Origin of the sequence: Dactylosporangium sp. NPDC000521 (assembly GCF_042898305.1) — a bacterium.
Taxonomy (GTDB): Bacteria; Actinomycetota; Actinomycetes; order Mycobacteriales; family Micromonosporaceae; genus Dactylosporangium.
The window spans coordinates 137832-194335 of record NZ_JBIAYW010000017.1 but is presented as its reverse complement, the minus strand read 5'-3'; the positions used below and the strand labels follow the sequence as shown (position 1 = coordinate 194335).

Genomic DNA, 56504 nt, shown 5'->3' with positions numbered 1-56504 from the left:
TGACCACGTCGACGGGCAGCGCCTCGTCGAGGTACGTGACCTCGGCGAACGGGTAGCTCGCCCGGAACTCGGTGCCCTGGACGGTGGGCCACGGCGGCAGCACGCCGGCGTCGGGCACGTCGGCGTCGGAGACGTTCGGCGCGGGCGTGGGGTGCGGCTCGACGGGCGCGCTGCGCAGCAGGCGCACGACGTCGTCCGGCGGCTCGAGCGAGGAGACGCGCAGGGCGAAGAAGCTGTCGGGCAGGAACCCGCGGTGGTTGGCGACCCCGCTGAGCTGCCACTGCCGCAGGGACCCGTCCCCGGCGAGCGCCACGTGCCCGGTTCCGAACCCTCCGAGCGGGAACGCCACCGCGCGCCGCGCGTCTCCGGTGTACCGCCGCACTGACGCCTCCTAGAGCACACGCCACCCCCGGAGGAACCACACCTGCCGGCTGGTGCCCCGGAGTTCGTGAAATCGATTTCGCACAAGCTAGACGCCCGGTCACGCGCTGTCAAGCACCACTCGCGCCCCTGGTCCCCGCGACGGCCGGGAGCCGCCGCGGGGACCATTACAGTGTTGGGTCATGGCCACGATCTACGAGGTAGCGGCGCTCGCCGGGGTTTCGCCCGCGACCGTCTCGCGCGTCTACAACGGGCTCACCGTCTCCGAGGAGAAGCAGCGGGCCGTTCGCGAGGCCGCCGCCAAGCTCTCGTTCGTGCCCAACCGGACCGCCCGGCGGCTGCGCAAGCAGAGCTCCGAGCTCGTCGCCCTGCTCATCCCCGACATTGAGAACCCGTTCTTCACCGCGCTCGCCCGCGGCGTCGAGGACCGCGCCCAGGAGTCCGGGTTCTCCGTTGTGCTCTGCAACACCGACGAGGACCCGGCCAAGGAGAAGCGCTACCTCGGCATCGCCGCGTCCGAGCAGATGGCGGGCGTCATCCTCGCGCCGGCCTCCGACGAGGTCGACCTGGGCTCCATCGCCGAGCTCGGGCGGCCCGTGGTGGCCGTCGACCGCACCACGCCCTACCCGGTCGACGCCGTCAAGGTGGACAACCGCGCCGCCGGCGTCGCCGCGGCGACCGCGCTGTTCGACCAGGGGTACCGCCGGATCGCCTGCATCGCCGGCCCGGCCGGGATCGAGACGACCGAGGACCGCTTCCTGGGCTGGCGGCAGGTGGTCACGGCCCGCCGGACCGTCACCCACGACGGCTACCTCCAGCACGCGAACTTCCGCGTCGACGGCGGGCGCGCCGCCATGACCGCCCTGCTCGCGCTCGACACCCCGCCGGACGCGGTCGTGACGACGAACAACCTCATGGCCGTCGGCGCCCTGCAGGCCATCGCCGCCGCGGGCATCCCGCCGGCCGAGTTCGGCCTGGCCGTCGTCGGCGAGCTGCCGTTCCTGACATCCGCCCCGGCCAGCGTCGTCGAGGTGCGGCTGCCGGCCCGCCACCTCGGCACCACCGCCGCGTCGATGCTGCTCGAACGGATCGGCGGGGACACCACGCCGCCGCGCACCGTGGTGCTGCGTGCCGAGGTCAAGACACCCTCGCTGTAATCGATATCAGCAAAAGACTTTCCTGATCAGGCACAAGATCGAGCAGGAGTGGCTGGGGTCTTGACGAAATCGATTTCTTGGTCTTCACTTTGCGCACCGCACCGCTTCTCAACGGAGAGGGACGCAGGCTTATGAACGTTCGATTCCGCAAGGTCGCGCTGTTCTGCGCGACAGCCGCCCTCGCGGCTACCGCCCTTGCGGGTTGCTCCGGCGACGACGCCGCCGCGGACGGCGACAAGTCGCTGGAGATCGTCTACTGGAACTACGGCCCGGCCGCCGAGGCGGGCAACAAATCCACCGCCGACCAGTTCATGGCGGGGCACCCCGGCGTCAAGGTCACCCTCACCCCGGTGACCGGCGAGAACTGGGGCACCTACTACGCGAACGTCGCGACGCTGATCGCCTCCGGCAAGCACCCCGACCTCATGGTCATCTCCGGCGAGGGCGCCCAGTTCGTGCACTCCAACAAGCTTGTCCAGCCGATCAACCAGTACCTCGAGAAGGACGCCGACGCGAAAGCCCTCACCGGCGACATCGCCAAGGGGCTCATCGACGGCTTCACCGTCAAGGGCGACGTCGTCACGCTGACCTACGGCTGGAACGACATGGTCGTGTACTACAACACGGACGTGTTCAAGAAGGCCGGCATCGACCCGCCGAAGGCCGACTGGACCTGGGCCGACTTCAAGGAGACGGCCAAGAAGCTCACCGCCGACACCAACGGCGACGGCAAGCCCGACCAGTACGGCTTCACCTGGGCCAGCAACGAGATCTTCCCGGGCATCATGCCGTGGGTCGCCAACGCCGGCGGCAACCTCACCAGCGACGACGTGTGCAAGCCGACGGCCGACTCCCCGCAGGTCAACAAGGCGGTCAGCTTCCTCAGAGACATGATCACCGAGCAGATCGCGCCGGCCCCGATGCCGATGAGCGACGTGTTCACCCGGTTCCAGAACGGGCAGGTCGCCATGTTCGGCGCCGGCCGCTGGCCGATCGCGACGTTCCTGCCCGCCGGGTTCAAGGCGTTCGACATCCAGCTGTACCCCAAGGGCGACACCTACAAGACCGTGTTCGGCGGCGCCGGCTACCCCATCCTGAAGTCGTCGAAGAACCCGGACCTCGCCTGGGAGTACCAGAAGTTCACCGTCAGCAACGAGATCGAGCAGCAGTACGTCGGCACCGCGGACAAGCCCGGCGACTCGATCCCGTCGCGCCGCTCGGTCGCCCAGACGATCTCGAAGGTCGGCGTGCCCCCGGCCAACTCCGACCTCTACTACGACAGCATCGACAAGTACCCGACCCTGGTGCCGTACCCCGCCCCCGCGAAGTACAGCGCGTTCGAGTCGACCGTCCTGCGCCACCTCCAGCTGATCTTCGCCGGCGAGGCCTCGGTGTCCGACGGCCTCAAGAACATGCAGAACGAGCTGAACAGCATCGTCACCTGCTGAAGCCGAAAAGGCGGATCATGACCATCAGCAGCACCACACGCCGGTCCGGGGCCGGCGGCACCATCGCCGCCGACCCCGGGCCACGGGCCCCGCAGGCCCGCCGCACCCGGGGGGACGGGCTCCCCGCGCTCGCCTTCCTCAGCCCCTCGATCGTGACGTTCCTCGTGTTCGTCGCCGCCCCGACGGCCGGGGTGCTGTACCTGAGCTTCTACGACTGGAACCTGCTCAGCGACGGCACCTTCGTCGGCCTCGACAACTTCGACCGGCTCGTGCACGACGAGCGCCTGCTCGGTGTCTACGGCTCCACCACGTACATGGCGCTGGTCATCCTCGCCGTCAACGTCGTGCTCGGCCTGCTCCTCGCGGTGCTGCTGGAGGCCCGGATGCCGCGCTGGCTGCGGGCGTTGTTCCGGCTGTCGTTCCTGTTCCCGTTCGTCGTGTCGGCCTCCGCCGTCGCGCTGATCTGGCGGTTCCTGCTCAACAAGGACCTCGGGCTGGTGAACTACCTGCTCGGCCTGGTGGGCGTGGACCGCATCGACTGGCTCGGCTCGTCGGCCTGGGCGCCGATATCGGTGATCATCGTCAACTCGTGGAAGACGATCGGGTTCTCGATCCTGGTGTACATCGCGGGGCTGCAGTCGATCCCGGCCCAGCTCAAGGAGGCGGCCGTCGTCGACGGGGCCAACGCCTGGACCAGGTTCTGGCGGATCACCTTCCCGATGCTCTCGCCGACGATCTTCTTCCTGGTCGTCATCAACACCATCAACTCGTTCCAGATCTTCGCCGAGCCGCGGGTGCTCACCCAGGGCGGCCCCGGCGACGCCAGCCGCACGATCGTCGAGTACCTCTACGACCGCGCGTTCGGCGACTTCGAGCTGGGCTACGCCTCGGCCATCGGCATCACGTTCACGCTGGTCCTCATCGTGCTCACCGCGATCCAGTTCCGGCTCTCCCGCAGATGGACGTTTTACGAATGAGCACTTCGAGGGTTCTCTCGCGCACGGCGACGTTCCTGGTCCTCGCGATCGCGGCGCTCGCCATCACTGCACCGTTCCTGTGGATCTTCCGCGGCGCGTTCTCCGGCTCCGACGCCGAGCTGTACCGCCTGCCGCCGAGCTTCTCCCTGGACAACCTGACCACGGACAACTTCGGCAAGGTCACCGACCAGGTCCCGTACTACCGCTTCTTCCTCAACTCGATCGTCGTCTCCACCACGATCACCGTCGCCCAGCTGCTCACCTGCTCCACCGCGGCCTACGCGTTCGCGCGGCTGAACTTCCGCGGCAAGGGCGTGCTGTTCGCCGTCGTCATCGGCTCGCTGATGATCCCGATCCAGGTGACGATCGTCCCGCTGTTCCTCGTGCTGTCGAAGCTCGGCCTCACCAACACGCTGTGGGCGCTCATCCTGCCCGGCATCTTCAGCGCGTTCGGCATCTTCCTGCTCCGCCAGCACTTCCTGGCACTGCCGAAGGAGCTCGAGGAGGCTGCCCGCATCGACGGCGCCGGGCACCTGCGCACGTTCCTGCGGGTCATCCTGCCGCTGTCCGGCCCATCGCTGGCGACGCTCGGCATCCTGTGCTTCACGTACTGGTGGAACGACCTCCTGCTGCCCCTGGTCATGATCAGCGACACCGAGAAGCAGACCCTGCCCGTCGGCCTGGTCCTGCTCGCCGGCCGCTTCTCGACCGGTTCGCTCGGCACGATCGCGGCCGGGATCGCGATGGCCATCGTTCCCGTCCTCGTCGTCTTCGTCGCGGCGCAGCGGTACATCGTCCAATCCATCGCATCGAGCGGGCTGAAACTCTGATGAACAGCTGGACCACCACATCGGGCGGGGCCGTGGCCTTCTGGCACGAGCTGCCCCGCAACCTCCTCGCCGGCGCGGTCACCGCGCTCGCCGCCGTCCCGCTCGCGGTCGCGGTGGTGGCCGGGCTGCCGGCCTGGCTGCTTGCCCTCACCACGGTGCCGCCAGCGCTCGCGCTCACCGGCGCCGCCGCGATGGCGGGCGCCGTGGCCCGCGGCGGAGCGGCCCGGGTCGCGCAGCTGCGCGACGTCGATCCGGTGTTGGCAGTGGTACTGGCGGCCGGCGCGACGGCCGCCGGAGTTGGACTGGTGAGCGGCGGCCCCGCCGCACTGTTCGGTGCGGTGTGCGGCGCCGGGCTGCTGCTCGCCGGGCCGTCCGCGCTCGCCTACGGGGCGGTGCGCGGGCGGCGCGGGCTGGCGGCGGTGCGCGGCGGGGCGATCCTCGTCGCGTACCGTCCCGGCTGGGCGTTCACCCTGCTCGCCCTGGCCTGCCTGGGCGGCTTCGCCGTGGTCGCCTCGGCCGGGGTCCTCGCGATCGTGGTGGTGCCGCTGGTGCTGACGGTCGCGGCCCGCCAGACGGCTGCGCTGCTGGACGAGATCGACACCGTGCAGGCGCGCTCATGACCGCGTTCCCCGACGCCGATCCGGCCGTTCCCGGGACCGCTCCGGCCGTTTCCGGGATCGGTCCGGCCGTTCCCATGATCGATCCCGAGCTGGTCGAGGGCATCGCCGGGACCCTGACCCCGCACCTGCCGTCCACGCCGCTCGACGTCGCCACGGTGCGCGCGATCGACGACCGGCTCCGGGTCGAGGTCGCGCCGGCGGTCGAACCCCAGTTCGTCTCCCTGGACGGCCTGCAACTGCGGGTCCACGGCAGCGGCGCCGGCTGCGTGCTGTGGATCCACGGCGGCGGCATGTTCCTCGGCAGCGCCGCCATCGACGACGCCTTCTGCTGCGGCCTCGCCGCGGCCCTGAATGCGACCGTCGTCGCCGTCGACTACCGGCTCGCGCCCGAGCACCCGCATCCGGCCCCGCTGCACGACTGCCGGACCGCGCTCGCCTGGTGCGCGGCCAACTACGAGAAGGTCGTCGTCGCCGGCGGCAGCGCGGGCGGCGGCCTGGCCGCGGCCCTGTGCCTGTTGGCCCGCGACGAGGGCGGCCCGGCGATCGCCGCCGCGCACCTGTATTACCCGATGCTCGACGACCGAACCGTGACCGGTGACGCGCCGGTGTGGAACGGGCGCCTCGCCACGGTCGCCTGGAACGCGTACCTCGGCGGGAACCCGGCCGACGCCTACGCCGCCCCGGCCCGGGCAGCCGACCTGGCCGGCCTGCCGCCGACCTACCTCGACACCGGCGAGCTCGACCTGTTCCGCGACGAGGACGTCGGGTTCGCGCAGCGGCTCGAGGCGGCCGGCGTCGAGGTGCGCTTCGAGTGCTGGCCCGGCGCCGTCCACGCGTTCGAGCGCATCGCCCCCGGCGCCGCCGTCAGCCGCACCGCCGTCGAGCGCCGCCGCAACGCCCTGGCCCGGGACCTGAGTTGGTGACGATCTACGAGGTGGCCGCCCGCGCCGGGGTGTCGCCGGCCACGGTCAGCCGGGTCATGAACGGCACCCGCGTCTCGGCCGAGTCGGAGCGGCTCGTCCGGGCCGCCGCCGAGGAGCTGTCGTTCATCCCGAACCGCACCGCCCGCCGGCTGCGCGTCCAGCGCTCCGCCGTCATCGCCCTCATCATTCCCGACATCGAGAACCCGTTCTTCACCGCGCTCGCGCGCGGCGTGGAGAACCGGGCCCGGGCCGCCGGCTACTCGGTCGTGCTGTGCAACACCGACGAGGAGCCGGACCGCGAGAAGACCTACATCGACATCGTCCTCGCCGAGCACATGGCCGGCGCGATCCTCGCACCGGCCGACGACGCCAGCGACGTGTCGCGGCTCATCGCCGCGAAGCGGCCGGTCGTCGCCGTCGACCGCAGCCTGCACCGCAACGACATCGACGCGGTCACCGTCGACAACCGGGCCGGCGGGCGCTCTGCCGCCGAGTCGCTGTTCGCCGCCGGGTTTCGCCGGGTCGCTTGCATCACCGGGCCCAGCTCGGTGGAGACCGCGCAGCTGCGGATGGAGGGCTGGCAGCAGGCCACCTACGCCCGGCAGGGCCGCGACGACGACGCCCTGCTGCGGTACGCCGACTACCGGGTCGACGGCGGCCGGGCCGCGATGGCCGACCTGCTCGCGCTGCGCGAGCCGCCGGACGCCGCGGTCGTCGCCAACAACCTCATGGCCGCCGGAGCGCTCGACGCGCTGCACGACGCCGGCCTCACGCCGCCCGGCTTCGGCCTCGCCGTCTTCGGCGACCTGCCGTTCGCCTCGTTCGAGCGGCGGGGCATCCGGGTCGTCGACCTGCCGGCCCGCGAGCTGGGCGCGGCCGCGGCCGGCCTGCTGCTCGACCGCATCTCGGGGGCGGTCGGCCCGGCCCGCACCGTGGTCCTGCGCGCGAAGGAAGGTTCATGATGTTCCTCGGTGTCGACATCGGTACCTCCAGCAGCAAGGGCGTGCTGGTGGACCCCGACGGCCGGGTGCTGGCCACCGCCGTACGCTCCCATGAGGTCTCCCGCCCGTTCCCGGGACACGTGGAGATGTCCGCCGACGTGTGGTGGGACGAGTTCCGCTCCATCGCCGCCGAGCTGACCGCCCACGGGGACGTGACCGCGGTCGGGGTCAGCGGCATGGGTCCGTGCGTGCTGCTGACGACCGCCGACGGGGAGCCGCTGCGGCCCGCGATCCTGTACGGCGTCGACACCCGGGCCACGGCCGAGATCGCGGCGCTGACCGGCGAGCTCGGCGGCGACGAGGCGATCCTCGCCCGCTGCGGCTCGGTCCTGTCGACCCAGGCCGTCGGCCCGAAGCTCGCCTGGGTCGCCGCCCACGAGCCGCAGGTGTGGGCCCGCGCCCGCCGGCTGTTCATGCCCGCCTCCTGGCTGGCGTACCAGCTCACCGGCGAGTACATCCTCGACCACCACTCGGCCAGCCAGTGCACGCCGCTGTACGCGCCCGACGACCTCGCCTGGTACCGCCCCTGGGCCGCACGGATCGCCCCGGACCTGGAGCTGCCGCCCCTGTCGTGGCCGGCCGACGTCGCCGGGGTGACCCGCACGGCCGTCGCCGGCATCCCCGCCGGCGTCCCGGTCATCACCGGCACGATCGACGCCTGGACCGAGGCCGTGAGCGTCGACGCCCAGAACCCCGGCGACCTCATGCTCATGTACGGCACCACGATGTTCCTCGTCGCGACCGTCGACCGGCCGATCACCACCCCGTCGATGTGGGGAACGGTCGGGGCGTACCCCGGCTCCCGCAGCCTCGCCGGGGGCATGGCCACGTCCGGTGCCGTCACCGGCTGGCTGCGGGAGCTGTCCAACGCGGACTACGAGGCCCTGCTCGCCGAGGCGGCCGAGTCCGGGCCCGGCGCGCGGGGGCTGCTGATGCTGCCGTACTTCGCGGGTGAGCGCACGCCGCTCATGGACCCCGACGCCCGCGGCGTCATCGCCGGGCTGACGCTCAGCCACACCCGCGGCGACCTGTACCGGGCCGCCCTGGAGGCGACCGCCCTCGGCGTCCGGCACAACGTCGAGACCATGCGCACGGCCGGCGCCCTTGTGCAACGGGTCGTCGCCGTCGGCGGCGGCACCAGGGGCGGGCTGTGGACCCGGATCGTCAGCGACGTCACCGGCCTCACCCAGGTCGTGCCGGCCACCACCGTCGGCGCCGCCTACGGGGCGGCCTACCTCGCCGCCCGCACCACCACCGGCGCCGACATCGCCGCGTGGAACCCGCCCGCCGAGACCATCACCCCGGACGCCGCCCTGCGGCCCGGCTACGACGAGCTGTACGCGCTGTACCGCGAGCTGTACCCGGCCACCCGCGGCGTCGCCCACGCCCTCGCGTCGCGAGCCCGCCGGCTCGCCCTCCCGGAGGAGAGATCATGACCGGATACACCATGCCCCCCGCGGTCAGCCGACCGGCGTGCCCGCCGCAGACGGCGTACCTCATCGCCAGCGGCGACCTGCGCCCCAGCGCCAACGCCGCGGGCTGGCCCACCCAGGTCGCCGTCGAGGCCGCCGTCACGGGCGCATTCCAGGAGCTGGGCTGGTCGGTGGTGCGCGCGCACGAGGGCTTCATCGACAGCCAGCGGATGGGCCTGGAGGTCTTCAAGACGATCCCCGCCGACGCGCCGCTCGTCGTCGCCGAGGCGGTGTGGCAGTACAGTCACCACGTCCTGGCCGGCCTGCGCACCCATCGCGGCCCGATCCTCACCGTCGCCAACTTCGCCGGCGACTGGCCCGGCCTCGTCGGCCTGCTGGGCGTCAACGCGGGCATGGCGAAGATGGGCGTGGCGTACTCGACGATCTGGTCGGTCGACTTCACCGACGACTGGTTCAAGGACGGCCTGCGGCAGTGGGTCGCCACCGGCCGCATCGACCACGACGGCTCGCACGTGCGCGACCTGCCGGCGCTGCCGTCATCGGCTGAGGTCGATCTCGGCCGCGCGCTCGCCGCGCAGCTGCTCGCCGACAAGGCCATCATCGGCGTCTTCGACGAGGGCTGCATGGGCATGTACAACGCCATCATCGACGACGAGCTGCTCAACCCGATCGGCGTCTACAAGGAGCGGCTGTCGCAGAGCGCGCTGTGGGCCGAGATGCTGCGCGTCCCCGACGCCGAGGCCGACGCGGTCGGGGCGTGGCTGCGGGCGAAGGGCATGACGTTCAAGCTCGGCACCGACGAGGCGACCGAACTCACCGAGGCGCAGCTGCGCTGGCAGTACAAGATGTACATCGCGGCGCTGCGCATCAGCGACGACTTCGGCCTCGACGCGGTCGGCATCCAGTACCAGCAGGGCCTCAAGGACCTCTCGCCCGCCTCCGACCTCGCCGAGGGCCTGCTCAACAACGCCGACCGCCCGCCGGTCACGTCCCGCGACGGCGCGCGTGTGCTGTGGGAGGGCGCGCCGCTGCCGCACTTCAACGAGGCCGACGAGGGCGTGGCCGTCGACGCGCTGGTCACCAACCGGATCTGGACCGCGATGGGCCTGGACCCGGCGACCACGCTGCACGACGTGCGCTGGGGCGAGGACTACGAGGGCGAGTTCGTCTGGGTCTTCGAGATCTCCGGTTCGGTACCGCCGTCGCACTTCGCGACCGGCTATGCCGAGGCGGTCGGCTGGCGCCAGGACCCGGTGTACTTCCCGCTCGGCGGCTCGACGATCAAGGGCGTGTGCAAACCGGGTGAGATCGTCTGGAGCCGGGTGTTCGTCCAGGGCGGCCGGCTGCACGTCGACCTGGGCCGCGCCTCGGCCGTCGCGCTGCCGGACGCGGAGACCGAGCGCCGCTCACAGGCGACGACGCCGGCCTGGCCGATCATGCACGCGGTGCTGCACGGGGTGTCCCGCGACCAGTTCATGGCCCGGCACAAGGCGAACCACCTCAACGTCGCCTACGCCCCTAGCGGGGAGGTCGCCGACCGGGCGCTGCTGGTCAAGGCGGCCATGTTCGCCGCCCTCGGCGTCGAGGTCCACCTCTGCGGGGACACCGCCATCGGCTAACGCGGATCCTTGCCGAGGCCGAGGTACAGCACAGCGTGGTCGCGGGCCTCGCGCGGCCACGCGATGCGCAGCGTGGGTCAGCGCCGTCGAGCCTGCCGTCGGGTCAGTCTCGCCGCTCGATCAAAGCTCCTCGACGTCGCGGTAGGACAGGTTGTACCGCAGGTACAGCCGGACCGCGACCACGATCACGTCGGGCGGGAACCGGAACCCGGCGAACGCCGACCGAGGTGGCAGGGACGGACGCAGACGGGTCGAGAGCTTCACCGTTCAAGCCTGCCTGACGTGGAAACGCTCAACACAACGGACCCGGTTGAACCAGATCACGCACGGCTGGGCCAACTACTTCCGGCACGCCGTGGCCAAGCACACCTTCAGCACGCTCGACACCTTCACGTGGCGGCGGCTGACCAACATGCTGATGCGACGACACCGCTGGAACTGGACGGCCATCCGCAAACGGTTCACCACACCCACCGGCACCTGGTTACCCGTCACCGCGGGCGGGACCGAGCACCGGCCGATAGTGGCCATTCCCGTGACCCGCTACCGCTGGCGCGGCACCACGATCCCCAACCCCTGGCCCGCAACCGACAACGCCTGACGACAGCAACCGTGGAGAGCCCGTTGCGCGGAGACGCGCACGGCGGGTTCGGCGAGCGGCCTGGAGAAACGGACCAGCGGCAACACTGACACCGCACTCCAGGCCGACTCAACTAGACAAGATGCCGGCAGCCCCTGGTCACGACCTTGATCGGCCTTGCACCGATAGCAGATTTCGCCGGAATTGAACGGATTATCCGTCCTTGTGGACTGTGGATACGCCGGCTCCATGATGAGCGGTCGCCGGCTCGATCACCGCTCAAGCCTCCATGCCACCGGGCGTTGGTTCGGGCTGCGACCCTGGCGCAGGCGATTGCCTCGATCGCTCGACTGGTCTACGCGACGGCAGCGGCGAGCAGGACGATCTCGGGCTCTCGGTTGGTCAATGAGGGTTGCTTCACCCGCAACGCGGGTGTGCACGCGTCCGGGCAGCGAGCGAGTAGTTTGCCAGTTGATGCTCTACGGCACCGTCCGCCTCGTCCGGCTGGTCAACGAGCTGTACGACACCCGCGCCGAGCTCGCCGAACTGGCCGTCGGCGAGGAGCGGGTGCGTGTCTCCCGGGACCTGCACGACCTGCTCGGCCAGAGCCTGTCGGCGATCTCGCTCAAGGGCGATCTGGCCACCCGGCTGCTGCCGCTCGACCCGGCCCGGGCGCGGCACGAGATCACCGGCCTCACCGAGATCGCCCGCGCGTCCCTGCGCGACGTGCGGGCCGTTACCCGCGACGAGCATCATGTGACACTCCGTGAGGAGATCGCCGCCGCACAGGGCCTGCTGATGGCGGCGGGTGTCGAGACCCGGATCAACACCCCCGGCGGCGACCTCGCCCTGCCCCAGAGCGCGCAACGGGTGCTGGCCTGGGCGGTCCGCGAGGGCACCACCAACCTGCTCCGCCACAGCGACGCCACCACCTGCACGATCACCCTCGCCCGGAGCAACGGCACGACGTCGCTCGACATCCACAACAACGGCGCCCGGAACCAGGGACTCGGCGACGGCTCCGGCCTCGCCGGGCTCAAGGACCGGGCGGCCGCGGCCGGCGGGTGGGCCGGCGGCGAACCGACCGGCGACGGGGGCTTCCGCCTCCGCGTCGAACTGCCCGAGTCGACCGCTGCGGTCGACCACTCGTAGCCACAGAAGTTTGTCAGGCCGCCATGTCGAGACGTGGTGGCCGGCTCCGACCTGCCTGAAAGGAGGCAACTATGGGCAAGATCATCTACTGGGTGCACACATCGGTTGACGGGTTCATCGACGGGCCGAACGGGGAGTTCGACTGGCCGGTGATGGGTCCGGAGATGTCCGCGTACTCCGAGGAGCTGGACAAGCGCGTCGACACGTTGCTGTTCGGGCGCCCCGTGTGGCAGATGATGGTGGGGTTCTGGCCGAACGCCGAGTCCATGTCGGACGATCCGCACGTCGCCGCGTTCGCGCCGTTCTGGCGGGCCACACCGAAGATCGTCTTCTCGCGCACGTACGAGGGCGACGAGTGGACCAGTCGCGTCATCAGCTCCGACCTCGCCGGCGAGGTCGCCGCGCTCAAGGCCCGGCCGGACGCCGGCGACATGCTGCTCACCGGCGGCGCCGCCCTGGCCGCGGCGCTCACCGAGCTGGGGCTCATCGACGAGTACCATATCGCGGTGCACCCGGTGGTGCTCGGTGGCGGGCGGCCGCTCTTCGCCCGTCCGGACCGGCGCCACAACCTGCGGCTCGTCGACTCGCGGGTGCTCGACGGGCAGGTTTCCGTGTCGCACTACGGGCTCGCGTCATGACGGGAAGCATCGTGACAGACGCCGGGCCGACAGCCGCGCCGATGCGGACCCGCGTGCGGGATCCGCGGCTGGCCCTGGCGCTGCTGTCCCTGCCGTCGCTGCTGATCGCGATCGACATCAGCGTGCTCGGCGTCGCGCTGCCCCGGATGGCCGCCGACCTCCGCCCGTCGCCGGCGGAACTGCTGTGGATGAACGACATCTACGGGTTCATGGTCGGCGGCACGATGATCACGATGGGTGCGATCGGTGACCGGATTGGCCAGCGCCGGCTGATTCTCTACTGCGCGGCGGTGTTCGCGGCCGCCTCGGCGATCGCGGCATTCTCGACCGGACCGTGGATGGTCATCGTGACGCGCGCCGTCATGGGCGTGGCCGGTGCAGCGATCATGCCCGCGTCGATGGCACTGATCCGCCAGCTCTTCCCCGACCCGAAGCGCAGCGTCTCGGCGATGGGCGCCTACATGACCTGCTTCCTGGTCGGAATGGCCGTCGCGCCGGTGATCGGCGGGCTGATGATCGAGTACTGGTGGTGGGGCTCGGTGTTCCTGCTCGGCGTGCCGGTAATGCTGCTGACCCTGGTGGTGGCCCCGCGCCTTCTGCCGGAGTTCCGGGCACCGGCCGCGGGACGCCTGGACCTGCGCAGTGCCGCCCTGTGCCTGGCCTCCATCCTGCTGGTGGTGACCGCGCTCAAACTGGTCGTGAACAGCGGCTGGTCGTGGCGGCCGGTCGTCGTCGCGGTGGTGGGCGCCGCGCTGGGTGCGGTGTTCGTGCGCCGCCAGAACAGGCTGGACGACCCGCTGGTCGACCTCTTCCTGCTGCGCCGGCCCGGCGTCGCCCGAAAGATGTGGGTGCTCTTCCTGACCGCGCTGATCATGGGCGGCACTTCGATGTTCTGGGCGTTCTACCTGCAGTCGGTGCAGGGGCTGTCGCCGTTGCGGGCGGCGCTGTGGCTGGTGCCGTCGATGATCGCGATGATCGTGGCGTCGAACCTCGGCCCGTGGCTCGGCCGTCACCTTCCGCCCTCACGCATCGTCCTGGGCAGCCTGGTGCTGATGACCGCCGGGTTCGCGGCGTACACCGTGATCCCGCCCGGCCGGTCAGGGATCCTGCTCGTGGTCGTCGGTGGTGCGCTCGGCACGGCCGGCATCGGAGCGGCGTTCCCGTTTCTGATGAACGACATCATCTCCCATGCGCCGCCGGAACGGGCCGGCTCCGCGGCGTCGCTGACCCAAACGGCCAACGAGATCGGCATCGCGATGGGGCTCGTCGTGCTCGGCAGCGTCGGCACGGTGGTCTACCGCTCGCGGCTGACCGAAAGCACCGGTCACGCCGACGGCTCCTGGGTCGACGGCTTCAGCCGGGCCGCCGATCAGCACGACGCCGCCCTCCTGCAGCACGTCCGCGACGCCTTCACCTCCGGCTTCCGCGCGGTCGGGTTCTTCTGCGTGGCCGTAATGGCGATCGTCCTGGTGCTCCACGTGGTGCGCTCCCGGCGGCCCGCCGTCGCAACGGGAGCGCAACGCGACGGCTGACCATGGACGGGCGGACGATGCCGATTCCTCGCTGCTGGCCGACGTGCTGCTGGGCGCTGGGGCGCGCCGGCCGGCGGCGGTGGGTGGTGGTGCCGACGGGCGCGTCCGGCACGGTGCGGATCCGCGTGCATCGAAGTATTGAGAGTAATGGTCATCGACAGCAATATGAAGGCCGCGAGAAAGCGGGCGGTTGTAGCCTAAATCGTATGTCCCCGTAAGGGGGGGCGAGGCTGGACGAGGTCCAGGTCACGCCATATATCCGCTGGATGATAAGTGGTCACACCCTGCATCACAGTATGCGGATTGCTACTCCGGTGAGCGGACCGAAGCCGTCCTGAGCGATGACCAGGCCACCGTCGCCTCAGGCATCCTCACAAGCCGCGAGTCGAGCGGGTACAACGTCGCTCGCCGTAGAGTGCATTCAAGCTGCCTCGTCGCGTCCGCTGTCCGCGCAGCGAAGTACCGTCGGGCATGAATGCGTGATGGATGACATCGACCGCGTTCGGGTTTGTTGGTCCGCTAGACGGTCAGTGATCTTAGGTCTACTCAGCTGCCGCCGATTGCCGGGTCGTCGCTCAGGTCAGCCGCTATCACTGCCCTCGACGACGACTGCGGTCGGAAACCTGTTCGGCTGAATGTGGCGGTAGCCGAGGGCCAGTGGCTCTGCCGGCAGGCCGAGACTCTCCATGATCGCCCAGCGCTGTCGCCCGGCGGCGGTGGCCCAGTTCGGGTTCTCCGTGCCAACCGCAGGACCAGGTCGCGTATCTCGGCACCGATCGGCGGCCGGCCGGGCCGGTTCGGGTAGGTCCAGCGGCGTTGCACCAGCCGGCGGTGCCAGGCCAACAGCATGGCCGGGGTGACCGGACGATGCCGGCGCAGCCAACCGAGCGGCAGCCGGGTCAACGCGGCCAACACCGCCCGACACCGGCCAGGACGGTCGAGGGCGGCCGATCTGACGCGGTCGGGCAGCAGCGCGGCGAACTCGACCCAGACGAGCTCCAACAGCGATGATGGGATGGCAGCACGGGCGTCCTAATCGGTCACAGAGCCTCGAGAAACTCCGATGATCGACACGCCCCTGCCTGTTTGCTACTCCGGACCACCGTCCTGACCGACTTCCGCCCAATTGACGGACTCTCTCAATCAACTCATCAAAGACTCAGGACACTAGGAGACGTGGGGCCGACGATGAGTGAACGAGCAACCGTCGAGAAGTTGGTCAAGGAAGCTCGGATCCAGCTGCGCGTGAAAAAGGATCGCGTGCGCGCACTCGAGGCCGTTACGGCCGCGGACGCGATGCTCGCCGACATGGACGCCGACGTGAAGGTGCGCGCCGACATCTACGCGTCCGTATCGTCACTGTGGCTGGATCTCGGCGACGAGCAGCGCAGCGAGCAACGGATCGTCCAGGCGATCGAAGCGGAAGCGCAGGTCACGCCGGCTCAGCCGGTGATCCTGGGCACGCGCGAGCTGTTCTACGCGAAGCTGCTCCACGCGCGGCAGCGGTTCGCCGATGCAGCGCGACATGCGAGCGAGGGGCTCGCGATCTACGCCCAGGGCGTGGAGCCGAATCACCCCGAGCTCGCGCGCCTGCGAGCCTACTTCGCGCCGATCCTGAAGCACACGCCCGATCAGCCGCCCGTTGTTGGCGCGCTGCGCGCGATAGGCGAACGCCTGTGCGCGGTGGCGACTGGCAGCGAGGTCGAGATCCGCAGCGCGCTCGGCATCCCGGCGACCCCACCGCCGTTGGGTGCGAGCGAATGCTTGGTCACGGCCGGCGAGCTCTCGCGCGCGAGCGTCGAGCTACGATTCCCGGTCGGCACGCTGACACGGCGCGAGCTCGACGAGGCGTTCGGACCGGCAGACGTGCTGCCACGCACCGGCCCGTTCGCGTCGCACACGCTCGGTTACGGGCTACGGCTCCCCGACGCGCCGGCTCGCATTAGCCTGTACGCGCGCTTCGTAACGACGCCCGAGCCCGAGACCAGCGTGAAGAGCGTACTGGTGCGGATCGATCCGGCATGAGTGTCTCGGGCTCAGCCCTAATCCACGGCGCTGTTGCGTTTGCCGATCGGAGGGGTGCGTTCCAGCGAGTGCCGACCAGTCTTCAGATGGCGGTGGCGAGCTCGTTGAACGCTGCGGCGCAGGGTCGGACGCCGACGGTTCGAATACACCGCTGAAGCATGCCTGACCAGGCAACGCTCAACGCAACGGACCCGCGAGGGCAGTTCGGTGAGTGGCGTCAGGTCGGCGACGGCCGATGCGGGCAGGTGCAGCACCCGCAGCTCCTGGAAGGCGCCGATGCCGTCCAGGTCGCGGATCACCGGGTCGGCGCCGGCGGGACGGCGGTGCGCAGCAGGGAGTTCACGGTCCAGCGGGCCTCGCGGACGCCTTCGGCGACCGGTGCCGCCAGCAGCTCTCCGTAGCGGGCCTGCCGGTCCTGAACGCCCTGCCGCGGCAGCGACCTGCGCACGGGCGACGAGTAGTCGCACTCCAGCAGCGCCAGCCGCAGGCAGTCGTCCATGCGGGCAGCGCTACTGGACGGCGGCGAGGGCCTTGGCGATGTTGCGCTCGGCGAGGTCCAGCATGAAGTCCCGGCCGGGGAAGTCGGTCGCGGCGATCCGCAGCGGGCCTTCCACGAGCGAGAGGGTCTGCGCGTAGTCGTACAGGCGCAGCCGCCGCGGATCGAGGTCGACGGGGCGCAGCGCGGGGTAGTCGTCGCCGAAGCGCAGGCGCAGGAACGCGTGCTCCCACTCGACGTCGAAGAACGTGAGGCCCTCGATGTCGATGACGACGGCCTCGCCGGCGGGCGTGACGAAGACGTGGTCCGGCCCGAGTTCGCCGTGGATCAGCCGGTACGACTGGCGCGGGCCGATCGCGTCGCGCAACGCCAGCACGTGGGCGGCGATCCGGTCCCGGTGCGAGGCGAGCCGCCCGTCGAGCGCGGTGGCGGCGTCGAGGTGGGCCAGGGCCCGGTCGACGATGACGTCCTCCGCCGGTCGCTGCCCGGACTCGGTCCGGCCGAGAAGCCGTCCGTACCAGGGGGAGGCCGTCGTGTGCATGCGGCGCAGGGCGTCGCCGAGGGCTTCGAGCGGCGCCGCGGCGGCCGCCCGGTCGTCCCGCAGCAGCGTCTCGAGGCGCACCGCACCGACGTCCTCGATGAGGGCCAGGTCCGCGTCGAGGTGGTCGCAGGACTGGTCGAGCACGAGCAGGTGCGGCACCCTGACCCCGGCGCCGGTGAGCGCCGCGTGCGCGGCGGCGAACAGCGCGGCGCCAGACGCGTCGGTGAACGGATCGTCCGGCACGGCCGTCGGCGACGGCGGCCAGTAGTTCTCGCCGGCGGCCCAGACGTACAGGATCACGGTCAGGCCGTCGTCGAGCCGGAGCCGGTACACGCCCTTCTTGGACCCACCGGTCACCCGGTCCAGCGCCACCAGGCGCCGGTCGGATCCAAATCGCGCCGCCACCAGGCCGCGCAGCTCCTCCACGCGCAGGAATTCCCGCATCACGCCCCCGTCCGTCTCTGCCGACCCGCCATGGTGCCCAACCACACCCCGCATCGGCAAGCGGATAGCGGCCGCCGTCCATGTCACAGGTGAGCGGGCCGTCTCGTCTCGGGTGCCGTAGGACGAGCGAGCGGAGGATCATCATGCGGGTGTCGAGGCGCCTGGCGGTATTCGGCGCCAACGGAGCCACCGGGCGGGTGCTGGTCGAGCAGGCGCTCGCCGCGGGGCATCGCGTCGCCGCGGTCGTGCGGCGGCCCGACGCGTTCCCGCTGCGGCACGATCGGCTCGACGTGGTCGCCGCCGACGTGCTCGACGAGCGGGCCGTCGACGCCGCCGTCGCGGGCCGGGACGCGGTGCTGTCGGCGCTGGGGGTACGGGCCGGGAAGCAGCCGATCAGCATGTACTCGCGCGGCGCGGCCAACATCGTCACCGCGATGCGGCGGCACGGGGTGCGGCGCGTGGTCGTGGTCAGCTCCGCCGGCGTCGACCCGCGCCCGTACTCCGGCGGCGGTTTCCTGTTCAACCGGGTCATGCTGCCGTACGTGACTCGGGTCCTCGGCAGGACGCTGTATGACGACATGCGGCGGATGGAGGCGCTGCTGGCCGCCGGCGACGTGGACTGGACGGCCGTGCGCCCCAGCGGTCTGTTCCACCTGCCGGCGCCCACGGCGTACACGATGGTCGAGGGGTTCGCCGACGGCATGTACACCGCCCGCGAGGACCTGGCCGCGGGCATGCTCGCGCTGCTCGACGGCGACCGGCACCTGCGCACGGCGGTCAGCGTCATCACCACCGAGGCGAACCCGAAGCTCCTGCAGTGGATCCGTCGCGAGGCGGCCAGGCGCTGAGCCCGTCCCGCGCCCGCCACCGCCGGTGCGCGCCGATAGATCGCCCTGATGCGGCGGGCACCACGCACGCCCGCATCCCCCTCGGCGCCTCGGTCGACCTCGACTGAGCGCGGCGACCCGGCAGGGGCCGCGCGGATAACACAAAACCTGTGGTCATCTGGTGCCGTCGGGCCGTGGCGTGGGCGCGGCGGCGCTGGCATGCTGGTCGCCTGACTGGACGGGCATCGGTGAGGCGGATGGGCAGGGCAGGCACCAGGAAGGCGGCGCTGGTCGTCGCGGCCCAGGGCGGTGACGACCGGGCGCTCGACGGGCTCGTCGCCGGTCACCTGCCGCTGGTGTACTCGATCGTGCGGCGGGCGCTCGCGGGGCATCCGGCCGCCGTGGACGACGTCGTGCAGGACGCGATGGTGCGGGCGCTGCGGCAGCTGCCGTCGCTGCGGGAGCCGGGGAGCTTCCGGGCCTGGATCGCGGCGATCGCTGTGCGGCAGGCCGCCACGCACCTGCACGGGGAGCGGGTCGCCGCCGGGCGGCGGACGGCGCTGGACGACGTCGCCGGTGCGGCCGATGCCGGGGACTTCGAGGACCTCACCATGCTGCGGCTGGAGCTGGCGGCGCAGCGGCGGCAGGCGGGGCAGGCGGTGGCGTGGCTCGACCCCGACGACCGGCTGCTGTGGTCGCTCTGGTGGCTGGAGGTCGGCGAGGAGCTGAGCCGGGCCGAGCTCGCCGCCGCGCTCGGCGTGAGCGTCGCGCACGCCGGGGTACGGGTACAGCGCCTGCGCCGCCGGCTGGAGCAGGCCCGCACGCTGGTCGCCGCGCTCGACGCCCGGCCGCGGTGCCCCTGGCTCAGCACCCTCGTCGCGGACTGGGACGGCATCCCGGGCCCGCTGTGGCGCAAGCGGATCGGCCGGCACACCCGGTCCTGCGCCACGTGCGCCGGCGCCGCCGAGGACCTTGTCGACACCGAGCGGCTGCTGACCGGGCTCGCGCTGCTGCCCGTGCCGGTGACCCTCGCCGCCGCGCTCGCCGCCCACGGCCTGCCCACCACCGCACCGACCGCCACGTCCGCCGCCGCCGCACCCGTACCCCCGGCTACGGGCGCCCTCGCCGCTCCTGCCGCCGGCGCCACTGCCGTCGGCGGGCCGCCCGCCGCCGTGACCGGGGCTTCCGCTGCCGCCGTGGCGGGGACGCCCGCTGCCGCCGGGTGGCTGGCGGGCGTCCCGGTCGCCAAGGTCGCGGCCGCCGTGACGGTCCTGGCCGGCGCCGCTACCGCGGTCGTGGCCTGGCAGCCCGGCCGCCCTGACCCGAAGCCCCCGGCGGTGACCGCACCGTCCCGGACACCTCCGCCGGACACCACGCCGCCCGCAGCGCTGCACCTCGGACCGGTGTCCCTGGAGTCCGGCGCCGTCCCCGGGCGGTACCTCGGCACGACCGGCCAGCTGGGCGCCCTCGTCACCGCGAGCGGCCCCGCGACGTTCGAGGTCGTGCCGGGCCTGTCCGACGCGGCGTGCTTCTCGTTCCGTTCGGCGAACGGGCAGTACCTGCGCCACCAGTCGTGGCGGCTGCGGCTCAGCCACGACGAAGGCAGCTTCGTGTTCCGCGGCGACGCCACGTTCTGCCCGACCGTCACCGACACCGGCGAGGTCTTCCTGGAGTCCGCCAACTACCGCGGCCACTTCGTGCACCGCCAGGGCGACGAGCTGTGGGTCGACCAGGCGGACGGCAGCGCCGCGTTCCGCGCCGACAGCGCGTTCCGGGTGCGCCCGCCGCTGTCATGAGCCCCGCCGATCCCGCCGAATCGGCGCCGGGCCGCGGGGGCGGCAACTACCGTCAGGACGGTGGGCTTGCGGGGCACGGTGGTCGCGATCGTCGTGTCGAGCGTGCTGCTCGCCGCGTGCGGCCCCGGGTCGAAGCCACCGGCCGGGGCGCCGTCAGGGCCGCCGCCGTCGGGGGTGCTCGTCCTGTACGACACGACCGGGCCGTTCGGTGACCTCGGCGAACTGTACGCCGTCCAGGCCGGCAACCTCGCGTCCCACTTCGGGAAGTGGGAGGCGGCGCCGGTCACCAGGTACGCGCGGGGCAGCGCCGCACGGCACCGGCTGACGATCTACATCGGGTCGACGTACGACGAGCCGCTGCCCGACGCGTTCCTCGCCGACGTGGCCGGCGGCGCGCCCGTGCTGTGGATGGGCGCGAACATCTGGCAGCTCATCGGCAAGTACGGCGGCACGGGACTCGACTCCGCGACCATCGACGAGACCGCCGTGTCGGCCGTCCGGTACCGCGGGACGGAGCTCACCCGCAACCCCGCCGCCGGCGCCACGGTCCGCGTCGGCGTCGCGCCGGACGCCAAGGCGACGACGCTCGCCGGCGCCGTCCAGCCCGACGGCTCGGAGGCTCCGTATGCGGTACGGGTGGGCGCGCTCACGTACCTGACGGAGGTGCCCCTGACGTACGTGACGTTCGACGACCGGTACCTGGTCCTCGCCGACCTGCTCTACGCGCTGCTCGACCCGCAGGCGCCGGACCGGCACCGGGCGCTGGTGCGCATCGAGGACGTCGGCCCGCACTCCGACCCCGCGCAGCTGCGCGCCATCGCCGACTTCCTGTCCGCCCGCAAGATCCCCTTCGCGGTGGCGGTGTTCGCGGTGTACGACGACTGGGCGGGCGTGTACTCCGGCGGCGTGCCCGTACACCGGCCGCTGAGCGGCACGCCCGCGGTCGTCGACGCGCTGCGGTACATGAGCGACCACGGCGGCACGCTCATCATGCACGGCTACACCCACGGCCTCGCCGGTGTGCGCAACCCGTACGGTGTCAGCGCCGAGGACTACGAGTTCTACCGCGCCCACGTCGACGACGCCGGTGTGGTCCAGCTGGACGGGCCGGTCCAGGACGACTCGCCGGAATGGGCGCTCGGCCGGCTCACCGCGGCCCGCCAGGAGTGGACCGCCGCGGGGCTGACACAGGCCGACATCTGGGAGTTCCCGCACTACACGGCCAGCGCCGCCGACTACCGGGCGATCGCCTCGGCGCCGGGTGTCCGGGCCCGCTACGAGCAGGTCCTGTACTTCTCCGGCGTCCTGTCCGGCACGCCGGCCGGCACCCGGTCGGTCAGCCAGTACTTCCCGTACCCGGTGCAGGACGCTTACGGGACGCCGGTCATCCCGGAGACGCTCGGCAACGTCGCCACCCAGCGGTTCAACCAGCACGGCGTGCGGCTCGCCGCGGACCTGATCGCCTCCGCGCGCCGCCAGCTCGTCGTCCGCGACAACGTGGCGAGCTTCTTCTACCACCCGTTCCTCGGCCTGCAGTACCTGCCGGAGCTCGTCGACGGCATCCAGCGGCTGGGCTACACCTTCGTGCCGGCGACGTCCCTCCTGTGAGTTTCTGTGAACTCCTGTGAAGCGGAAACGTGCGCTTCGGGGTGCCGATCGCTGGGTAGTGACCTAGGGTCGGGGCGAGGCGTGCAGCAAGGGGGTGTTTCGTGGGCATCCGCACCTGGATCGAAGGCTGGCCGGTGTACCGGCAGCTCACAGGCACCGACCCGCTGGGCCGCGGCGCCGCGGCGAAGTCGGGCCGCTCCGCCGCCCTGACCGCCCGCACCGAGACCGCCGACTCGATGGCGAGATCCGTCTGCCCGTACTGCGCGGTCGGCTGCGGCCAGCGCGTCTACGTCAAGGACGGGCGGGTCACCCAGATCGAGGGGGATCCGGACAGCCCGATCTCGCGCGGCCGGCTGTGCCCGAAGGGGTCGGCGAGCAAGAGCCTGGTCACCAGCCCGCTGCGGCAGACGAAGGTGCGCTACCGCCGGCCGTACGGCACCGAATGGGAGGATCTCGACCTCGACACGGCGATGGAGATGATCGCCGACCGGACGCTCGCCGCCCGCGAGCAGAGCTGGGAGGCCGCCGACGAGGACGGCCGGCCGCTCAACCGGACACTCGGCATCTCCGGCCTCGGCGGCGCCACGCTGGACAACGAGGAGAACTACCTCATCAAGAAGTTGTTCACCGCGATGGGCGCCATCCAGATCGAGAACCAGGCCCGTATTTGACACTCCGCCACCGTCCCCGGTCTGGGGACCAGCTTCGGTCGCGGCGGCGCCACAGGGTTCCAGCAGGATCTCGCCAACGCTGACTGCATCATCATCCAGGGCTCGAACATGGCCGAGGCCCACCCGGTCGGCTTCCAGTGGGTGGTCGAGGCCAAGCAGCGTGGGGCGAAGGTGTTCCACGTCGATCCCCGGTTCACCCGGACCAGCGCGCTCGCGGACACGTTCGTGCCGCTCCGCGCCGGGTCGGACATCGCGTTCCTCGGCGGTGTGGTCAACCACATCCTGAGCAACGAGCTGGACTTCCGGGAGTACGTCCTCGCGTACACCAACGCGGCCACGATCGTCAGCGACGACTACCGCGACACCGAGGACCTCGACGGGCTGTTCTCCGGCTTCGACCCGGACCTGCGCACCTACGACCCGACCAGCTGGCAGTACGCGGGGCACGAGGAGACGTCGGCGGACCAGCACGACATGCACGCGCACCGGGAGACCGGCGGCGGGCTGCGGCACGAGTCGCACGGCCCGCCCGTACCGGCGGACACACAGCGCGACGAGACGCTCCAGCACCCGTACTGCGTGTACCAGATCCTGAAGCGGCACTTCTCGCGGTACACGCCGGAGGTCGTCGAGCAGGTCTGCGGCGTGCCACCGGAGCAGTTCCTCGCGGTGTGCGAGGCGTGGACGGCCAACTCCGGCCGCGAGCGTACGACCGCGCTCGTCTACTCGGTCGGCTGGACGCAGCACAGCGTCGGCGTCCAGTACATCCGCACGGGCGCGATCATCCAGCTGCTGCTGGGCAACGTGGGGCGCCCCGGCGGCGGCATCATGGCGCTGCGCGGCCACGCGAGCATCCAGGGCTCCACCGACATCCCGACGCTGTTCAACCTGCTGCCCGGCTACCTGCCGATGCCCCACCACGAGCAGCACGAGACGTTCGACCAGTGGATCGACAGCATCCGCCACCCCGGGCAGAAGGGCTTCTGGGCGAACGCCCGCTCCTACGCGACAAGCCTGCTCAAGGCGTACTGGGGCGACGCCGCCACGGCGGACAACGACTGGTGCTACGACTACCTGCCCCGGCTGACCGGCGACCACGGCACCTACCAGCAGGTGCTGAACATGATCGACGGCAAGGTCAAGGGCTACTTCCTGCTCGGGCAGAACCCGGCGGTCGGCTCGGCGCACGGCAAGGCGCAGCGCCTCGGCATGGCCAACCTGGACTGGCTCGTCGTCCGCGACCTGTACGAGATCGAAAGCGCGACGTTCTGGAAGAACAGCCCGGAGATTGACAGCGGCGAGATCGTGCCCGAGGAGTGCCGCACCGAGGTGTTCCTCCTCCCGGCGGCCTCCCACGTGGAGAAGGAGGGCACGTTCACCCAGACCCAGCGGCTGCTGCAGTGGCGGGAGAAGGCCCTCGACCCGCCGGGCGACTGCCGCTCCGACCTGTGGTTCTTCTACCACCTGGGCAGGCTGGTCCGGCAGCGCCTGGCCGGCTCGACCGACCCGAAGGACCGGCCGCTGCTCGACCTCGCCTGGGACTACCCGGTGCACGGCGAGCACGACGAGCCCAGCGCCGAGGCGGTGCTCAAGGAGATCAACGGGTACGAGGTGGCGACCGGCCGGTCGCTGTCGAGCTTCCTGGAGTACCGCGACGACGGCACCACCGCCGGCGGCTGCTGGATCTACAGCGGCGTGTACGCCGACGGGGTCAACCAGGCCGCCCGCCGCAAGCCGCGCACCGAGCAGGACGAGGTCGCCCTCGAATGGGGCTGGGCGTGGCCGATGAACCGGCGCATCCTGTACAACCGTGCCTCCGCCGACCCGGAGGGCAACCCGTGGAGCGAGCGCAAGGCGTACATCCGGTGGGACGCGGGCCGGGGCGAGTGGGTCGGGCCGGACGTGCCGGACTTCGAGAAGACGAAGCCGCCGCACTACCAGCCGCCGGAAGGCGCCAGCGGCCCCGACGCGCTCGCCGGCGACGACCCGTTCATCCAGCAGGGTGACGGCAAGGGCTGGCTGTTCGCGCCGGGCGGGCTCGTCGACGGGCCGCTGCCGACGCACTACGAGCCGGCCGAGTCGCCCGTACGCAACCCGCTGTACGGGCAGCAGGCCAACCCGACGCGCAAGATCTACGACCGCGCCGACAACCCGGCCAACCCGGTGGGCAGCCCGGTCTTCCCGTATGTGTTCAGCACCAGCCGGCTCACCGAGCACCACACCGCCGGCGGGATGAGCCGCACGCTGTCCGTGCTGTCGGAGCTGCAGCCGGCGATGTTCGTCGAGGTGTCGCCCGAGCTGGCGGGCGAGCGTGGGCTCACCCACCTGGGCTGGGCGCACATCGTCACCACCCGCGCCGTCATCGAGGCGCGGGTGATGGTCACCGACCGGCTCACCCCGCTGCGCATCGACGGGCGGCGCGTCCATCAGGTGTGGATGCCGTACCACTGGGGATATGCGGGACTGACCACCGGCGACTCCGCGAACGACCTCATCGGCATCACGCTCGACCCGAACGTGCTCATCCAGGAGAGCAAGGTGGGCACGTGCGACGTCCAGCCCGGCCGGCGGCCGACGGGTCCGGCGCTGCTGGCGTACGTCGAGGGGTACCGCCGCCGCGCCGGCCAGGTCTCGAAGGAGCCGGGATGAACAGTCTCTTCGGTCCGCTGGACCCCGCACCCGACGCGGGCTACACCGACGCGCCGGATCGGGTGGGGTTCTTCACCGACACCAGCATCTGCATCGGCTGCAAGGCGTGCGAGGTCGCGTGCAAGGAGTGGAACGGCGTGCCCGGCGCGGGGTTCAACCTGCTCGGCATGTCGTTCGACAACACCGGCGGGCTGACCGCGAACTCGTGGCGGCACGTCGCCTTCATCGAGCAGCCCCTCCGCCACCGCCCGGTCGCGGACTCCGCCGTGTCAGCCACCGCGGACGTGCTTGCGGCCGCGACCACGGCGGACACCGGCACCACGCCGGGCGTGCCGGCCGCAGTGGAGCCGGAGGCCGCCGCCCGCACGACGCAGTTCCTCGGTATGCCGGGTCGTGACCTGCCGGGGCACCGGCCGGCAGAGGAGCGCGGCGACCTGCGCTGGCTGATGATGTCGGACGTCTGCAAGCACTGCACGCACGCGGCGTGCCTGGACGTGTGCCCGACCGGCGCGCTGTTCCGCACCGAGTTCGGCACCGTCGTCGTCCAGGAGGACATCTGCAACGGCTGCGGCTACTGCATCCCGGCCTGCCCGTACGGCGTCATCGACCAGCGCAAGGAGGACGGGCGCGCCTGGAAGTGCACGCTGTGCTACGACCGTATCGGCGACGGCCTGACCCCGGCGTGCGCGAAGGCGTGCCCGACCGAGTCGATCCAGTACGGGCCGCTGTCCGAGCTGCGCGAGCGGGCCGGGCGGCGGGTCGAGCAGCTGCACGCCGCCGGGGTGCCCGAGGCGCGGCTGTACGGCGACGACCCCGGCGACGGCGTGGGCGGCGACGGCGCGTTCTTCCTGCTGCTGGACGAGCCGGAGGTGTACGGCCTGCCGCCGGACCCCGTCGTCACGACCCGCGACCTGCCGGCGATGTGGCGGCGGGCCGGGTTCGCCGCGCTCGCGATGGCGGCGGCGGCGGTCGCGGCGTTCGCCGGCGGGCGGCGATGAGCGCCACCGGCCGGCCGCGCCGCACCGGCCTCGGCGACCTGGTCCGGACCTTGGCCGGCAAGCCCCGCCGCGCCGGCACCGTACCGTCGGCGACTGCTCCGCAGGGCATCAGTCCGCATGTCGATGACCCGCAGGGCTCCGGTCCGCAGAGCGACAGGCGGCAGAGCGACAGGGGGCGGGGCGACGGGCAGCGCGGGGAAGGACGTCGCGGGGGAGGGCGGGGCGAGCGCGAGGAGCTGCGGGTGCCGCGGGCGGACTTCCGCTCGTACTACGGCCGCCCCATCGTCAAGGCGGCGGTCTGGAAGCACGACATCGCCGCGTACCTGTTCACCGGCGGGCTCGCGGCCGGCTCGGCGCTGCTGGCCGCCGGCGCCGACGTGAGCGGCCGGCCCGCGACCCGCCGCGCCGGCCGGGTGGCCGCGTTGGGTGCGCTCGGCGCGAGCACGTACTTCCTCGTCAACGACCTGGGCCGCCCGGAGCGCTTCCACCACATGCTGCGGGTGGCGAAGCCGACCTCGCCGATGTCGATGGGGACCTGGATCCTCGCCGCGTTCGGACCCGCGGCCGGGCTGGCCGCCGTCGCCGAGGCGGCGCCCTGGCTCCCGCGCCGCGGGCCGCTGGGCCTGGCCCGGCGGGCGCTGCCGGCGACCGGCCGGGCCGCCGGGTTCGCCGCCGCGGCGCTCGGCCCGGCGCTGGCCACCTACACCGCGGTCCTGCTCGCCGACACGGCCACGCCGTCCTGGCACGAGGCGTACCCGGACCTGCCGATCGTCTTCGCCGGCAGCGCCCTGGCCAGCGGCGCCGCGGTCGGGTTGATCGGGGCGCCGTGCGCGGAGTCCGGGCCCGCGGTCCGGATGGCGGTCGCCGGTGCGGCGCTGGAGCTCGTCGGCTCCCAGCGGATCGAGACGCGCCTCGGGCTGCTCAGCGAGCCGCACCGGCAGGGCCGCGCCGGCAGGCTGCTGCGCGCCGGGCGGGCTCTCACCGTCGTGGGCGTGCTCGGCGCGCTCGCCGGCCGGCGCAGCAGGGTGGTGTCCGCCCTCTCCGGCGCGGCGCTGCTGGGCGCGTCGGTCGCCACCCGGTTCGGCATCTTCGAGGGTGGCCTGGCATCGGCCCGCGATCCGAAGTACACCGTCGTCCCCCAGCGCGCCCGCCGTACGGAGCCGGCCCCGGGCCGATGACGGCAGTCGACGCTGCGGCTGTCACATCGGCGGCGCCGGTCAGCGCACGATGATCGTGACGCCGTCGGTGGCGGGGCGTAGCTCGCCGATCACCGGGTAGCCGGGCACCTCGCCGGCGATCAGCAGCCCGCCGGAGGTCTGCGCGTCGGCGAGCAGCAGCAGCTCGTCGGTGGTGGTCGGGCCGAAGTCGCCGTGGGGGCGCACCCAGTCGAGGTTGCGGCGGGTGCCACCGCTGACGAACCCGGCGGCGAGCGCGTCGCGGGCGCCGTCGAGGTACGGCACGGCGCCCGCCTCCACGAACGCGGTGACACCGCTGGCGCGGGCGAGCTTGTGCAGGTGCCCGAGCAGCCCGAAGCCGGTCACGTCCGTGGCGCAGCCGGCACCCGCGGCGAGCGCGGCGGCGGAGGCGTCCCGGTTCAGTTCGGTCATCGCCGCCACCGCGTGCGGGAACACCTCGCCGGTCGCCTTGTGCCGGCTGTTGAGCACGCCGACGCCGAGCGGCTTCGTCAGCGTCAGTGGGGTCCCGGCGCGCCCGGCGTCGTTGCGCAGCAGCCGGTCGGGGTCGGCGAGGCCGGTCACCGCCATCCCGTACTTCGGCTCCGGGTCGTCGACGCTGTGCCCGCCCGCGACGTGGCAGCCGGCGGACCGGGCGACGTCGAGCCCGCCGCGCAGCACCTCGGCGGCCAGCTCCATCGGCAGCACCTCGCGCGGCCAGCCCAGCAGGTTCACCGCGACGACCGGGTGCCCGCCCATCGCGTACACGTCGGACATCGCGTTGGCGGCGGCGATGCGCCCCCAGTCGTACGCGTCGTCGACCACCGGCGTGAAGAAGTCCGCGGTCGCGACGACCGCCGTGCCGGGTCCGGTGCGGACCACCGCGGCGTCGTCGCCGTCGTCGAGGCCGACGAGCAGCTCACCGGGGCCGGCGGTGCCGGTCGGACCGGTCAGCCCGGCCACCACCGACTCCAGCTCGCCGGGTGGGATTTTGCACGCACAGCCACCTCCGTGCGCGTACTGCGTGAGCCTGACCTGCCGCACGGTCACCATCCCGATACTGTTGCACGAGTGGCCACGAATCGCCTGTGATGTCGTGCCCCGTTGGAGGCGTTCAGGTGGCTGGTGCCCCTCCCGGTCTTCAAAACCGGAGTGGCCCGGAATCCGGGTCAGGCGGGTTCGATTCCCGTCCGCTTCCGCTTGACACCACCCACCGGAGGTGACGATGACGTCGCCCGACCCGCAACGGCCCGCGCCGCCCGCACCGGCGGTGACGCCGGGCCCGCACCGGGCCGACCCGCGGCGTGCGGTGCCGCGGACCGATGTGGTGCTGGCCGATCCGCGGCTGGAGGCGGCGGCCACGGCGCTGGGCCGGACCAGGGTGAAGGCGGCCGTGCGGGACGCGCAGGAGCGGGCGCGGCGCGGCGAGATCACACCCGGTGACGTCGCCGATGCCGCCGTGGCCGCGCTGCCCGCCGGGCCGGCCGGGCCGCGCCGCGTCCTCAACGCCACGGGGGTCGTGCTGCACACCAACCTCGGCCGGGCGGCGCTGTCGCGAGCGGCGGTCGAGGCGGTCGTCGCCGCGTCCGGCCACACGGACGTGGAGCTGGACCTCGGCACCGGCCGCAGGGCCCGGCGCGGGCGCACCGCCATGGCCGCGCTCGCCGCCGCCGTCCCGGACGCGGGCGGGGTGCACGTCGTCAACAACGGCGCGGCGGCGCTGGTGCTGGCCGCGACCGCGCTCGCCGCCGGCCGGGAGATCGTCGTCAGCCGCGGCGAGCTGGTCGAGATCGGCGACGGGTTCCGCCTGCCCGACCTGCTCGCGTCCACGGGCGCGCGGCTGCGGGAGGTCGGCACCACCAACCGCACGACCGTCGCGGACTACCGGGCGGCGATCAGCCCCGGCACCGGGCTGGTGCTGAAGGTCCACCCGTCGAACTTCGTGATGCGTGGCTTCGTCGCCGCGGCGGGCGTGGGGGAGCTGGCCGGTCTCGGGCCGCCGCTGGTGGTCGACATCGGCTCGGGCCTGCTGGCGCCGGACCCGCTGCTGCCCGACGAGCCCGACGCCGCGACCGCGCTGCGTGCCGGTGCGAGCCTGGTGACCGCCAGTGGCGACAAGCTGCTCGGCGGGCCGCAGGCCGGGCTGCTGCTCGGCGACGCCGGCCTGGTCGAGCGGCTGCGCCGGCATCCGCTCGCCCGGGCGCTGCGGGTGGACAAGCTGACCCTCGCCGCGCTCGAGGCGACGCTCGCCGGCCCGCCGACGCCCACCTGGGTCGCGCTGCACGCGCCGGTGGAGGAGGTCCGGCGGCGGGCCGGGCGGCTCGTCGAGCGCCTGGCCGCGGCGGGGGTCGCGAGCGAGGTCGTCGACGCGGACGCCGTGGCGGGCGGTGGCGGCGCGCCCGAAGTGCGGCTGCCGTCGGCGGCGGTCGCGCTGCCCGAGGTGTACGCGGAGCCGCTCCGCCTCGGCGAGCCCCCAGTCGTCGGCCGGGTCGAGCGCGGACGCCTGCTGCTGGACCCGCGCTGCCTGCCGGAGGACGGCGACGATCTGGTCGTCGCCGCCGTCGTACATGTGGCGCGGGAGACCTGACGTGCGGGTGATCGCGACGGCCGGCCACGTCGACCACGGCAAGTCCACCCTGGTGCGGGTGCTGACCGGGATGGAGCCGGACCGGTGGGCCGAGGAGCGGCGCCGGGGCATGACGATCGACCTGGGGTTCGCGTGGACGGCGCTGCCCTCCGGTGCGACCGTCGCGTTCGTCGACGTGCCGGGGCACGAGCGGTTCGTGCCCAACATGCTGGCCGGCGTCGGGCCCGTGCCGGCCGTGCTGTTCGTGGTCGCCGCCGACGGTGGCTGGATGCCGCAGTCGGCCGAGCACCTGGCCGCCCTCGACGCGCTCGGCGTGCGCCACGGCGTGCTCGCGGTGACCCGCGCCGACCTCGCCGACCCCGGGCCGGCCCTCGAACGGGCCCGCGCCGAGCTGGCGGCCACGTCGATCGGCGAGGTGGAGGCCGTGGCCGTCAGCGGCGCGACCGGCGCCGGCCTCGACGACCTCCGCGCCGCCCTGGACCGGATGGTGGCGGCGCTCCCGGCGCCCGGCGTGGACCTGCCGGTGCGGCTCTGGGTCGACCGGTCGTTCGTCATCCGGGGCAGCGGCACCGTGGTCACCGGCACGCTCGGCGCCGGACGGGTGAGCGTCGGCGACGAGCTGGAGCTGGCCGGGTCGGGCCGGACCGTCCGCGTCCGCGGCCTGCAGGCGCTCGGCACGCCGGAAGGGTCGGTGGCGGCGACCGCGCGGGTGGCGCTCAACCTCCGTGGCGTCGACCGCGGCGCCGTCGGGCGGGGCGACGCGCTGCTGACCCCCGACGCGTTCCTCCTCACCGACCTCGTCGACGTCCGGGTCACCGGCGGTCAGGTCGCCGACCTGCCGGCGGCCGTGGTGCTGCACCTCGGCGCGGCTGCGGTGCCGGTGCGGGTGCGCCCGCTCGGCCCCGACACGGCGCGGCTGCGGCTGGCCCGGCCGGTGCCGCTGCACGTCGGCGACCGTGCGCTGCTGCGCGACCCGGGCGCGCACGGGGGCGCGCACAGGGTGGCCGGCGGCGTGACCGTCCTGGACGTCGCCCCGCCGCCGCTGCGCCGCCGGGGTGCCGCGGCCGAGCGCGCCGCCGTGCTCGCCACGCTCGACGGGCGGCCGGACCCGGCGGGCGAGGTCCGCCGCCGCAGGACGGTCCGGCGGGCGGAGCTGCGCCGGATGGGGGTGCCGCCACCGTACGAGCCGCTGGCCGGCGACTGGCTCGTCGACCCCGGCCACCGCGACGACCTGCGCCGCCGGCTGGGCGACGAGGTCGACCGGTACGCGCGACAACACCCGCTCGAGCCGGACGCGCCGGTGGAGGCGCTCCGCCAGGCCCTGGAACTGCCCGACCGGGCGCTGGTGGAGGCACTGGTGGGCCCGCCGCTGATCGCCCGCGCCGGGCGGGTGGGCCGCGCCGAGCGCCCGCCCGGGCTGCCCGCGCCGCTCGCCGCGGCGGTCGAGCGGATCCGGGCGGACCTCGCCGAGGACCCGTTCGCCGCGCCCGACGCCGACCGGCTCGCGGAGCTGGGCCTCGGCCATCGGGAGGTCGCCGCGGTGGTGCGGGCCGGCGCACTGCGCCGCGTCGGCGACTCGGTCCTGCTGGCACCGGACGCGCTGGACGTCGCCGAGCGGATCCTGCGAGGGCTGCCCCGGCCGTTCACCCTCAGCGAGGCGCGCCAGGCACTGCGCACGACCCGCCGCGTGGCCGTGCCGCTGCTGGAGCTGCTGGACCGCAACGGCGTGACCGTCCGCCTGCCCGACGGCCGCCACGACATGACCTCGCCCGCCGCGACGCATTGAGCGCGCCGGGCTCAGTGCCGGATCAGGCCGCCGACGGTGACCGGTGCGACGTGCCCGGTCGCGGGACGAGTCGGTGCCGGCGCGAGCCTGACCTCGACCCGGCCGCAACGGCGCCGACGGGGTCGGCGGGTCAGTGGGGGAGCAGCCGGCCGGCGATGGCGCGGGCGGCGGCGTCGCGGCTTCCGGGGTCGCCGCGGACGGATCGGCCGAGCTCGATGTGAACGAACTGCGCGCCGAGGTCGTCGGCGGCCTGGCCCTGGACGTTGGTGGTGCCGGCGAGCCGGCCGGTGGTGGCCCAGGCGCGGCAGACGACGACGCCCGCGTCCTGCAGGCCGGATGCCACCTCGCGGGCGAGGGGAGAGGCGCGGCCCGCGCCGGTCGACACGACGGCCTGCGCGCCGGGGAAGTGCTCGTCGGCGAAGCCGTGCAGCTGCACCTGGCTCAGGCCGCCGCGGGCCAGCTCCGTCGCCAGGACATGGAACATCGACATGTCGTTGTGGGCGACGTCCGCGGCGCCGTGCCCCGCGGCGCGATGGGCGCCGGCCATGAGCAGGACGCTGCCGGGGACGAGGCGGTAGAGGGCGACGCCGAGCTTGTCGGTGTCGGTGTCGGAGCCGGGGTGGGGCACCTCGACGACGTAGCGCGGCGGCGCGGACCGGTCGGCGAGGACGAGCCCCCAGGCCGGCGCGTCGGTCACGCTCATGGAGAACATGCTGTAGCGGCGCCCGGTCGCGGCGTCGACGCTGTGGGCGGTGTCGTACCCCAGGCAGCCGAACGCACCGACGACATCGGTGACGTCGTCGGACCCCGCCAGCAGCAGCCGCGCGGCGGCCCGCCCCTGTGCCCGCTCAGTCTGGTCCGGGTCCCGGTAGGGCCCGTCGCGGGACAGCAGCGCCGTGCGGGCCTCGACCACCGCCAGGAGGTCGTCGGACGGCGCGGGCAGCGCCTGCTCGGAGCACCGCGGCGGCCGCGGCAGGGGACACTGTCCAAGATTATCCAACCCGGCCGACCCGATTGGAGCCCGACATGCGAGAGCGCGCGCTGCGAGCGTTGCGGACACACGTTCCCGAGCTGGCCGGCGGCGCGGTCACCGAGCTCGGCAGCGGCCTGGACAACACGGCGTTCCTCGCCGGCGACCTGGTCCTCCGGGTCGCGGAGGCGGCCACTGTACGACGTGAGGCGGCGCTGCTCGATGCGCTGGCCGGACGGGTGTCGCTGCCTGTGCCGGCGGTGCGGTTCGCCGACGAGGAGACGGGCGTGCTGGCCTATCCGCTGCTGCCCGGCCGCCCGCTGCTGGGCCGGCAGGCGCCCGCGGCGCTGGCGGCGCCGATCGGTCGGTTCCTGCGCGAGCTGCACGCGATCGATCCGGCCGAGGTGGGCGGCCTGGTGCCGGTCGAGGACGCCGACCCGGCCGAGTGGCTGGAGGACCTCGACGGCCCGGCCGAGCTGCTCCACCGGCTGCACGCCGGCGTCCCGGCGCCCGCGCCCCGCAGGGTCCTGGCACACGCCGACCTCGGCGCCGAGCACATCCTGGAGCGCGACGGCGCGGTCACCGGGGTCATCGACTGGACCGACGCGGCCGTCGCCGATCCCGCGCTGGATTTCGCCCGGCTGTACCGCGACTTCGGCGCCGACTTCCTGGCCGCGGTGCTCGACGTCTACGGCGGCCCGACCGACCCCGGGTTCGGCGAGCGGGTCGTCTTCTTCGCCCGGTGCGCGGCGCTGGAGGACATCGCGTACGGCGTCCCGGAGTACGTCCGAGCCGCCGAGCGCTTCCTGTCGGCCGACGCCGACGCCGGCGACGACTGATCCCTGCGGGGTGAACCCAGCTCGGTGCAGTTCCTGTCCCAGGTGGCCTGAAAATCGTTCACCTTATTGGAATCCGTCAATGCGGCCACGCGGGATGGTTCCTCGGCGCCATGGCATAAGCGCCAACGCGTTCAACTCGAACCTGGAGTACCGCAAGACCAACGGCTCCTGCTCCAACGGCATCGTTTCGGCCTGGATCGCCTGGGCCTGATCGGCGCGGTGCAGACCGCTAGTATTACGGGTTCCGGACCAGTGACAGTGGCCCGGAACCCGCCCCTGTTCTGCATGATGATCGCCTATTCGACGGGGAATGCGCGCTGATGCCAGCAGGTGTGCCGGCCATCCTGGAGATGGCCATGATTCAGAAGTCGTACAAGAGCGGATCGTCGCACGTCCGGGCCCTCGGTGGCGTCTCCCTGCGGGTCACGGCGGGCGAGCTGGTCGCGGTCATGGGGCCGAGCGGCTGCGGCAAGTCCACCCTGCTGGCGATCGCGGGCGGCCTGCTGCCACCGGACCGCGGCGAGGTCAGGGTGACCGGTGCGCCGCTGAGCGAGCTGCGCGGCGGGGCGCTGCACAGCCTGCGGCGCAAGGCCATCGGATACGTGTTCCAGGACTACAACCTGATGCGCACCCTCACCGCGGCGGAGAACGTGGCACTGCCCGACGAGCTGTCGGGGGTGCGCCGGTCGGAGGCGAAGCGGCGCGCGCTCGCCGCACTCGACGCGGTCGGCATGGCGCGCGAGTCCGACCGGTTCCCCGACCAGCTCTCCGGTGGCCAGCAGCAGCGGGTCGCGCTCGCTCGCGCGATCACCGGCGACCGCAGCCTGATCCTGGCCGACGAGCCCACCGGCGCGCTGGACTCCGCCACCGCCAAGTCGGTGCTGGACGTGCTCCGCCGCCTGGTCGACCGGGGCGCCGGCTGTGTGATGGTCACCCACGACGCCGCCGTCGCGGCCCGCGCCGACCGGGTGGTGACCATGCGCGACGGCACGATCGACGTGTCGGCCGGGGAGGCCCAGTGAGAGGGCTGCGCGTCTTCCGCCTCGCCCTGCGGATCGCCGGCCGGTCCCTGCGCAGGACGCCACGCCGCACCGTGCTGCTAACCGCCTTCATCGCGGTGCCGCTCGCCCTCGCCACGCTGGTGAGCACGCTGACGTCGACCGCCGTGCCGAGCGGGGACGAGTTCGCCACCCGCGGCCTGGGCGTCGCCGTGCTCCGTGCCGAGCTGCCCGGCGGGCTGGCGGGGCAGGCACTGCCGCCGGCCGAGGCGCTGCGCCGAGGCGCCGAGACGATCCGGGGCCTGGTCCCGGGCGTGCGCGACGTCGAGCCCGTCGTCAGCCAGGACTCCCGCCTCGTCAAGGGTGAGCGGGAGGTGGCCGGGTCCAGCTTCGGCCTGGACGGCACCAGCCCCGTGCATGAGGGGCGGTTCACGATCGAGAGCGGATCGCTGGCGAAGACCGACGGGGAGGCCGCGCTGTCCGCCGCCGTCGCCCGCCGGCTCTCCGCCGGGATCGGCAGCACGGTCACGGTCGACGGCCGGGAGCTCACGGTGACCGGCATCGTGCTCGACCGGGCCGACACCACCCGGGCCTTCGCCCTCCTGACCGTGCCGACGGCGATCGCGATCGCGGCCCAGCCCGGCGCCGGCGGCGACCCGCGACAGGCCACGATCGCGTGGCACCTGACGGGCGTGGACGCCCGCGCCGCACGGCAGGCCCTGCAGGGCGCGGGCTGGCGCACCCTGACCCGCGACGACTTCGCCGGCAAGGGCAGCGACCAGATCGGCGAGCTGCCGACGCTGACCCTGGGCCTGACGCTGCTGACACTGGCGCTGGCGACGCTGCTCGTCGGCGCCGGGTTCGCCGTCGCGGCGAGCTCGAGCCGCCGCGAGATCGGCCTGCTCGCCGTGTCCGGCGCCAGCCCGGCGCAGCGGCGGCTGGTCCTGACCTGCAACGGGTTCGTCCTCGGCGTGGTCGCGACCGCGCTGGGCATGGGCGCTGGCGTCGGCGCGGCGGCGCTGGCCTATCCGCGCGTCGGCAGAAGCCTCGACCAGGTGTGGACGCAGCTGCGCTTCGACGGCACGATGCTCACCCTCTTCGTGCTGCTCGGCCTGGCCGGCCCGGTGCTCGCCGCATGGCTCGCCGGGCGGCAGACCGCCACCATGGACCCCTGGACGGCGCTGCACGAGCGCCCGTCGGCCACCGGGCTGCGCGCGGTGCGGCGGACCCGCCGCTGGACCTCGATCGCGTGGTGCGCCGCGCTGGTGCTGCTCGGCCTGGCCACCCTGTCCGCCAGCCTGGCCCTGACCGCGCTCGCGGCGTTCGTGACCGTCGTCGCCGCGGCGGCGCTGATCCGGGTGGCGGTGCCGCGACTGGCCCGCTGGGCGGCGGTTGCCCGGCCCGGCATGCGGGTCGCCCTGCGCTCGCACGCGGCCGCACCCGGCCGCGGCGCGGCACTCATCGCCGCGATCGGCGCGGTCGTCACCGTCGCCGGGCTGGTGATGCTCGGCGCCGGCGGGCTGACGGAGCGCTCCGCCGCCGGCTACCGTCCCGCCGCGCCCGACGGTGCCACGGTCGTCGACACGCACGACACCCTGCCGCGCACCACCGTGACCGACATGGCCCGCCGCCTCGGCGCGACCGGCGTCGCCAGGATCAACCTGGCCATGCCGGCCGACGGGAACGGGACCGACACCTATCTGCTGGCCGTCGACAGCCCGGCGGTGGCCTGCTACCGCGACCCGCGGCAGGACCCGCGGGCCTGCATCCAGCGGGCGGGGTTCCCCGACACCAACTTCTGGTACCTGGGCATCGTCGAGCCGGACCAGATGGCCGTCGTGCTCGGCCGGCCGCTGACGGACGCCGAGTCGGCCGCCTACCGGCAGGGCAGCGTCCTCGCGCTGTCCGGGCAGGTCGTCGACGGCGGCACGGTCCGCACCTGGGACCGCGACCCGCGGGCCGGGGACGGCCGGCAGCCCGGCTCGCTCGCCGCCGTCGTCGCCGCCGACGCGAAGGTGTACTCCGAGGTGCCCTACGCCTACATCTCGCCGGAGGGTGCCCGGGCCGCGGGGTTCAAGCAGCACCCGCAGGTGCAGTACCTGATGCGTGGCGTGGGCCGCCCGTCCGAGGCCGCCGAGGACGCCGCCAGGGGGCTGCTCAGCGCCGACAGCGGCGGTTACGGCCGCCTGTACGTGGAGCGCGGCAACCCCGGCACCCGGCAGCTCGGGACGGTCCTCATGACCTGCGCGACCATCCTCCTGGGCCTGGCCGCCGTGGTCTCCGTGCTCGCCGTCGGGCTGGCCGGAGGGGAGCTGGCCCCGGAGTTCGCGACGCTCGCCGCGGTGGGCGCGACCGCCCGCTTCCGCCGCGCGCTGACCGCGGCGTATTCGGCGGTCACCGCGAGCCTGGGTGTCGTGCTCGGCGTGCTCGCGCTGGTGGCGATCAGTCCGGCGCAGACCCGGGCGATGGGCGTGCCGACGAGCCCGCTCGCCTGGCTCCTGCTGCTCGGCACGGGTGGTGTGGCGGTGCTGATCGCCGCCGTCGGCGGCTGGGTGACCAGCCCCCGACCGGTGAGCCTCGTGCGCCGGATCGACTGAGCTCGCAAATTCGCACCACTTTGTAAATGCATAGACGACCTTGCTTGGAGGTTGGGCACTGGTCACGATGGCGCCGATTCGCAGATTTCGTCAACGGGGGAACGATATCAATTGCAATAAGGCTTCCATTCTTGTATAAGACGAATGGTGTTTCCGGTCCACCGCCGAGCGGGCTGTAGTGCCGAGGCGACGGCGGTCGTGGAAGGATGCGCGACCCGCGCGCCGTCGCCCGGGCACGGCCCGGACGTCGATAGTGTGTCCCGTGGACGACCTGGCAGGAAGGGGCGCGGGCATGGGGCACGTGAAGATGGGCGCGGTGGTGTCGCTGGACGGGTTCATCGCCCGCGACGACGACACCGTCGGGCCGCTGTTCGACTGGTTCGGCAACGGCGACGCCGAGTGGCGGTGGTCGCCGCGGCAGGACGAGCCGTGCCGCACCACCCAGGCGTCGAAGTACTTCGTCCAGTCCGTGTACCCGAACATCGGCGCCGTCGTGATCGGGCGGCGCCTGTTCGACCTGACCGACGGATGGGGTGGCGTCCCGCCCGCCGGCGAGCACGTCTTCGTCGTCACCCACACCCCGCCCGCCGACTGGAAGCACGCGGGCACGGCGCCGTTCACGTTCGTGACCGGCGGCGTCGCGGCCGCGATCGAGCAGGCGCAGGAGCTGGCCGGCCCCGGCCGCATCGTCGACGTCGCGGCCGGCCAGATCGGCGGCCAGGCGCTGCGCCTCGGCCTCATCGACCAGATCGTGCTGCACGTGGTGCCGGTCGTGTTCGGCTCGGGCCGCCCGTTCTTCGGCGCCGTCGGCACCAGCGAGCCCATCACCCTGGGCAACCCGTCCCGCATCGTGCAGGGCGACCGCGTCACGCACCTGCTGTACGACGTCGCTTGACAGCGGGCCTCGGGTGGGGGACTGTGGCAGCCGACCACGCAGACCGCGTGGACATTGGTGCACGAGGGACTGAAGCCTGTGATCCGGGTAGGCCGAGCGGCCGCCTGAGCGTCGATGTGACGACGCGTGCGTTGGGCGGCCCCAGGTGTTGTTCGCCCACCGTTGGTCTTCTCACGTCTTGAGGTATCACCTTGTCCTTGGATGCCCGCATCCAGCAGTCCGTCGTCGTCAACCTCTCCAACCGCCCCGCCCCCGTGCGGGTCGGGCCGTTCGTGCTCGGGCTCGACCCGGCGACGGCGAGCCCCAGCATCAACTACGCCACCCCTCACCCCGACGCTCCGATCACCGCCGGCGACGTCGCCGACCTGGTCGCGGCGTTCCGGGCCGCCGACCGCACGCCCCGGCTGGAGTACGTCACCGGCTGCGCCCCGTCGCTGGAAGGGCTGCTGCTCGCCGCCGGTTTCGTGATCGAGGCGCGGCACACGTACCTGTGCTGCCGCCCGTCGACGCTGCGCACACCGGCCGTGCCCAGCCCGTACCAGCTGCGCACACCGGACACCGACGAGCTGCTCGCGGCGCTGATCCGCGCGCAGAACGCCGCGTTCGGCGCCGAGCCCGTCGCGTCCCCGGAGGATGTGGCACGGATCCGCCGCCTGCAGGAGGCCGGTGGCATCGCCGTCATGGCGGTCACCGCCGATGAGTGCGCGGGCGGCGGCCAGGCGGTCCCACCCGCCGGTGGGGTGAGCGAGGTCGCCGGGATCGCCGTCGGTACGCCGCACCGCCGCCGCGGCCTCGCCGGTGCCATCACCGCCGAGGTGACGGCCCGCCTCTTCGCCGCCGGCGTGGACCTCGCCTGGCTGGAGGCCTCCGGCGAGGACTCCTGGCGTGTCTACACCCGCGTCGGCTTCGAGCGAGCCGGCGAGCGGCTGTACATGACGATGTCCTGACCATCACCCCGCGGCGGTCCTGGCGGATGCCCGGGCCGCCGCCGGTCAGGAGTTGGTGGCGAAGCGCTCGGGCCGGATCAGCACGGCGACACGGCCGTCCTCGACCATGGCGCGGTCGTACTCCTCGAGGTCGGGGTGGACGCCACCGGCGGCGTGGTAGACGTCGCGCAGCAGCAGCCGGAGCGGCTCGGCGCCAGCCTCAGGCCCGACGACCTCGGCCGGCCCGGCCACCGAGATCCACTCCCAGCCGGCGCGGAAGACGAGCGTGGCCCGCGGGTGACCGGCCAGGTTACGAAGCTTGGCCGTGTCACCGCGGGAGACCAGCGCGACGACCGGCTCGCCGGTGGTCGGGTGCGGCAGGATCCCGGCGTTGACGACCGACGTCGACGGCTCGCCGTCCGGCCTGATCGTCACCAGCACGGCCAGCCAGTGCTCCCGCCCGGCCAGCTCCGCCACCCGCCGCAGCCCCGCCTCGATCGTCGTCATGCCGCCACCCTACCCACCCCGCCGACGCTCAGACCTCGGCGTCGTTGGTGGATCGCCTCGACGACCTTCACGGAAGGTGGCACGGCGGCCGCGCTGTCGCCGTCGTCTTGGACGCTCCGTTCCATCGGCTGGCTCGGCCCGGAGCTCGGGATCCAGGGTGGTGATTCCCGGCGCCTGGACGGTGCGGCCAGGGCGCGGCTGCAAGCTGCCTCCTGGTATCTGGGCAGCATGACTCTCGGGTGGCACAGGTGCGACTTCTGCCCTGACCACGCGAGGTTCAAGGGCAATGGCGAGCACCGCTACTACACGGCCACATAACGCCCTGAACGGCTACTCGGAACCGGAGAGAGACGTGAGCATCGAAGACCCCCGTTTCCGACCCGGTAGCCGCCCTCAGAGTCCCGAGCCCAGCCGCCGGAGGCATCATGCCGGTGCCGAAGAGCCGGAGACGCGCGAGTACATCGGCTGGATCGACCTCGGAGACGGCAATCGGATCCCGCTGAGCGTCTTCGCCGGAGATGTCGACGAGGCATACGAGCGCGTGGTCGAGCAGTACGGAGATGGGCACGAGCTGTCCATCTGGAACGAGGAAGAAGCGAACACCTGGCGGTAGGCAGGGGTAGCCCTACGCCGCGGGCGTGGTGGTGCAGGCCCAGTCCTGCTGGCCCGGAGGTGAGTAGGCGGAGACGCCCGAAGCGTTGGACGAGCGGACCTTGAAGCACATGTACGTGCCGGGGGCCAAGCCGTCCCAGGTCAGCGACGTCGAGTTGGCGCCGGTGGTGCGGGACCTGGAGCCGTCGATGACGGTAAAGCCGGTCTCGTCGGTGGAGTTGTCCGTCCACTGTAGACGAATGGCGGTGGGGCTGACGGGCGTGGCGGTCAGGTTGGACGGGGCGGCAGGGCCTGTGCCGGCGAGGCTGGTGGTGCAGACCCAGTCCTGCTGGGCGGTGGGGTGGTAGGCCGAGGCGCCGGTGGCGTTGAAGGCGCGCACCTTGAAGCACATGTACGTGTCCGGGGCCAGGCCGTCCCAGTCGAGGGTGGTGGCGTTGGCGGCGGTGTCGCGGGACGTGGCGCCGTTGAGGACGCTGAAGCCGGTCTCGTTGCTGGAGGTGTCGGTCCAGCGGAGGCGGATCGTGGTGGCGCTGATCGGGGTCGCCGTCAGTTTCGACGGCACTGACGGTACACCTGCCGCATCGACACGCGTGGAGCCTGACGGGACCGCGGTCGCCGCCGGGCTGGTGCCGCGCGAGGCGGCGGGGGACGCGACCGGCGAGCCGGGGATTGCGGTGAGACCGGCGGCGCCGGCAGGCGGCTCGGTTGTGCTGACACCCGCCGCCTGGGAAGGCGTCTGAGCGTCGCGGTTCCATAACAGGGCAACGGCCGCGACGAGCGCGATGACCCCTGCGGCGGCGGTGAGCGCGAGCACCCGCCGGCGGCGCGGCGCCACAGTCAAGCGCTCGGTGGGTGCGGCGGTCAGCGCCTCCTGCGCGGCGGCGGCGAAGGCGGCGCCCGAGGGCCACCGGTCCGCGGGGTTCTTGGCCATCGCCCGTGCGACCACTGAGCGGACCGCGGGCGGCACATCAGGCGGCAGCGGTGGTGGCTCGTCGTGGGCGTGGCGGAGCGCGATCTGCAGCATGCTCTCGCCGGTGAACGGCAGGTCGCCCGCGAGGCAGCGGTACGCGACGACACCCAACGAGTAGATGTCCGACTGGGCGGTCGCGGGCTCGCCGGCCGCGCGCTCCGGCGCGATGTACGACGCGGTGCCCAGCAGCAGCCCCATCGACGTCTCGTGGGTGCTGGTGGCGGAGCGGGCGATGCCGAAGTCGGTGAGCACGGTGCTGCCGTCGGGGCGGATCAGCAGGTTCGCGGGCTTCACGTCGCGGTGCGTCACGCCCTTCTCGTGGGCCGCGTGCAGTGCGAGCGCGGCCTCGGCGACCAGCCGCATCGTGGTCTCGGCGGACAGGCGCGGCGAGCGGTCCAGGGTGCGGGCAAGGGATTCGCCGTCGATGTACTTCATCACCAGGTACACGCCGGCGGTGGGGTCGTCGCCGAAGTCGTACACGTCGACGACGCCGGGGTGGCTGATCGTGGCCATGGTGCGCGCCTCGGCCCGGAACCGGTCGACGAACGACGGGTCGCCGGCGGGTGCGCGCAGCAGCTTGACCGCGACCGTGCGCCCGAGCACGCGGTCGTGCCCCTGCCACACGTCGCCCATGCCGCCGGAGGCGATGTGCTGCCCGATCTCGTACCGCCCCGCCAGGACCGTGCCCGAACGTGTCATGCGTCGCACCACCCCTCCGTACCAGGCGATCGTAGTGGCTGTGTGCGTTGACACATTGCCATGGATCTTTCCGGGCGTGGGCCCGCGGCGCATGATCAGCGCATGGCGTTACAGGCCCGGGCGAGGCGAATCGCCGCTGCGTTGGTCATCCTTCCCCTGCTGCTCGGCTGCGGCTGCTGCGAGGGCGCCGGTGTCGCCGCCGACTCGGTATTCGGTGGGAGCCGGAAGCCGTTCACCGACCAGGACGTGATCGGCGACTGGTCCAGCGACTGCGACGGCACGGTCAGCATCCGCGCCGACGGCACCGCCACCGTCAAGCAGCTGCCGTACCGTGAGGACTCCGACGGCGTCGAGACCAAGGCCGACGGCGAGTACACCTGGAAGATCGTCGCCGCGACCAAGGACCACGACCAGGAGGTGGAGTTCGCGAACAAGGGCGGCGTGGAGTTCAGCGCCCACGCGGAGCGGACCTGGGGCGACTTCGAGCACCTTGAGTACTACAAGACCCGGCCGAGCGACCCGGTCTACTGCGTGCTGAGCAAGCAGTAGCGTCAGGCGGGCTGGTCGCCGGGCACGTCGGTGATGAAGCCGACCTGCGGCGGCGCCTGGTCGCGGCACACGGCGGGCGAGACCGGCTCGGACGCCGTGCCGCCCGCCAGGCCGACGCGGAACGTGCCGGGAGCCCCGGTGCAGGACGTCGCGGTGTACGTGACGTGGGTGCTGTCGCGGTCCCAGGCGGGTGCGGTCGCGGTGCGGTCGCTCACCTGGTGCTTGCCCGCGCCGTCGACCCGCATCACCCAGAGGGTGTTGTTGTGCACGTACGCGATGCGCTTGCCGTCGGGGGAGAGCCGCGGCTCGGCGTTGACCTCGTCCTCGGTGAGGCGCACCTCGTGGCCGCCGGTGCTGGCGTAGACCACGCCGGCGTGGGCGTAGACCTCGGTGCCGGCGGAAGCCGCGTGCGCGGGGGAGGCCGCGAGGAGGCTGCCCAGCCCGGCCGCGGCGGCGAGTCCGACGAGCGTGATCGTGGTGCGGTTCATCCGTGGCCCCCTGTGGTGCGTCGCTTCCCTGTGACGCAGTGACCATCGGCGCAACCGTGCCGCACCTGAACGGTTCCCGCTCGAAACCCGTGTGGCGATCAGGGCGTCACATGGAACATCTCCAGCGCCAGGCGGTTCGAGCCGGAGCCGCGGGTCGTGGCGACCCAGTCGTCGCCGAGGCCGGCGAGCCAGCTGCCGAACCGGCCGCGGTCCTCGCCGGAGCGCACCGCGTACACCCGCACGAACGGCCTGTCGCCGGTCGCGCCCTGCACGGCGACGAGGCCCGCGGTGAGCGCGCAGTCCCAGCTCGCCGACAGGCCCGACAGGCCGCTGTCCGGCGCCTTCCACCGCACCGCACCGGTCTGGAAGTCCAGCAGCCGGAAGCCGCCCTCGTCGGCGGTGTCTCGCACCAGCAGCGTCGTGCCGTCGCTCTCCAGCGGCACGCCCCGCTCCTCGGAGCGCCAGACGGTGCGGCCGGTCGCCAGGTCGTGCACCTGGACCGCGTCGTCGGCGGTGGCGGCGGCGATCCTCGTGCCGGCGCCGATGAGGACCGGCCCGGCGTGGCGGTCGCCGAACGCCCGCTGGCACTCGCCGCTGCGTTCGCGGCCGCTGAAGACGGCGCCGGATCTCGTCTTCTCGCCGGTGTCGCCACTGTACGAGCTGACGGCCACCGTGCAGTCCGGGTCGCCGGCGGGCGGGTCGTGGTCCGTCGTGACGATCTGGTCTCCCACGGCGAGTGCGAACCAGCCACGCTCACGGGGTACCGACGCCGCCGACGCCACACCGGTCGCCGGGTCGACCAGGGTCAAGCCGCCCTTGGGCGCCCCGGTCAGCAGCAGCCGCGGACCGGCGTGCGGCGCGAACGGCCCCCGCCGCCCGATCGTGTCGGTGCCGACGTTGCCGGTCGCCTTGGGCAGCCGCCACAGCTCCCGCCCGTCGCGCAGGTCGAGTGCCACCAGCGTGCACACGGCCCCGCCGGCCGGGCAGTCTCCACTGTAGACAGCATCGGCGTAGACGACGGGCCGCCACAGCGACGGCGGCGTGCCCCAGACGGGGGTCCCGCTCGCGGCGTCGAGCACGATCACGCGATGGGTCAGCGCCGCCGGGTCCGCCTCCTGGAGGACGACCCGGTCACCCGCGACGACGGCGACATGGGCGGACTTGTCACGCCGCCACACCTCCCGGCCGGTGTCCTTGTCCAGCCCGAGCAGCGTCTGGTCGCCGATGACGACCGCGACGTCCCCGACGACCGCCACGTCCTGCGCCCCGGTCTCGACCTGCACCGTCCACAGCGGCCGCGGACCGGGGTCGGGCGTCTCGCCGCGGCCGCAGGCGGCCGCCGCCAGGACGATGCCGATCGTGCCCGCGACAGCCCACCGCATGCACATCACCGTAGCGGCTGGCGCGAGTTTGATACGACATGGCAGTCACGCTTCGCGCCGGTGACCGGGGGGACGACATGGTGTTTGGCGTCGGCGCCTGCAAGCGGGGCATCACCGGCACCGCACACCGGCAGGAGCTGGACGTAGGGCGGGACATCTGCACCGGCATGGCAGCCCCGGGACCGGTCCGGTCCTACTTCCCGGTGAGCGGATCAGCTGGTGGAGCGGTAGACGTCCTCGAACTCGTCGACGACCACGTTGCCTCGGTGCGGTTCCAGCACCCGGCGTAGCACCTCGACGCGCTCCGTGGCGCGGTCCGACCGGGCGACCCGCGCCAGCCGGAGCGCCCGGGTAGCGGCACTGGCCGCCTGATCGACCTCGTGCGCCTGGACGAACGCCTCCGCCAGCCACGTCAGGTACAGCGTGGTCTCCCGGGCGATGTCGGCGCCGTAGCCGGCGGTAGCCCGCTCCAGGATCGGCACGGCCCGCAGCGGGCGCCGTAGCTCCGTCCAGCACCGGCCCGCCATGATCTCGACCTCCTCGGCGCTCAGCCAGTAGACCCAGACCGGGTCGCCGTCAGGCCGCTGGTGCTCAAGCTCGCGCTCGACGGCGGCGAGGGTCCGGTCGCATGCGTGGGCGTCCCCGGCACGGGCGTGCGCCCAGGCGACCCGCTCCAGCAGTAGCGCCCGGGTGGTCGCACTGGTGTGGTGCTTGGCGTCGCAGGACGCGGACCGGGCCAGGACCACCGCGTCGCGTGGGTCGCCGACGTTCGCCATCTGATAGCTGAGGCTGCTCAGGTTGTTGGCGGCTCCGGCCCGGTCGCCACCGGCGTGCGCCGCCCGCAGCCCGTTCAGGTACAGCCGTTCGGCGTCGCTGTGCCGCCCGGCGTCCGAGGCGACCCACCCCGCGACCTGGCACAGTTCACCCAGAGCAATGAGGAGACGGCGGCCCACGTCCTCGGCATACGATCCGGACTGCAGCAGGTCGGCGGTGGCCGTCACCTCGCCGGTGACCAACGCGAAGGTCTCCTCGCCGCCGACGTGGTCGTCGAGGAGCCGCAGCTGGTGCACGCGCTGCTCGACGTGCTCGACTGTCGGCGCGCCGATGCGGCGCCCTGCCCGGACCTCGTAGACCTGCGGCGGTTCGGCGATCAGCCACTCGTGGGCCATGCGGAGGGCGTTGTCGGGGGTTGGCGTCTGCTCGACCAGCGCCAGCGCAAGTGCCTCGGCGTCCTCATGCCGCCAGCTGTCGTCGCCGATCCGCCACCTCGCGGCGGGCCGCCGCCCAGCCGCGGCAACGAGGGCTCCACCGGCGTCGAGCGCGACGTCTACGGCTTCGGCGATCGCGGTGGTAGGTGGCCGGGTGCCCGCCTCGATACGGCTCAGGTGTCCCGGGTCGACGTGGGCTTCGCGGGCAAGCGCGCGCAGGCTCAGACCGGCGGCCTTCCGCCGTGCTCGCATCGCCTCGCCGAACGCCACCGCACCTCCCTCGGGGTGTTGCCAGCTGTTGCCAGCGCACTTGGCATCAGGTCACAGCTGTCACACCGTGTGTCACATCAACGACGCTACATGCGGCGGAGGGCAAGGCAAACCCGGCTCCGCCCAATTGTGGGGTGCGTCGGTCGCCGGGCGAAGCTACGGGCCGTGGCCGGTGCACCCATCCACGACCAGCGGTGGGAGGGACGATGGCAGACGAACATCACCCGGAGTGGTGCACGCGCACCGCGTGCACGGCCTACGGCGTCGACCAGGACGGCTATCACCGCTCCGAGCCGCATATCATCGCCACCATCGACCCCACGATCAGCGTCGTGATCCACAAAGGCGCTGACCCGGACGGGACCGGCGAGTACGTCGAGCTGGCGGAGGTCACGTTGACCCCCGATGAGCCATGGCACCTCTCGGAGCCGGTCCTGGGGCGTGAGTTCCTCTTCTCGCGCGCCGCGGTGGATGCCGTCCGGCATGCCCTGGCCGAGCTGGCCTGAAGGGGAATCGTGCGACTCGACGAGGCCGTCGCGCAGCGGCGGCACCACCGGCGGGAGCCGGACATGATCCGGTGTTCGGTTTGCCACGAGCACCATCCCTGTGCCGAGTGGCGCCGGGCGCGCGCCGTCGTGTTGGTGTTGATCCGCCGAGCGTTCGCGGCGGCGCGGGCCGGTGAGCGGCTGTGACGGGGCGCATCGGCCGGCCGTGCCGTCGTGGGCCTGCGGCACGTGTCAGGCGCCGTGGCCGTGCGAGCCGCGCCGATCCCGATTCGCCGACGACCCCGTTGGCCGCCGCCAGGAGTTACGTCGGGCCCGATGGCAGGTACCGGCGGACCTCCGTCGCCACGATGGCGGTGCCGGTGGGGGAGTCGGGTGCGCCGTAGCGGCGCAGGGCGGCGGCGTCGAGCAGGGCGGTGCGGCCGGAGACGCGCACGAGGTCGGTGAGCGCCACCGTGACGGGCGCGTCCGACACCACGAGCTGCCCGTCCGGCGGGAGGTCGGCGTCGGCGACGAGGAAGGCGGCGGGGCCGAACACGCGGGTGACGACCGCGGTCAGGTCCACCTGGACGCCGGGTGGGAGGCGGCGGGTGACCGCCGAGGGCCGCGCGTCGGGTGTCGGCGCGGGGTCGGGGTCGCCGCCGGTGCACGCGCCGGTCGCCAGGCCGAGCATGACCGCCACCGCCAGCCGCGCAGCGACGCTCATCGAAACCTCCCGTCGCGTCCAGTGTGCGCGTTCCTCAGCGGGTCGGCCAGGGGACGCGAGGCCAGCCTGCGCGAGGTCAGCGGGCGCGAGGCCAGCCTGCGCGGGGTCAGCGGGCGCGAGGTCGGCCTGCGCGAGGTCCGCGGACGCGAGGTCGGCGGACGCGGGGTCAGCGGACGCCGGACAGCAGGCGGCGGATCGTGGGGATGAGGGCGGCGAGGATGGCGCCGAAGAACAGGGCGGTGACGCCGAGCGCACCGAAGTACCGGGTCTCGTGCGCCTCGTCGTAGTAGCGGGCGAGCACCCCGGACATGGCGGTGCCGAGCGCCACGGACAGGAAGAACAGCGCGACGGTCTGCGTGCGGAACGCCGCCGGCGCGACCTTCGTCGCCAGCGACAGCCCGACCGGCGACAGCAGCAGCTCCGCGATCGTGAACACCAGCAGGATCCCGGCGAGGGCCAGCAGCGGCGCGCTGTTGGGCCCGCCGCCGGCGAGCGGCAGGAACAGCAGGAACGCCACCCCCATCACGGCGGTGCCGGCGGCGAACTTGGCCGGGGTCGACGGCTGCCGGTCACCCAGCCGCGTCCAGAGAGCGGCGAACGCGCCCGACAAGACGATGATGAACACCGGGTTGATCGCCTGGACCCACGGGACGGGCATCTCCCAGCCGAGGATCGTGCGGTCCAGCCGCCGGTCGGAGTAGATCGTCACGACGGTGAACTGCTGCTGGTAGAGCGACCAGAACACCGCGCTCGCCAGGAACATCGGGAGGAACCCGAGCATGCGGCGGCGCTCGACGGCCGTGACGGCGCGGCTGGTGAGGATGACGACGAAGTAGGCGGCCGCGGCGACGGCACTGACGACCACGACGGCCGTCGCGAGCCGGTCCGCCGGCAGCAGCCCGCTGACCACGGCGACCCCGATCACGACCACCCCCGCGACGGCGACCACGGCGACGAGCCACCGTCGCGAGGCGGGCAGCGGGTTGGGCACCTCGCGGGCGGTGCCCTTCAGGTCGCGTCGTCCCAAGGCGTACTGGATGAGCCCCGCCGCCATGCCCGCGGCCGCGAGCCCGAAGCCGTAGTGGAAGCCCGCGGTCTCCTGCAGCAGCCCGGTCAGCAGCGGCCCGGCCAGGGCGCCGAGGTTGACGCCCAGGTAGAACAGCGAGAAGCCGGCGTCCCGGCGCGGATCGTCCTCGGTATACAGCGACCCGACCAGCGACGTCGCGTTGGCCTTCACCCCGCCCGAGCCGACCGCGATCAGGACCAGGCCCACGCTCACCCCGGCCAGCCCCGGAACGAGGGCGAGGGCGAGGTGGCCGGCCATGACGAGCACGGCGCTGCCGAACAGGACCCGTTCGCGCCCGAACAGCCGGTCCGCCGCCCACCCGCCGAGGATCGTGGAGAGGTAGACGGCGCCGCCGTACGCGCCCACGATGCTGGTGGCGGTCGCCCGGTCGATGCCCAGCCCGCCGTCGGCCGCCGAGTAGTACAGGTAGATGAGCAGGATGCCCTGCATGCCGTAGAACGAGAACCGTTCCCACAGCTCGACCCCGAACAGGTTCGCGAGCACCCGCGGCTGCCCGAAGAACGTGCGCTCCCTGGCCTCCACCACCGTCATACCACTGACGCCTACCCGCACCCACCCCGTCCAACCACCCCTGGCGAGGGAGTATCGACGGTTGTGAAAGCTAGTCGCGCAGCGGCGGGGACTCCAGGAGGGTGAGGACGGCCGTGCCGATGTCGGCTGGAGTCGCGTCGCCGCCGATGGTGAGGTCGTACGTCCAGCCGTCGCGGGGCGCGTCGTCCGGGCGCGGCTCCCATCCGCCTCTGCCGAGGTCGGGCAGCCAACGGTGGAGGTACACCGCATCGGCGGTGACGTGGACGCTGACGTGCCGGGCCGCCCGCTGCCACGAGCGCCAGGAACGGTAGCGGCGTGGGGAGCTGGCCAGGTGCGGTGCCGTCGCCTCCCGCATCGACGGCCACGACGTCGGCCACGGGACCTCGCGGGATCTGGCGAGGGCGACCCCAATGGCGTCGCCGAGCGCCTCGGGGGTGACGTCCGGGTACCCGTCGAGCACGTCGACGTGGTGCTCCGAGATGCCGGCACGACCCGACGAGTGCATAGTCTGCAGCAACAGCCTGCCGTCGATCTCGTACACGGCCGCCCGGCCCCGTGGCACCGTCGCGCCCGGCACGCTCAGAGCCCGAACGGTGCGGCGTAGGCGATCGTGCCGGCGGGCACGGTGCCACCGTCGTGCAGGGCCAGGACCATCAGTGCCTCGTCGGGCACGTCGAACGGCGCCCGGATGCCGAACTGCGAGGCCCGGCCGAAGCCGAATCGCGGGTAGTAGCCGGCGTGCCCGAGGACGACCACGGTCTGCTCGCCCATGGTGCGCGCCGCGTCGAGCGCCGCCCGGATCGCCGCCGAACCGGCCCCGCGCCGCTGCGCCCGTGGGAGCACCGAGCACGGCGCGAGGGCGAGCGCCGGCTCCCCGCCGATGTGGCACCGGGTCAGCAGCGCATAGCCGACCGCCTCGCCGTCCTCGCCGGCCGCGACGACCGACAGCCCGTCGATCCAGGCCGGGTCCTCCCGCAGCGCGTCGACGAGGTCGGCCTCCTCCGCCGTCGGGAACGCGGCCAGGTTGATCTCCCGCACGACCGGCACATCGACCGCGGTCTCGGCCCTGGTCGCCCACCTCGTCACGCCCGCCATCCTATCGTCGCACGGCGGATACTCAGGCGCCGTTGAGTACCGCGACGGATGGCATCGGCCGTTCGATTCGCGAAGCTGGACGGCATGCAGCGGCGGCACGCACTCGTGGTCGGGCAGCTCACCGGGGTCTGGCTGCTGGGCTCGGCCGGCCTGCCCAGCGCGGTCGGGGTCGTGCTCGTCGCCGCGTTCGCCCGCAGCACGGCCGGCCTCGTCGTCGGCGGCGCCGTGGTCGCAGGCACCTTTCTGCTCGTGCTGTGGCTGATCGTGAAGGCGACCGCCCCGGCGTCGGTGCTCGGGGGGACGACCGGGCGGCAGGTGTGGTGGGTGCTGCTCGTGCTGGGGTTCGGCGTGGCGCTGTGGGGGTTCGGGTGGGCGCTGACCGACGAGGCCGGGCTCGGTGTGAGCCGCAACGGCGCACTCACCCTGCTGTGCAGCGGCATCCCGTTCGCCCTTGTCGCCGGTGTACTGCTGCGCGGCTGGCCGATCCGGCTGACCGCGGCCGGCACCCTGGTGGCGCTCGTCGCGGCCGGACTCGTTGCCCTGGCCCGGTCCGCACCGGCCCTTCCACCCGTCGCTGCGCTGCCTGACGATCCGCCGTACGTCGTCAGCATCCCCGGCTACCGCCCCACCGACCCCTCGTTCGGCGGGGTCGTCGGCACCCGGACGTTCACGCCCACCGACCCCGCGGCGATCCCGCAGCTGCGCTGGATCACCGTCGTCGCCTACGCCCGGCAGTACGCCGTGACCGACCCCGGCCCGTGCGGCGAGACCGCGTACGACTCGAGCCTCCGGATCGCCGAGTGCACCGCCGAGCCGGACGGCTGGGTCTACCGCCGCGGCGTCGTGGAGCACGGCTACCAGATCACCTCCGGTCAGACGCTCGTCGTGGTGGCCGGCCCGCACGTCGTGGACCGCCAGGTGCTGCGCGCCGCCGCCGCGACGGTCCACCCGGCGTCCCCGGCGGAGCTGACCGCGCTGAGCTTCGAGGAGCAGCAGGGCATCTTCTTCGCGTCGTCGCCGGGCTACATCCTCCGCAAGCAGGGCATCCCGCCCGGCGTCCGGCTCGAACCATCCGACCCCGCCGCCTCGCCGCAGAGCGTCGTGATCGACGTCTTCTCCGACCTGTCGGAAGACACCTGCGGCGCGGCCACCTGCACCAGCGAGCCCGGCGGCCTGCTGTACCGCCGCACCGAGGACACACACGGCTACGTGATCGCGCGCGGCCACGCCAACGTCTACGCCATGGGCGGCCTTAGGGTCGACAAGGCGCTGCTGCGCCAGGCCGCCCTCGACGCCCGCCCCGCGACCGAGGATGAGCTCCGCCGCTCCTTGCCCCCGCCGCCCCCACTTTCCAAGAACGCCATGTCCCGCCTCCGCGACTGGCTCCGGGGCTGACCCCCGTCACCGGGACGCCGATCGGCATGGGTACGCCGGTCGGTGGGAGCGGAGCAGCCGACCCGCGCCGGGGAGCCGGCCGGGGAGGCGTGCGAGCGCTCATAAGGCGGTGAGGCAGAAGACAAGGGCGTATACGAAGACGCACGTGAGGACGAACTCCCCGACGGCGGTGCCGATGTCGACGATCGTCCGGTGCCCGGAATGAACCCGCCGGAGCGCCCTCACGCAGAGGAACGCTCTATACGGCGTCGCAAGGGCGATCATGACGATCATGAATTGCTGCATCACGTCGATGGTGACCGCTCCTTGATCGTTCGGCCGGCATCCTGCCGTCCAGGGTGACCAGGTGCGAGTGCAGGGCGCGTGCAACCCGTCGGCAGCGCTCTGCCGGTACGTCTGGAACCAGCGCCGCACGGAAGGATCAGGCGCCCGCCGCCGCTGGTCAGTGCGCGCGAAACAGACTTCCGGCGCTGGGGAGCTGGTCGGTCAGGCCGTGGCAGCGCAGGGCGTGCCACAGGGTGGCGGCGTTGATGGCGACGACCGGCTTGCCCTCAACGCCGCCCCAGAACGTCTCGGCGGACATGCCCATGACCATGCGGTCGGGTTCGGCGGTGAGGACGTCGCGGACGGCGGTGTCGATGGAGGCGCGGATCTGGCCCAGCAGCGCCTCGAAGCCGGCGTCGTCGTTCATCGCGGGGTTCGGGATGTGCATGGAGCCGGCGCGGTACGCGACGCCCGGCACCCGGGCGCTCCAGTAGTCGTGCTCGACGACGGTGTTGGTGCTGGGGACGATGACACCGAAGACGGCGCGCGGCCCGACGGCTTCCCGCACAGTGCTGCCCCCGGGTTCGTCGAGCCGGTCCGCTCCCGCAGCATCGGCCACTGGAGCGACCCCACGTATCAGTGACGCGGCGGTACCGCGCCGCCCCGGCAGCGTCAGTATATGTTGACGACCGGAGGAGCGTCAGCTTATGCTGACGGTATGACCGCGATTGACGAGCTCGGTCGCGCCGCGCACGACAGCGACCACGACGTCGCGCTGCGGGCCGTCGCCCGCCTGCGCCGCCTGGCCGAGCAGCTGGAGGCCGAGAGGGTCGCCGCCGCCCGCCGGGACGGCTGGTCGTGGCAGGACATCGCGCTGCGGCTCGGCGTCACCAAACAGACCGTGCACCGCAAGCACCGCACCGCCGGGGATGACTGATGCGCCGCGATCCTCGCCGCCGCAGCCGCCACCCACACCCGTCGAGCGCGACCGCCGGTCGCCAGCACCGCCGTCGCGAGGAGGACTGATGTTCCGCGGTACTCACCCCGACCTGTGCCGGACGGAGGGCCGCGCCGTGCTGCGGGCCCGCGAGCTCGGCCACCCCCGGACCGGCAGCGAACACCTGCTGCTCGCGCTCACCACCGGCGCGGACGAGGTCGCCGCGGTGCTCGCCCGCCACGGCGCGACCGAGCCCGCGATCCTCGACGCCGTGTGCCGGGCCGCGCCGCTGGGCGCCGGCGTCGCCGACGACCGCCAGGTCCTCGCATCGCTCGGGCTCGACGTCGACCGGCTCCTGGACGGTGTCGACCCGGCCGCCCTTGACCGGGTGACCTGGCGGGAGCCGCTGCTGCCGCTCGGCGCCGCGAAGGCGCGGCGGTGGTCCGCGCAGCGGCGGCCGCCGGTAGGCCTCGACGCGCAGGCGGCCTTCGAGGCGTCGCTCTGGCTCGCCCTTGCCCGCCGAGAGCGGGAGCACCGCACGGAGCATCTCGCGCTCGCGCTCGCCGCGCTCGACCCCGGCGCCGCCTGGACGCTCACCACCGCGGGCGTGGACGTCGCGCGGCTCCTCACCGACCTCGGCCGGACCTTCCCGCCACCGCGGCGCAACCTGATCCTCCGCGCGGACCGCCGCCTGTGGCATCGTTCGCGCCGCAATAACATCGTCACCCGGTACCAGCGAACCACCGGCCGCACAGCCACCTCACCCGACACCCTCCCCACGGTCATTGCCGGCTAACGATGTAACGGACCGTTTCGTTGTTGTGCCTTACAGGGTGAGAGCGCGGGATCAGACCCGGGCGCGACGACGGAGACAGCGTTCGTCGCTTCGGGCCCGCACCGAGGCGATGCCGTCGATGCCGCGTACGACTGGGGCGTCACGTGGGTGACCGCCCGCTGCGCGACGACAGCGCCCAGCCGCCGCCGACGCCGCCTACGACTAGGGCATCAAGTGGGTGACCGTCCCGGCACGGTCCGCTCCGCGACTGCAGCACCCGCCGAAGCCGTCCATGGCTGGGGCGTCAAGTGGGTGACGCCCCGGTCCGCGACGGCAGCGCCCAGCCGCCGCCGCAGGCGCCGCGAACTCCCGGGCAACGCCGCGAGCCGCATGACCTCGGCCTCGGTGAGCTCGGGCCGCCCCGCCAGGGTCACGCCGCCGCATACGGCCGGACCACCGTCGCCTCGAGCAACGTCGCGACATGGTGCAGGACACGCAGCAGCACGCCGCGGTCGGCATTGGGATGACCGGCGACGAGGCGCAGCACGGCGTTGAAGTCCCACTCGCCGTAGTCACCGTCCAGCAGGCGCACCAGCGTGCCAGTTGCGGCCTCCGGCCGCCGCGCCACCGCCATCCGGACGAACGAGTACGCGCTGCCCGTGAGCGCGTCGAGCCCGGCCCGGTCAAGCCGGGGGTCCTCCGCCGCCCGGAGGTAGTCCGCCGGCGACCGCGCCGGCGGGAATCAGCGACTCCAGCTCCACCTGGCCATCCTTCCATCGCGCCGGCGAAGAACGAGCGCGGCGGCGGCGTCCGCGGGCAACAGTCGTGGCAGCCGCCCGGGGATCAGCCGGGCGCTGCCGATCCCGCAGCCGTACGCGGTGGGAGTCGTCACGACTCGGGTCCGGGTAGCGCGCGGCGCAGGCGGCCGGCGGGGGTGAGGTCGCGGCTGTCGGCGTACGCGTTGTTGACGGCCGGCGCCTCCCACAGCGCGCCCGTGGCGGGAGGCGTCACGAGGTGGGTTCGGGCAGCGCGCGGCGCGCGGTGTCGGTGGGGGGTGAGGTGAGGTGTTTCCGTCCGAGCCGCAGCGCCAGTCCCGGGCGTTGTTGACGGGCGCCTCCCGCAGCGCGTACGTGGCGGGCGCCGTCACGACGAGGGCTCGGGTAACGCGCGGCGCAGGGCGTCGGCAGGGGTGAGGTCGCGGCCTTCGGCGTACGCGTTGTCGGGTCCGGGGGCGGTGAGGTGTTTCTCCGAGCCGCAGCGCCAGTCCCGGGCGTTGTTGACGGGCGCCTCCCGCAGCGCGAACGTGGCCGGCGCCGTCATGACGAGGGCTCGGGTAACGCGCGGCGCAGGGCGTCGGCGGGGGTGAGGTCGCGGCCTTCGGCGTACGCGGTGTCGAAGGCCGGGCGCCCCAGCGTGGTCGCGAGGGCGTGGTGCAGGTCCTCGTCGGCCGGCTTCGACGGGCGCAGGTGCGGGCCGGACGATTCGCGCTGGCGCTGCGCGGTGCCGAGCAGCACGGCCGCGGCCCGGGGCCGGTCCTGCGCGGCGGCGAGCGCGGCGAGCGCTTCGAGGGACTGCACGAGCACCACCGACTGGCCGGCGACCAGGACCGCCTCGGCGCAGCCGCGCAGCAGCTCACCGGCGCGGGGCAGGTCGCCGGTGAGCCTGGCGTGCTCGCCGAGCACGAACAGCGCCCGCCCCGCGCAGCGGCGGTCGCCGAGCCTGCGCAGCGCCGGCAGCACGTCCCGCATGAGCTCGGCGGCGCGAGCAGACGAGCCCCGGACGAAGGCCCACTGGGCGAGCCCGACGTCGGCGTGGACGATGTCGGCCTCGCTGTCGGCGGCCTCGGCCATCGCTCGGCTCTGCGTCAGCCAGGCATGGATGTCGTCGTCTGCGACGCCGGCCGCCATGGCCCGCTGCGCCATCATGAACAGGGTGTTGGCCGCGTACACGTGGTCGCCGGCGCGGCGGAACAGGGTGACGCTGTCCCGCCCCCACTGCAGCGCCTCGCTCAGCGCCCGCGAACCCAGCACGAGACCCTGCATCGTCAGCGCCCGGTCCCACTCCCGGTCCTCCGGGAACCCTTCGAGGGCGTCGCGCAGCGCGGGCCGGCTCAGCTCCGGCCGGATCCACGTCGAGCACATGCCGACCGCGCGGGCGGCGACCGCCCGCGTCAGGGGGTCGTGGCCGGCCGCGAGCCGCTGCGCCCGCTCGGCGAGGTCGAAGGCGGTGCCGGCGTCGCTGGGGTGCAGCACGGCGCTGGCCGCGGCGAGCCCGGCGACCGCCGCCGGAGTCGCGGACGGCTCGCCGGCGGCCAGGGTCCGCTGGATCCACTCCTGCGCCTCGCGACGCTGCCCAGCCAGGTCCCAGAACCGTTCCAGGGCCGCGATCCAGCGCCAGGCCGACTCGGTGTCGCCGGTGTCCACACTGTACGAGAAGGCGGCGCGCACGTTCGGCTGCTCCGTCGAGACGCGCAGGAACCAGGCCCGCTGCTCGGCGTGCTTGAGCCCTTCGGCGGCGCGTTCGCCGAAGGCGAGGAAGTGCGCGGCGTGGCGCCGGCGCGCGTCGGGTTCGGCGTCGCCGGCGCAGAGCCGCTCCGCGGCGTAGGACCGGATCGTCTCCAGCAGCCGGTACCGGCGGAAGTCCCCGCCGGCAGTCGACACGAGCGACTTGTCGACGAGGGCCGGCAGCACCCGGACGGCCGCCCGCGCGTCGCCGTGCACCGCCTGGACGGCGTCGAAGTCGAAGTCGGCGGGGAACACGCCGAGCCGGTCGAACAGGGCACGCTCGTCGGCGTCGAGCAGCTCGTAGCTCCAGTCGATGGCGCTGCGCAGGGTCCGGTGCCGGGGGCCGGCGGTGCGGGAGCCCGCGGACAGCAGGTCGAAGCGCTGGTCGAGGTGCTCGACGAGCTCGGCGGGCCCGAACGTGCGCAGCCGCGACGCGGCCAGCTCGATCGCGAGGGGCAGGCCGTCGACCCGCCGGCAGAGGGCGGCCACGGCGGGCGCGACACCGTCGGTCAGGGCGAACCCCGGCACGGCGGTCGCGGCCCGGTCCACGAACAGCCGCACCGCCGCGCTGCCGGCGATGTCCGCCGGGTTCAGGGTGGCCGGCACGTCGAGCGGGTCCACCTGGTACGTGACCTCGCCGGGCACGCCCAGGGGCTCACGGCTGGTGGCGAGGATCCGCAGCGGCCCACCGGCGCGCAGCAGCGTGGCGACGACGTCGGCGGCGGCCGCCACGACGTGCTCGCAGTTGTCGACGAGCAGCAGGCCCGACATGCCGGCGGCGGCGTCGCCGAGGATATCGGTCAGGGACCAGCCCGGCTCCGGCACGACACCCAACGCCCGCGCGACGACGTCACCGACGAGATCCGGGGTGACCGGTGCCAGGTCCGCGAGCCACACGGTGCCGCC

General features: G+C 73.1%; 55 protein-coding genes and 1 tRNA gene (1 of these 56 only partly in view). 35 read left to right on the top strand and 21 right to left on the bottom strand.

Going from position 1 to position 56504, the window contains the following annotated elements; all coding sequences use genetic code 11:
• Positions 1-382, bottom strand: partial view of a GH116 family glycosyl hydrolase gene (locus tag ACFY3L_RS40410; protein WP_389337031.1) — the start only. 2030 nt of this gene lie to the left of the window's left edge; only the first 382 of its 2412 coding nucleotides appear in the window; it begins with the start codon at positions 380-382; the stop codon falls past the left edge of the window.
• A 181-nt stretch (positions 383-563) separates the two neighbouring features.
• On the opposite strand from ACFY3L_RS40410, the gene ACFY3L_RS40405 reads away from it, so the two are divergent.
• From ACFY3L_RS40405 to ACFY3L_RS40340, 14 genes are all read left to right on the top strand, one after another.
• Complete coding sequence (locus tag ACFY3L_RS40405; RefSeq protein WP_389337028.1) at positions 564-1538, top strand: LacI family DNA-binding transcriptional regulator; 975 nt, start codon at positions 564-566, stop codon at positions 1536-1538.
• A 131-nt stretch (positions 1539-1669) separates the two neighbouring features.
• On the top strand, positions 1670-2986 hold the full coding sequence (locus ACFY3L_RS40400) for an ABC transporter substrate-binding protein (protein WP_389337025.1): 1317 nt from the start codon (positions 1670-1672) through the stop codon (positions 2984-2986).
• A 17-nt stretch (positions 2987-3003) separates the two neighbouring features.
• Positions 3004-3963, top strand: coding sequence for a carbohydrate ABC transporter permease (locus ACFY3L_RS40395; protein WP_389337022.1), 960 nt, complete (start codon positions 3004-3006; stop codon positions 3961-3963).
• Positions 3960-4793 (top strand): carbohydrate ABC transporter permease, encoded by an 834-nt coding sequence (locus ACFY3L_RS40390; RefSeq protein WP_389337019.1) that lies wholly within the window; start codon positions 3960-3962, stop codon positions 4791-4793. The genes ACFY3L_RS40395 and ACFY3L_RS40390 overlap by 4 nt, the downstream gene beginning before the upstream one ends.
• Positions 4793-5413 (top strand): hypothetical protein, encoded by a 621-nt coding sequence (locus ACFY3L_RS40385; RefSeq protein ID WP_389337016.1) that lies wholly within the window; start codon positions 4793-4795, stop codon positions 5411-5413. Before ACFY3L_RS40390 ends, ACFY3L_RS40385 begins: the two co-directional genes overlap by 1 nt.
• A gap of 74 nt (positions 5414-5487) precedes the next feature.
• Positions 5488-6336 (top strand): alpha/beta hydrolase fold domain-containing protein, encoded by an 849-nt coding sequence (locus tag ACFY3L_RS40380; protein WP_389337013.1) that lies wholly within the window; start codon positions 5488-5490, stop codon positions 6334-6336.
• Positions 6333-7298: a LacI family DNA-binding transcriptional regulator gene (locus ACFY3L_RS40375; RefSeq protein WP_389337010.1), complete on the top strand. Its 966-nt coding sequence runs from the start codon at positions 6333-6335 to the stop codon at positions 7296-7298. Before ACFY3L_RS40380 ends, ACFY3L_RS40375 begins: the two co-directional genes overlap by 4 nt.
• Entirely contained in the window at positions 7295-8773 is a 1479-nt protein-coding gene (locus ACFY3L_RS40370; RefSeq protein ID WP_389337007.1) for an FGGY-family carbohydrate kinase, read from the top strand. Before ACFY3L_RS40375 ends, ACFY3L_RS40370 begins: the two co-directional genes overlap by 4 nt.
• Positions 8770-10389, top strand: coding sequence for a fucose isomerase (locus tag ACFY3L_RS40365; RefSeq protein WP_389337004.1), 1620 nt, complete (start codon positions 8770-8772; stop codon positions 10387-10389). The genes ACFY3L_RS40370 and ACFY3L_RS40365 overlap by 4 nt, the downstream gene beginning before the upstream one ends.
• 184 nt (positions 10390-10573) lie before the next feature.
• Positions 10574-10990 (top strand): group II intron maturase-specific domain-containing protein, encoded by a 417-nt coding sequence (locus ACFY3L_RS40360; protein WP_389337073.1) that lies wholly within the window; start codon positions 10574-10576, stop codon positions 10988-10990.
• Positions 10991-11443: 453 nt separating this feature from the next.
• Positions 11444-12121 (top strand): sensor histidine kinase, encoded by a 678-nt coding sequence (locus tag ACFY3L_RS40355; protein ID WP_389337001.1) that lies wholly within the window; start codon positions 11444-11446, stop codon positions 12119-12121.
• A 71-nt stretch (positions 12122-12192) separates the two neighbouring features.
• Positions 12193-12759 (top strand): dihydrofolate reductase family protein, encoded by a 567-nt coding sequence (locus ACFY3L_RS40350; protein WP_389336998.1) that lies wholly within the window; start codon positions 12193-12195, stop codon positions 12757-12759.
• Between the two features lie 41 nt (positions 12760-12800).
• Positions 12801-14291 carry an MFS transporter gene (locus ACFY3L_RS40345; protein ID WP_389336995.1) on the top strand — a complete coding sequence of 497 codons (1491 nt, stop codon included), beginning with the start codon at positions 12801-12803 and terminating at the stop codon, positions 14289-14291.
• A gap of 1176 nt (positions 14292-15467) precedes the next feature.
• Positions 15468-16316 (top strand): hypothetical protein, encoded by an 849-nt coding sequence (locus tag ACFY3L_RS40340; RefSeq protein WP_389336992.1) that lies wholly within the window; start codon positions 15468-15470, stop codon positions 16314-16316.
• Positions 16317-16333: 17 nt separating this feature from the next.
• Here the strand turns inward: ACFY3L_RS40340 and ACFY3L_RS40335 are convergent, their stop codons facing one another.
• The 3 genes from ACFY3L_RS40335 to ACFY3L_RS40325 are packed head-to-tail and all read right to left on the bottom strand — an operon-like array spanning position 16334 to position 17800.
• On the bottom strand, positions 16334-16615 hold the full coding sequence (locus tag ACFY3L_RS40335) for a hypothetical protein (RefSeq protein ID WP_389336989.1): 282 nt from the start codon (positions 16613-16615) through the stop codon (positions 16334-16336).
• Entirely contained in the window at positions 16612-16815 is a 204-nt protein-coding gene (locus ACFY3L_RS40330; RefSeq protein ID WP_389336986.1) for a hypothetical protein, read from the bottom strand. Before ACFY3L_RS40330 ends, ACFY3L_RS40335 begins: the two co-directional genes overlap by 4 nt.
• Positions 16816-16825: 10 nt before the next feature.
• On the bottom strand, positions 16826-17800 hold the full coding sequence (locus ACFY3L_RS40325; RefSeq protein WP_389336983.1) for a phosphotransferase family protein: 975 nt from the start codon (positions 17798-17800) through the stop codon (positions 16826-16828).
• Positions 17801-17946: 146 nt separating this feature from the next.
• Between ACFY3L_RS40325 and ACFY3L_RS40320 the strand changes: the two genes are divergently transcribed.
• From ACFY3L_RS40320 to nrfD, 6 genes are all read left to right on the top strand, one after another.
• Entirely contained in the window at positions 17947-18645 is a 699-nt protein-coding gene (locus ACFY3L_RS40320) for an NAD(P)-dependent oxidoreductase (RefSeq protein WP_389336981.1), read from the top strand.
• Between the two features lie 236 nt (positions 18646-18881).
• A complete protein-coding gene (locus ACFY3L_RS40315; RefSeq protein WP_389336978.1) occupies positions 18882-20420 on the top strand; it encodes a sigma-70 family RNA polymerase sigma factor in 1539 nt (512 codons plus the stop codon).
• A 60-nt stretch (positions 20421-20480) separates the two neighbouring features.
• Positions 20481-22028 carry a DUF2334 domain-containing protein gene (locus tag ACFY3L_RS40310; protein ID WP_389336975.1) on the top strand — a complete coding sequence of 516 codons (1548 nt, stop codon included), beginning with the start codon at positions 20481-20483 and terminating at the stop codon, positions 22026-22028.
• Positions 22029-22129: 101 nt separating this feature from the next.
• Positions 22130-25348 carry a formate dehydrogenase gene (fdh, locus tag ACFY3L_RS40305; RefSeq protein ID WP_389336972.1) on the top strand — a complete coding sequence of 1073 codons (3219 nt, stop codon included), beginning with the start codon at positions 22130-22132 and terminating at the stop codon, positions 25346-25348.
• A complete protein-coding gene (locus tag ACFY3L_RS40300) occupies positions 25345-26346 on the top strand; it encodes a 4Fe-4S dicluster domain-containing protein (RefSeq protein ID WP_389336970.1) in 1002 nt (333 codons plus the stop codon). Before fdh ends, ACFY3L_RS40300 begins: the two co-directional genes overlap by 4 nt.
• Positions 26343-27524: an NrfD/PsrC family molybdoenzyme membrane anchor subunit gene (nrfD, locus tag ACFY3L_RS40295; RefSeq protein ID WP_389336967.1), complete on the top strand. Its 1182-nt coding sequence runs from the start codon at positions 26343-26345 to the stop codon at positions 27522-27524. Before ACFY3L_RS40300 ends, nrfD begins: the two co-directional genes overlap by 4 nt.
• 39 nt (positions 27525-27563) lie before the next feature.
• On the opposite strand, the gene selD is transcribed toward nrfD, so the two are convergent.
• Positions 27564-28571 (bottom strand): selenide, water dikinase SelD, encoded by a 1008-nt coding sequence (gene selD, locus ACFY3L_RS40290; RefSeq protein WP_389336964.1) that lies wholly within the window; start codon positions 28569-28571, stop codon positions 27564-27566.
• A gap of 53 nt (positions 28572-28624) precedes the next feature.
• On the opposite strand from selD, the gene ACFY3L_RS40285 reads away from it, so the two are divergent.
• From ACFY3L_RS40285 to selB, 3 genes are all read left to right on the top strand, one after another.
• Positions 28625-28718, top strand: a tRNA-Sec gene (locus ACFY3L_RS40285).
• A 25-nt stretch (positions 28719-28743) separates the two neighbouring features.
• Positions 28744-30105: an L-seryl-tRNA(Sec) selenium transferase gene (gene selA / locus ACFY3L_RS40280; RefSeq protein ID WP_389336961.1), complete on the top strand. Its 1362-nt coding sequence runs from the start codon at positions 28744-28746 to the stop codon at positions 30103-30105.
• Position 30106: 1 nt separating this feature from the next.
• Positions 30107-31891 (top strand): selenocysteine-specific translation elongation factor, encoded by a 1785-nt coding sequence (gene selB, locus ACFY3L_RS40275; RefSeq protein ID WP_389336958.1) that lies wholly within the window; start codon positions 30107-30109, stop codon positions 31889-31891.
• A 130-nt stretch (positions 31892-32021) separates the two neighbouring features.
• Here selB and ACFY3L_RS40270 read toward each other — a convergent pair whose 3' ends face one another.
• Complete coding sequence (locus ACFY3L_RS40270; protein WP_389336955.1) at positions 32022-32891, bottom strand: hypothetical protein; 870 nt, start codon at positions 32889-32891, stop codon at positions 32022-32024.
• A gap of 26 nt (positions 32892-32917) precedes the next feature.
• On the opposite strand from ACFY3L_RS40270, the gene ACFY3L_RS40265 reads away from it, so the two are divergent.
• From ACFY3L_RS40265 to ACFY3L_RS40245, 5 genes are all read left to right on the top strand, one after another.
• Positions 32918-33700, top strand: coding sequence for a phosphotransferase (locus tag ACFY3L_RS40265; RefSeq protein ID WP_389336951.1), 783 nt, complete (start codon positions 32918-32920; stop codon positions 33698-33700).
• A gap of 356 nt (positions 33701-34056) precedes the next feature.
• Complete coding sequence (locus ACFY3L_RS40260) at positions 34057-34722, top strand: ABC transporter ATP-binding protein (protein ID WP_389336948.1); 666 nt, start codon at positions 34057-34059, stop codon at positions 34720-34722.
• The gene (locus tag ACFY3L_RS40255) at positions 34719-37295 is read left to right on the top strand and encodes an FtsX-like permease family protein (protein WP_389336945.1); all 2577 of its coding nucleotides are present in this window, start codon (positions 34719-34721) and stop codon (positions 37293-37295) included. The genes ACFY3L_RS40260 and ACFY3L_RS40255 overlap by 4 nt, the downstream gene beginning before the upstream one ends.
• Positions 37296-37557: 262 nt before the next feature.
• On the top strand, positions 37558-38190 hold the full coding sequence (locus tag ACFY3L_RS40250; protein ID WP_389336942.1) for a dihydrofolate reductase family protein: 633 nt from the start codon (positions 37558-37560) through the stop codon (positions 38188-38190).
• A 197-nt stretch (positions 38191-38387) separates the two neighbouring features.
• Positions 38388-39137 carry a GNAT family N-acetyltransferase gene (locus ACFY3L_RS40245; RefSeq protein ID WP_389336939.1) on the top strand — a complete coding sequence of 250 codons (750 nt, stop codon included), beginning with the start codon at positions 38388-38390 and terminating at the stop codon, positions 39135-39137.
• 45 nt (positions 39138-39182) lie between these two features.
• Here the strand turns inward: ACFY3L_RS40245 and ACFY3L_RS40240 are convergent, their stop codons facing one another.
• Entirely contained in the window at positions 39183-39623 is a 441-nt protein-coding gene (locus tag ACFY3L_RS40240; RefSeq protein ID WP_389336936.1) for a TIGR03618 family F420-dependent PPOX class oxidoreductase, read from the bottom strand.
• A gap of 352 nt (positions 39624-39975) precedes the next feature.
• Here ACFY3L_RS40240 and ACFY3L_RS40235 point away from each other — a divergent pair, with 352 nt between their 5' ends.
• Positions 39976-40236 (top strand): hypothetical protein, encoded by a 261-nt coding sequence (locus ACFY3L_RS40235; protein ID WP_389336934.1) that lies wholly within the window; start codon positions 39976-39978, stop codon positions 40234-40236.
• 12 nt (positions 40237-40248) lie between these two features.
• Here the strand turns inward: ACFY3L_RS40235 and ACFY3L_RS40230 are convergent, their stop codons facing one another.
• Positions 40249-41904: a protein kinase gene (locus tag ACFY3L_RS40230; protein WP_389336932.1), complete on the bottom strand. Its 1656-nt coding sequence runs from the start codon at positions 41902-41904 to the stop codon at positions 40249-40251.
• 102 nt (positions 41905-42006) lie between these two features.
• On the opposite strand from ACFY3L_RS40230, the gene ACFY3L_RS40225 reads away from it, so the two are divergent.
• Positions 42007-42453, top strand: a complete 447-nt coding sequence (locus ACFY3L_RS40225) for a hypothetical protein (protein WP_389336930.1) — start codon at positions 42007-42009, stop codon at positions 42451-42453.
• A 2-nt stretch (positions 42454-42455) separates the two neighbouring features.
• Here the strand turns inward: ACFY3L_RS40225 and ACFY3L_RS40220 are convergent, their stop codons facing one another.
• The 3 genes from ACFY3L_RS40220 to ACFY3L_RS40210 form a co-directional block, all read right to left on the bottom strand.
• Positions 42456-42941, bottom strand: a complete 486-nt coding sequence (locus ACFY3L_RS40220; RefSeq protein ID WP_389336928.1) for a TolB family protein — start codon at positions 42939-42941, stop codon at positions 42456-42458.
• Positions 42942-43039: 98 nt separating this feature from the next.
• Positions 43040-44323 (bottom strand): PQQ-binding-like beta-propeller repeat protein, encoded by a 1284-nt coding sequence (locus tag ACFY3L_RS40215; RefSeq protein ID WP_389336926.1) that lies wholly within the window; start codon positions 44321-44323, stop codon positions 43040-43042.
• A gap of 212 nt (positions 44324-44535) precedes the next feature.
• The gene (locus ACFY3L_RS40210) at positions 44536-45801 is read right to left on the bottom strand and encodes a helix-turn-helix domain-containing protein (protein ID WP_389336924.1); all 1266 of its coding nucleotides are present in this window, start codon (positions 45799-45801) and stop codon (positions 44536-44538) included.
• 206 nt (positions 45802-46007) lie between these two features.
• On the opposite strand from ACFY3L_RS40210, the gene ACFY3L_RS40205 reads away from it, so the two are divergent.
• A complete protein-coding gene (locus ACFY3L_RS40205) occupies positions 46008-46307 on the top strand; it encodes a hypothetical protein (RefSeq protein WP_389336921.1) in 300 nt (99 codons plus the stop codon).
• 9 nt (positions 46308-46316) lie between these two features.
• Positions 46317-46493, top strand: a complete 177-nt coding sequence (locus ACFY3L_RS40200; RefSeq protein ID WP_389336919.1) for a hypothetical protein — start codon at positions 46317-46319, stop codon at positions 46491-46493.
• 115 nt (positions 46494-46608) lie between these two features.
• Here ACFY3L_RS40200 and ACFY3L_RS40195 read toward each other — a convergent pair whose 3' ends face one another.
• The 4 genes from ACFY3L_RS40195 to ACFY3L_RS40180 all read right to left on the bottom strand — a co-directional run bounded on the left by ACFY3L_RS40195 (position 46609) and on the right by ACFY3L_RS40180 (position 49714).
• The gene (locus tag ACFY3L_RS40195) at positions 46609-47010 is read right to left on the bottom strand and encodes a hypothetical protein (protein ID WP_389336916.1); all 402 of its coding nucleotides are present in this window, start codon (positions 47008-47010) and stop codon (positions 46609-46611) included.
• A gap of 166 nt (positions 47011-47176) precedes the next feature.
• The gene (locus ACFY3L_RS40190) at positions 47177-48628 is read right to left on the bottom strand and encodes a peptide MFS transporter (RefSeq protein WP_389336913.1); all 1452 of its coding nucleotides are present in this window, start codon (positions 48626-48628) and stop codon (positions 47177-47179) included.
• A gap of 70 nt (positions 48629-48698) precedes the next feature.
• Entirely contained in the window at positions 48699-49205 is a 507-nt protein-coding gene (locus ACFY3L_RS40185) for a hypothetical protein (protein WP_389336910.1), read from the bottom strand.
• Positions 49206-49207: 2 nt separating this feature from the next.
• Positions 49208-49714, bottom strand: coding sequence for a GNAT family N-acetyltransferase (locus ACFY3L_RS40180; RefSeq protein ID WP_389336907.1), 507 nt, complete (start codon positions 49712-49714; stop codon positions 49208-49210).
• 93 nt (positions 49715-49807) lie between these two features.
• On the opposite strand from ACFY3L_RS40180, the gene ACFY3L_RS40175 reads away from it, so the two are divergent.
• The gene (locus ACFY3L_RS40175; RefSeq protein ID WP_389336904.1) at positions 49808-51118 is read left to right on the top strand and encodes a hypothetical protein; all 1311 of its coding nucleotides are present in this window, start codon (positions 49808-49810) and stop codon (positions 51116-51118) included.
• Between the two features lie 99 nt (positions 51119-51217).
• Here the strand turns inward: ACFY3L_RS40175 and ACFY3L_RS40170 are convergent, their stop codons facing one another.
• Both ACFY3L_RS40170 and ACFY3L_RS40165 read right to left on the bottom strand, forming a co-directional pair.
• On the bottom strand, positions 51218-51391 hold the full coding sequence (locus ACFY3L_RS40170; protein ID WP_389336902.1) for a hypothetical protein: 174 nt from the start codon (positions 51389-51391) through the stop codon (positions 51218-51220).
• 169 nt (positions 51392-51560) lie between these two features.
• Positions 51561-52001 (bottom strand): hypothetical protein, encoded by a 441-nt coding sequence (locus tag ACFY3L_RS40165; protein WP_389336899.1) that lies wholly within the window; start codon positions 51999-52001, stop codon positions 51561-51563.
• 99 nt (positions 52002-52100) lie between these two features.
• Between ACFY3L_RS40165 and ACFY3L_RS40160 the strand changes: the two genes are divergently transcribed.
• Together ACFY3L_RS40160 and ACFY3L_RS40155 are read left to right on the top strand one after the other, a co-directional pair.
• On the top strand, positions 52101-52319 hold the full coding sequence (locus ACFY3L_RS40160) for a helix-turn-helix domain-containing protein (protein WP_389336896.1): 219 nt from the start codon (positions 52101-52103) through the stop codon (positions 52317-52319).
• Between the two features lie 88 nt (positions 52320-52407).
• Positions 52408-53115, top strand: a complete 708-nt coding sequence (locus ACFY3L_RS40155) for a Clp protease N-terminal domain-containing protein (RefSeq protein WP_389336894.1) — start codon at positions 52408-52410, stop codon at positions 53113-53115.
• Between the two features lie 409 nt (positions 53116-53524).
• On the opposite strand, the gene ACFY3L_RS40150 is transcribed toward ACFY3L_RS40155, so the two are convergent.
• From ACFY3L_RS40150 to ACFY3L_RS40135, 4 genes are all read right to left on the bottom strand, one after another.
• Entirely contained in the window at positions 53525-53728 is a 204-nt protein-coding gene (locus tag ACFY3L_RS40150; RefSeq protein WP_389336892.1) for a hypothetical protein, read from the bottom strand.
• A gap of 254 nt (positions 53729-53982) precedes the next feature.
• Positions 53983-54105 (bottom strand): hypothetical protein, encoded by a 123-nt coding sequence (locus tag ACFY3L_RS40145; protein WP_389336890.1) that lies wholly within the window; start codon positions 54103-54105, stop codon positions 53983-53985.
• Between the two features lie 132 nt (positions 54106-54237).
• Positions 54238-54414 (bottom strand): hypothetical protein, encoded by a 177-nt coding sequence (locus tag ACFY3L_RS40140; RefSeq protein WP_389336888.1) that lies wholly within the window; start codon positions 54412-54414, stop codon positions 54238-54240.
• The coding region (locus ACFY3L_RS40135; protein ID WP_389336885.1) for an ATP-binding protein at positions 54411-56504 on the bottom strand (2094 nt) is incomplete at its 5' end. The genes ACFY3L_RS40140 and ACFY3L_RS40135, both read right to left, overlap by 4 nt.

Excerpts from the sequence above, each read along its gene's own strand:
- ACFY3L_RS40230 (WP_389336932.1), bottom strand. The coding sequence starts at position 41,904 with ATGACACGTTCGGGCACGGTCCTGGCGGGGCGGTACGAGATCGGGCAG.
- ACFY3L_RS40355 (WP_389337001.1), top strand. The coding sequence starts at position 11,444 with ATGCTCTACGGCACCGTCCGCCTCGTCCGGCTGGTCAACGAGCTGTAC.
- ACFY3L_RS40155 (WP_389336894.1), top strand. The coding sequence starts at position 52,408 with ATGTTCCGCGGTACTCACCCCGACCTGTGCCGGACGGAGGGCCGCGCC.
- ACFY3L_RS40190 (WP_389336913.1), bottom strand. The coding sequence starts at position 48,628 with ATGACGGTGGTGGAGGCCAGGGAGCGCACGTTCTTCGGGCAGCCGCGG.
- ACFY3L_RS40170 (WP_389336902.1), bottom strand. The coding sequence starts at position 51,391 with ATGATCGTCATGATCGCCCTTGCGACGCCGTATAGAGCGTTCCTCTGC.
- ACFY3L_RS40365 (WP_389337004.1), top strand. The coding sequence starts at position 8,770 with ATGACCGGATACACCATGCCCCCCGCGGTCAGCCGACCGGCGTGCCCG.
- ACFY3L_RS40195 (WP_389336916.1), bottom strand. The coding sequence starts at position 47,010 with ATGAGCGTCGCTGCGCGGCTGGCGGTGGCGGTCATGCTCGGCCTGGCG.
- ACFY3L_RS40345 (WP_389336995.1), top strand. The coding sequence starts at position 12,801 with ATGCGGACCCGCGTGCGGGATCCGCGGCTGGCCCTGGCGCTGCTGTCC.
- ACFY3L_RS40150 (WP_389336892.1), bottom strand. The coding sequence starts at position 53,728 with ATGGCGGTGGCGCGGCGGCCGGAGGCCGCAACTGGCACGCTGGTGCGC.
- ACFY3L_RS40380 (WP_389337013.1), top strand. The coding sequence starts at position 5,488 with ATGATCGATCCCGAGCTGGTCGAGGGCATCGCCGGGACCCTGACCCCG.
- ACFY3L_RS40385 (WP_389337016.1), top strand. The coding sequence starts at position 4,793 with ATGAACAGCTGGACCACCACATCGGGCGGGGCCGTGGCCTTCTGGCAC.
- ACFY3L_RS40265 (WP_389336951.1), top strand. The coding sequence starts at position 32,918 with ATGCGAGAGCGCGCGCTGCGAGCGTTGCGGACACACGTTCCCGAGCTG.
- ACFY3L_RS40370 (WP_389337007.1), top strand. The coding sequence starts at position 7,295 with ATGATGTTCCTCGGTGTCGACATCGGTACCTCCAGCAGCAAGGGCGTG.
- ACFY3L_RS40330 (WP_389336986.1), bottom strand. The coding sequence starts at position 16,815 with ATGGACGACTGCCTGCGGCTGGCGCTGCTGGAGTGCGACTACTCGTCG.
- ACFY3L_RS40405 (WP_389337028.1), top strand. The coding sequence starts at position 564 with ATGGCCACGATCTACGAGGTAGCGGCGCTCGCCGGGGTTTCGCCCGCG.
- selD (WP_389336964.1), bottom strand. The coding sequence starts at position 28,571 with ATGGTGACCGTGCGGCAGGTCAGGCTCACGCAGTACGCGCACGGAGGT.
- ACFY3L_RS40390 (WP_389337019.1), top strand. The coding sequence starts at position 3,960 with ATGAGCACTTCGAGGGTTCTCTCGCGCACGGCGACGTTCCTGGTCCTC.
- ACFY3L_RS40315 (WP_389336978.1), top strand. The coding sequence starts at position 18,882 with ATGGGCAGGGCAGGCACCAGGAAGGCGGCGCTGGTCGTCGCGGCCCAG.
- ACFY3L_RS40395 (WP_389337022.1), top strand. The coding sequence starts at position 3,004 with ATGACCATCAGCAGCACCACACGCCGGTCCGGGGCCGGCGGCACCATC.
- selA (WP_389336961.1), top strand. The coding sequence starts at position 28,744 with ATGACGTCGCCCGACCCGCAACGGCCCGCGCCGCCCGCACCGGCGGTG.
- ACFY3L_RS40205 (WP_389336921.1), top strand. The coding sequence starts at position 46,008 with ATGGCAGACGAACATCACCCGGAGTGGTGCACGCGCACCGCGTGCACG.
- ACFY3L_RS40300 (WP_389336970.1), top strand. The coding sequence starts at position 25,345 with ATGAACAGTCTCTTCGGTCCGCTGGACCCCGCACCCGACGCGGGCTAC.
- ACFY3L_RS40350 (WP_389336998.1), top strand. The coding sequence starts at position 12,193 with ATGGGCAAGATCATCTACTGGGTGCACACATCGGTTGACGGGTTCATC.
- ACFY3L_RS40400 (WP_389337025.1), top strand. The coding sequence starts at position 1,670 with ATGAACGTTCGATTCCGCAAGGTCGCGCTGTTCTGCGCGACAGCCGCC.
- ACFY3L_RS40160 (WP_389336896.1), top strand. The coding sequence starts at position 52,101 with ATGACCGCGATTGACGAGCTCGGTCGCGCCGCGCACGACAGCGACCAC.
- nrfD (WP_389336967.1), top strand. The coding sequence starts at position 26,343 with ATGAGCGCCACCGGCCGGCCGCGCCGCACCGGCCTCGGCGACCTGGTC.
- ACFY3L_RS40225 (WP_389336930.1), top strand. The coding sequence starts at position 42,007 with ATGGCGTTACAGGCCCGGGCGAGGCGAATCGCCGCTGCGTTGGTCATC.
- ACFY3L_RS40260 (WP_389336948.1), top strand. The coding sequence starts at position 34,057 with ATGATTCAGAAGTCGTACAAGAGCGGATCGTCGCACGTCCGGGCCCTC.
- ACFY3L_RS40140 (WP_389336888.1), bottom strand. The coding sequence starts at position 54,414 with ATGACGGCGCCGGCCACGTTCGCGCTGCGGGAGGCGCCCGTCAACAAC.
- ACFY3L_RS40220 (WP_389336928.1), bottom strand. The coding sequence starts at position 42,941 with ATGAACCGCACCACGATCACGCTCGTCGGACTCGCCGCCGCGGCCGGG.
- ACFY3L_RS40240 (WP_389336936.1), bottom strand. The coding sequence starts at position 39,623 with ATGACGACGATCGAGGCGGGGCTGCGGCGGGTGGCGGAGCTGGCCGGG.
- ACFY3L_RS40175 (WP_389336904.1), top strand. The coding sequence starts at position 49,808 with ATGCAGCGGCGGCACGCACTCGTGGTCGGGCAGCTCACCGGGGTCTGG.
- ACFY3L_RS40215 (WP_389336926.1), bottom strand. The coding sequence starts at position 44,323 with ATGCGGTGGGCTGTCGCGGGCACGATCGGCATCGTCCTGGCGGCGGCC.